Here is a 56,995-nt window from a genome sequence, read left to right as displayed (position 1 = left end):
TAATATCTCCAACTTCTAATTTGGTAATCATATCTAAATCTCTAACTATATAAATTAAGCGCTCTACGCCTTTATTAGCTCGATCTAGATATTTATCTCTTATTTTTTTATCTTTTGCTGCGCCATCTATTAAAGTTTCTAAATAACCTTGTACTGTAAATAAAGGTGTTTTTAGTTCATGAGAAACATTACCAAGAAATTCTTTTCTATACTCTTCTCTTACATTAAGTGTTTCAATCTCTATTTTTTTATCTTTTGCATACCTGTCTATTTCTTCTTTTAGCGTAGACATGTCTGTAGTAATTCCTTTTTTTCTAAAAGTAGCAGACTCTAATAAGGTTAAATCGTCATAAATTTGTTTAACACGTTTATATATAAAGTTTTGTGCTCTATATTGTATTACAATGAAAGATGTTACAAAGCATAAGATTATAAAAACAATTAATGGTATTGGGTTTAGCGAATAAAATATATATAAAAAAACACTCACTACGAGTGTTAAAACTATTGTTAGTAACAATGATGTTTTAAAGGCAAATTTATATGTTTTTCGTAATTGCATTATTCAATAAACTTATAACCTACACCTTTTATTGTTTTTATAGACTTGTCTCCAATTTTATCTCTAATTTTTCTAATATGTACATCTATTGTACGACCACCAACAACAACTTCATTACCCCAAATACGCTCTAAAATATTTTCTCTTTTAAACACTTTTCCTGGCTTTGAAGCTAATAATGATAATAATTCAAACTCTTTTTTAGGCAGTAAAATTTCTTTGCCTTCTAAAATAATTTTATACTCTTCTTTATTAATGGTTAGTTTTCCAACTTTAACAATTGTTGCGTTGCCGTCTTCTGCTTTTAAGCGGCGTAATAATGCTTTTACCTTACTTAATAGTAATTTTGGTTTAATAGGTTTTGTAATGTAATCATCTGCTCCTGCATCAAAACCTGCCACTTGAGAATAGTCTTCTCCTCTTGCTGTTAAAAAAGTAATTATTGTGTTTTTTAAATCTGGTGCTTTTCTAATTTGTTCGCAAGCTTCAATACCGTCCATTTCTGGCATCATTACGTCTAAAATAATTAAATGAGGCTTTTCTTTTTTTGCTTTTTTAACACCTTCAACGCCGTTAGAGGCAGTACTAACTTTATATCCTTCTTGAGATAAATTATAGCCTACAATTTCTAAAATATCTGGCTCATCATCTACCAATAAAATTTTTATGTCTTGGTTATTCATTATAATATAATTCCTTAATAGTTAGCGTAAAGATAAAATTATTACATCAATTTTCTATATTTAAATAATTAATAACATTATGGTAACACCATTTCTAACAAAACTCATGCAAGCCATTAACAATCAAAATATTATAAAAACCCACTACTAATTAAGGCTTTTAATGTTACTATATCGTTAAAAATAACTTCTACAATAATTTACTTATAAAGTAGCTTTAATTTATTTGTATATTTGAGTTCTAATTTTATATAAAATATTATGAAAAAAATTTACTTTTTATTTTTAACGATTTTATTAACTACCGCTTCTTACGGTCAAATTTTAGCTGAGAATTTTGATTACGGTACAGTTACTGGTGATTTAACTACCGCTAGTAATGGTGCTTGGGTACAACACTCTGGAAGCGCTTCTCCTGTTGTTTATGAAACTACAAGTTTATCTATGTCTGGATATCCTTCATCTGGAATTGGTGGTTCTGCATCTTTATTAGGTACTTCTCAAGATGTTAATAGAAGTTTTCCAGATATTACCTCTGGTGTTGCATATGGTAGTGCTTTAGTTAACTTAAGCGCTGTAGGTTCTGGTAATTATTTTTTACACTTTAATTCTTCTGGATTTACAGCAAGAGTTGGTGCTCAAGACGATGGCAATGGAAATGTATTATTTGGCATTGGGACTAGTTCAAGTTCTTTAACATACGGTACAACACCATATAATTTAAACACTACTTATCTATTAGTTTTCTCTTATGACATTGCTAGTGGAGTATCTAATTTACATGTTCTTTCTGCAGTAACACCTAATGAACCAGCTACTCCTGAAGCTACAAATACAGGAAACACTGGAGTAACTGTAAATGCAATTTCTTTTCGTCAGTCATCTAATATTCCTCAAGTAAATATTGATGGTGTTCGTGTTGCTGATAATTGGAACGAAATCATGAATAATTCTACAAACCCATCGGTTGCTATTATCTCTCCTGCTAGTGGTACTACTTTTGATCCTGGAACAACTAATGTTGATGTTGTTTTTACAACTGCAAATACTACTGATGAAATTGTAAATATTACTGTTAATGGTACTACAACTCAAAACGTAACAAGCCCTTTTGCTGTTACTACTGTAGATGGTGGCATGTATGATGTAACTGTAGATTTAGTTAATCAAGGTGGTACTGTAGATTCTCAAATGACTTCATTTAGTGTTAGCGCATTAACAGTTGTTGCAGATATTGCAGCTCTTCGTGCAGATGTTGAAGCTAACGGAACAGATGGTGTATACCAATTACAAAGTGTACCAACTGTAACGTATACAAGAACTTCAAGAAACCAAAAATATATACAAGATGCATCTGCCGGAATATTAATTGATGATGTTCCTGGAAATATTACAACTACATTTGCTATTGGTGATGGTATGAGTGGACTTACTGGTGGTGTTTCATTTTTTAACGGTGTTTTACAATTTAACCCAAATACAGATGCCACAGTAGTAGCAAGTACTCCTGTAACTCCAGAAGTTGTTACAATTGCTACTTTATTAACAAACTTTGCAGATTACCAGTCTGAATTAGTAAGAATAAACGATGTAACGTTTACTGAAACAGGTACTTTTGCTGCTTCTACAAACTATACAATAAATGACGCTTCTAATGTAATGCCATCGTCTATGGTTTTTAGAACTAGTTTTGCTGAAGCCGATTATATAGGACAACCAATTCCTGTTACAGAAGGCGATATAGTTGTTTTAGTTGCAGAATTTGGTGGTGCCCCACAAGTTACTGCTCGTGATTTAGATGATGTTACTTTAAGTACAGATTCTTTTGAACAAGAAGCAAATTTCTCAATATACCCAAACCCAACAAGTACAGGTATTGTAAATATTAAAACCACTTCAAATGGTGAAGCCACTGTTGCTGTTTTCGATATTTTAGGAAAACAAGTTATTACACAAACATTAACAAACAACACGTTAAACGTATCTAGTTTAAAAACAGGTGTTTACTTAGTAAAAATCTCTCAAAACGGAGCGACTACTACTAAAAAGCTAGTTATAGAATAAAACCAATATTAAGTTATTGTTAAATAGGCTGGTGTTTTTTACTAGCCTATTTTTTTTAGCTATTTTTATCACTTAAATTTAAAACAACACAATATGAAAAAATTTTACTTTTTATTTTTATTACTAATTACACTTAGTTTAAGTGCACAAACTACAACCACTATCAATTTCGATACGGCTGCTAATTGGACAACACTTGGTTCTGGTTATAGTTCTCAAGTTTACAATGAAGGTCTATTTTCTTTTACATCAAATAGTACTTTAAGAGAAACTTCTGGAACTCAAAATGGTTCGGACAGGACATATTTAAACTCAACTTATGCTGTTAGATTAAGAAATAACGCAACGTCTAGTTTAACTTTTAACATTGCTTCAGGTGGTGTAACAACTTTTAGTGTTCAAGTAAGAAGATGGGATGCTAGTCCATCTCCAGATTTTTCTTTAGAATATTCTGTTGATGGAACAAATTGGACTAATGTAGCTACTATTAACAATGCTACATTATCAGATTCTTCTGATTATAGTTTATTTTCAGGCACTATAAATGACAATAGTGACAATATACAAATTAGATTTATTTCTAATGGTTCGACTGAAAGAATAATGGTTGATGAATTTATTTGGACTGACGCTTCAACACTTTCAACTGAAAACTTTGAAAATACAGAATTTTCTGTTTATCCAAATCCAGCATCTAACGGTTTTGTAAACATTACAACAGCATCTAACGAAGCTATTAACGTAAGTGTTTTTGATGTTTTAGGTAAAAAAGTGTTATCTCAAACAATAAACAACCGTTTAAATGTATCTTCTCTTAAAAGTGGAGTTTATATTTTAAACTTAAACCAAAATGGAGCGACTACTACTAAAAAATTAGTAATTAAGTAATCTCTATACTTATACATTTTTAAAAGAGCGTTGCCAATGGTAACGCTCTTTTTGTTTATTTTTGCTGTTTATTTTTGCCTTTGTAAAATGATAGACCAAAACCACATTTTTAATATTAAAACCAAAGACCAATTTAATGCATTGGCTTTGTCTGTTTTTAAATTTCAGTTTGAAAATAATTTGGTTTATCGTTCGTTTTGCGATTTACTTTACAAGCACCCAAGTGATGTTAAACAAGTAGAAGACATTCCTTTTTTACCCATTCAGTTTTTTAAATCGCACCAAGTATTAAGCAGTACAAATCCTGTTGAGAAAACGTTTACTAGTAGCGGTACAACTGGTAGCTTAACAAGTAAACATCTGGTTACAGATTTAACGGTCTACGAAAACAGTTTTAAAACAGCTTTTAAGCACTTTTACGGCAATATTGAAGACTATGTGGTGTTAGCTTTGCTTCCTAGTTATTTAGAGCGTGAAGGCTCATCGCTAATTTATATGGCAGATAGCTTAATTAAAGATTCTAAGTTTAACGAAAGTGGTTTTTATTTAGATAATCTTTCAGCTTTAAGTACTGTTTTAAAAAAGCTTGATGCAGCAGGTAAAAAAGTATTGCTATTAGGCGTATCATTCGCACTTTTAGATCTTGTAGAGTTTGAAACTTTCAATTTAAAAAACACCATTATAATGGAAACTGGTGGTATGAAAGGCAGACGTAAAGAGCTTATTCGTCAAGATTTACATAATATTTTAAAAGCTGGTTTTGGAGTTAAGCAAATACATAGCGAATATGGTATGACAGAGCTTTTAAGCCAAGCTTACTCTAAAGGTCACGGCGTATTTAACTCTCCGCCATGGATGCAAATTTACACACGCGATACAGAAGATGCACTTACCATATTAAAAACAGGTAAAACTGGTGGCATTAATATAATAGACTTAGCAAATATTAACTCCTGCGCTTTTATTGCAACTCAAGATTTAGGTAAAGTAAAACAAGATGGTTCATTTGAAGTTATTGGACGTTTTGACACTAGTGATATTAGAGGTTGTAACTTAATGGTATTATAAATTAAATTTTTTTAAAACCCTTACTGTAAATTTTACGTATCTATTGCGACAAAGAAAATATGAAAGTTATAGTATATATTTTTCTATTTGGAATTATTGCAGTGCAAGCACAAACAGATTATAATACCAAAAAAGGTTTTGTAGCCGAAGGTTATGATGTGGTGTCTTATTTTAATAATAAGGCAGAAAAAGGAAACAAAAATTACACTGCAACTTTTGATGGTGCTAAGTATAAATTTAGCACTAAAGCACATTTAGAAAAATTTAACACTAACCCTGAACAATATATCCCACAGTATGGCGGTTATTGTGCGTATGCAATAGCAGAAAAAGGAAAGAAAGTGTCTATAAATCCTGAAACGTTTGAAGTACGTGATGGAAAACTTTATTTATTCTACAATTCTTGGGGAAATAACACATTAGATTCTTGGTTAGAAAATGATGTGAAAGGTTTGATAAAAAAAGCCGACCAAAGTTGGAGATTAATTAGTCAAAAAGATTAATTAAGTGTTATGTGAAAGAAAAATTAGTTTTAGTTGGTTAACTAATTTTTAGAAGTCCGATTGCAACTTTGCTTTCGGGCTTCTTCTTTTTAAGAATTTTAGATTAAAAAAACCTCATTACTACTATTAAGTAATGAGGTTTTTATTTTATAAAACGTAGCTTTAAATATTTAAACTACTTTAATTATATAAGTATTTTTCTTTCCTTTATTTAATACTACATATTTACCATTTATTAAATCTTTATTGGTAATTAAATAGTCTTCTTTTACTTTTTCTTTATTTACAGAAACCGCGTTTTCTTTTAGTGCACGTCTAGCTTCACCATTACTGTTTAAAAAATTGGTTTTAGCAGCAAGTGCAGCAATCATGTCTATTCCGTTTTCTAAATCTGCTTTAGGCAGTTCGGCTTGAGGCACACCTTCAAAAACATCCAGAAATAATTTTTCGTCTAATGTTCTTATATCTTCATTAAACGTTTTGCTAAATAATATACCTGATGCTTTTTCAGCGTTTAAAAAATCTGCTTCGCTATGTACAAAAGTTGTTACTTCTTTTGCTAAGCGTTTTTGTAATAAACGTAAATGTGGTGTTTCTTTATGTTCTGTAACTAAACTTTCAATAGTTTCTTTATCTAGAAAAGTAAAAATTTTAATATACTTTTCGGCATCTTCATCTGTTGTATTTAACCAGAATTGGTAAAATTTGTAAACCGAAGTTTTATCTGCATCTAACCATACATTTCCACCTTCACTTTTACCAAATTTAGAACCATCTGCTTTTGTTATTAATGGACATGTCATGGCATAGGCTTTAGCCGTTTCATCACCAACATTCATTCGTCTTACAAGCTCTGTTCCTGTTGTTATATTTCCCCATTGGTCGCTTCCTCCCATTTGAAGTTTACAACCCATTTCTTTATGTAAATGGTAAAAATCATATCCTTGAATTAACTGGTAAGTAAACTCTGTAAAACTCATACCAACGCTTCCTTCTTCGCCAGACAAACGTTTTTTAACAGAGTCTTTAGCCATCATGTAATTTACTGTTAAACGTTTTCCAACGTCACGAGCAAAATCTATAAAGCTAAAGTTTTTCATCCAGTCGTAATTATTAACTAAAACTGGTGCGTTTTTTTGTGTAGAGTTAAAGTCTAAAAAGCGAGATAACACGCTTTTTATACCAGCAACATTATGTGCTAAAGTTTTCTCATCTAACAAATTACGCTCGTCACTTTTTCCAGAAGGATCTCCAATCATACCAGTTGCTCCACCAACTAGAGCTATAGGTTTGTGTCCTGCTTTTTCTAAATGCACCAATAAAATTATTGGCACTAAACTACCAATATGTAAAGAGTCGCTAGTGGGATCGAAACCAATATAAGCTGTGGTCATTTCTTTACTTAATTGGTCTTCGGTTCCAGGCATGATATCATGTACCATTCCTCTCCAACGTAATTCTTCTACAAATTTATTCGCCATTTTTATTGCTTTGTTAATTTACAGTAGCAAAGATATAAATCAATGCAGAAATACGGTACAATAATGAATATTTATTACCTTCGAATTTATGATTTTAGTTACTGGAGGAACTGGTTTAGTAGGCGCACATTTAATTTTTAAATTAATAAGTGAGAAAAAAAAGGTGCGAGCTATCTATCGTGATGAGAAAAAATTTACAACTGTAAAGCGTATTTTTTCATATTACACTAACAATACAGAATCTTTATTTAATGCTATAGAATGGTGTAAAGCCGATTTGAATAATATTCCTGCATTAAATGATGCTTTTAGCAATGTAACATTAGTTTACCATTGCGCTGCTTTTGTTTCTTTTGAGCCAGACAAATTTCATTTGTTAAAGAAAACAAATATTGAAGGTACCGCAAATATTGTGAATTTATGTTTAGCTCATAATATTAAAAAATTGTGTTATGTAAGTTCTATTGCAGCAATTGGCGCTACAAACAATAATAAAAAAATTACCGAAAACACAGAGTGGCAAACCGAAAAAGACAATAGCGTTTACGCGATTACAAAGTATGGTGCTGAAATGGAAGTATGGCGTGGCACTCAAGAAGGCTTAGATGCTGTAATTGTTAATCCTGGAATTATTATTGGTCCAGGAATTTGGAAATATGGTAGCGGAAATCTTTTTACTAAAATAAATAATGGGCTTCCATTTTACTCAAAAGGAATAACAGGTTATGTAAGCGTTAAAGATGTTGTAAACGCCATGATGCTTTTAATGCATTCGCCTATAAAAAACGAACGTTTTATTTTAGTTGCCAAAAATTTATCTTTTAAGACATTTACTAAAACTGTGGCTAAATACTTAAATGTAAAACCTCCTAAAAAAGAAGTTAAAAAATGGCAGTTGCAATTATTCTGGAGATTTGACTGGCTTAAGCATAAACTTACTGGAAAAAGAAGGGTTTTAAGTAAGCATAACGCAGTATCTGCATTATCAATAGATAATTATAGTAATGATAAAATTAAGAAAGCTTTAGGTTTCAATTTTGAAAACATAGAAGAGTCTATTAAAGAAACGGCATCATATTTTAAAAAGAATTAAATACTATTTTAATAAACTTGCTTTTCCTTTTAGCTTATAAACTGAATCTGTTTTTATAGCTTTAATTTTTTTTAAAGAATCTTGTTTAGCCTTTTCTTTTTTCTCTTTTACTTCAATTGTTTTATATTTTTCTCTTAAAGCTTCTAAGCTATCTTTAACTTGAACATAAATATTATTATATTCTTTAATATCATATGCATAATAATTATTACTCTGGCTAAAACGTACACTATCTATATTATGTTTTTTAAATATATGTACATTTGGAGTGATACCGTTTTCTTCAATTTTCTTTTTATTAATACCTTTTGCCGAAGACATGATTGCCATATCTACCAAAATAGCAACCATTTCCTTCTCGGTTAGTAAATTGTCTGGCTTACTAGGTTTATCTACTTTATAACATGAGGTTAAAAGTAAAAACACTAGAGATATTGTAAAAAGTTTAAGTTTCATATTACCTGTTAAATGTTAATTGCTTTGCGTACTTAGTATCGTAAAACTTAAAGTTTTTATAAGCTAAACCTCCATTTATAAATGTGTGTGAAATGCGTGATTTAAAAGTTGTTCCTTCAAAAGGAGACCAACCACATTTATATAGAATATTATCTTTTTTAACCGTCCAAGGATTATTTAAATCTACAATTACTAAATCTGCGTAATAGCCTTCTTTTATATATCCTCTTTTTTCTACTTGAAATAATATTGCCGGATTATGGCACATTTTTTCTACAATTTTTTCAATAGAAATTTGTCCGCGATGGTGCATTTCTAACAGTGCTGGTAAGGCGTGTTGCACTAATGGTCCTCCACTTGGTGCTTTTGTATAAACGTTCTTTTTTTCTTCTAAAGTATGTGGTGCATGATCTGTTGCGATAACATCTATTCTATTATCAAGTAAAGCTTTTAAAAGTTCGGTTTTATCGTTTTGGGTTTTTACAGCTGGATTCCATTTAATTAGCGTTCCTTTTTCATCGTAATCTTTATCACTAAACCAAAGGTGATGTATACAAACTTCTGCCGTAATTTTTTTATCTTTTAAAGGTGTTTTGTTATCAAAAAGCGCCGTTTCTTTTGCTGTAGATAAGTGAAAAACGTGTAATCGTGCTCCTGTTTTTTTAGCTAACTCTATAGCTTTAGAAGAAGATAAATAACAAGCGTCTTCACTTCTAATAATTGGATGTAAGTTTACAGGTATATCGTCTCCGTAACGCGCTTTATAGATTTCTGTATTTTTTTTAATTGTTGCTTCGTCTTCACAATGTACAGAAATTAATAAATCTGTACTTGAAAATATTTTTTCTATGACTTCTGGATTGTCAACTAGCATATTTCCTGTTGAAGATCCTAAAAACAATTTTAAACCTGCAACTTGTTTTGGGTCTACTTTTAAAATTTCGTCTAAATTATCATTTGTACCACCAAACATAAACGAATAGTTTGCGTATGATGTTTCTTTAGCTATATTAAACTTATCGTTTAATTTTTCTATTGTAGTTGTTTGCGGGTTAGTATTTGGCATTTCTATAAACGATGTAATACCACCAGCAATTGCTGCACGAGATTCGGTTTCTATATTTGCTTTATGTGTTAAACCTGGCTCACGAAAATGTACTTGATCGTCTATTGCTCCTGGAATAACATATTTACCTTCAGCATCAAAAACATTTACATCTGCAGATTTTGCACTAATTGAGCTTGCTATTTTAGTAATAATCTCACCTTCAATTAAAATATCGCCTTCAAAAATATTGTCTTCGTTAACAATTTTAGCATTTTTAATTAATGTAATTCTCTCGTTCATGATTATTTTTTGTTTAATAAACTTTTAAATTTCATTGAAATAACTCCAAAAATAGCTTCAGAAATTATACCTGTACTTAATTTAGATTTTCCTTTTGTTCTATCTGTAAATATCACTGGGACCTCAACAATTTTAAATTGTTTTAAGTGTGCTTTAAATTTCATTTCTATTTGAAAAGCATAACCTATAAATTTTACATCGTCAAGATTTATAGTTTCTAATACTTTTCGTTTATAACATATAAATCCAGCTGTTGCATCTTGAATACGCATGCCTGTAATTAGCTTTACATATAGCGATGCTCCATAAGATAAAATAATTCTTCCTAATGGCCAATTAACAACGTTAACACCTTTTTTGTAACGCGAACCTATTGCTAGGTCTGCACCATCTATTTTACAGGCTTTATACAACCTTTCTAAATCTTTTGGATTATGAGAAAAATCGGCATCCATTTCAAATATAAAATCATAATGTTTGTTTAAGCACCATTTAAAACCGTGTATGTAGGCTGTACCTAAACCAGATTTTTGCTTCCTAACTTCAATAAATAATTGATTTTTAAATTCTTGCTGAAGTTCTTTAACTTTTAGCGCTGTTAAGTCTGGTGAATTATCATCTACCACTAAAATATCGAACGCTTTATTTTGAGCAAAAACTGCTCTAATTATAGTTTCAATATTTTCTATTTCATTATAAGTTGGAATAATGACAATAGCGTCCCTCATTATGTATTTTAATTTTGAGACAAATGTACATATTTTGAATCTTTTAAATTTGTAAATATTTCTTAATAAATATATACTTAGCTATAATTATTTATAATAGTTTTACAGTTATGTTAAGAGCAACAAATTATAATGAAATATTTACCTTGTTATTATTAGCTTGTTTATTAATATTAGCTATAATAAAGGTTCTGTTTCCTAAACGTTTTCAAGACTTTACTGCAATCATATTTAATTTTAGATATTTAAAAATCTATGGTAGAGACCAAAAGTTTTTAGATGTTTTTGAAGGTTTCCTTTTTTTAAATTTAATTATAGGTTTAGCTATATTTAGTATAATAACCTATAAAACGTTTTTTGGTATAGACACTATAAATTTAAACTTACTTTTACTTAAAACAGCCATTGGTATTGGAATTTTTATTTTAATTAAAGTATTAATTGAGCGTTTAATAAGTAGTATTTTAAATTTAGATTCTGTTATTAAAAATTACCTGTTTGAAAAAATAAGCTATAAAAATTTTTTAGGTTTATTATTAATACCAATAAATGCAATATTAATATACAGCTTAGTACCAAGTAAAAGTTTACTTATTGCAATTGGCTTAATATTATTTATAGTGCATACTATAGGAATATTTTTATTCTATAAAAAAAATCTAAGCTTAATAAAAAACCACATAATTTATTTTATTTTGTATCTTTGCACACTTGAAATTTCACCTTATGTGATTTTATACAAGTCTCTTACAACGTTGTAAGGTAATTAACAAAGCTATTAAGTATGAAAGTGAAAACAATTTTAGTCTCGCAACCAGAACCTAAAATAGAAAATTCGCCGTATTTTGATCTCTCTGAGAAACAGAAAGTTAAAATTGACTTCAGACCATTTATACATGTTGAAGGCGTTCCCTCAAAAGAAATAAGACAACAAAAAATTGATTTGAGTAAATTCTCTGCTATTATTTTAACTAGTAGAAATGCTGTTGATCATTTTTTTAGAGTTGCAGAAGAAATGCGATTTAAAGTTCCAGACTCAATGAAATATTTTTGCCAGTCTGAAGCAGTTGCCTATTATTTACAAAAATATGTAGTCTATAGAAAACGTAAAATTTATGTTGGAAAAAGGACTTTTACAGAACTTTCTCCTTTAATTAAAAAATATAAAGATGAAAACTTTTTACTTCCTGCTGCCGATAAATTGAAGCCTGAAGTACCAAAAGTACTTAATGATTTAGGAGTAAACTGGAAAGAAGCAGTATTTTACAAAACGGTAATTAGTGATTTATCTGATTTAGAAAATGTAACTTACGATATTTTAGTATTCTTTAGCCCAAGTGGTATAGAATCTTTATTCCATAACTTTCCAGATTTTAAACAAAACGATACACGTATAGCGGTATTTGGCAACACGACAATAAAAGCTGTAGAAGCTAAAGGTTTAAGAGTAGATATTGCTGCTCCAACTCCAGAAACGCCTTCTATGACTATGGCATTAAAAAAGTATATAACTGCTGCTAATAAAAAGTAGTAATATATTTATTAAAAAAAAAGGCTTCTCAAATGAGAAGCCTTTTTTAGTTTAGCAGATAATTATTAATAACCATAACGTTGTGGTCCTCCACGTCTAACTTCTTCGCTAGCGTGCTCTTCAAATTGTTCAAAGTTTTTTCTAAACGCATTGGCTAATTTAAAAGCAGTGTCATAATATGCTTTATCATTATTCCATGTTGCTCTTGGGCTTAATACTTCGGTTGGGACACCTGGACACGTTCTAGGTTGTGCTACTCCAAAAACAGAGTGAATATGGTAATCATCATAATTATACAACCCTAAATCACCATTTAAAACCGCATTAATCATAGCACGTGTGTATTTTAATTTCATACGTTTACCTACACCATAAGATCCACCAGACCAACCTGTGTTAATTAGCCAAACATTTACATTTGCCTCAAGCATTTTTTTGCTTAACATCTCGGCATATTTAGTTGGGTGTAATGGCATAAAAGGTGCTCCAAAACAAGCAGAAAAAGAAGGTTGTGGTTCTTTTACTCCTGCTTCTGTACCTGCTACTTTAGCTGTATAACCAGAAATAAAATGGTAAGCTGCTTGTGCAGGTGTTAATTTAGATATTGGAGGTAATACTCCAAAAGCATCTGCTGTTAAAAAGAAGATGTTTTTTGGGTTTTTACCAATTGATGGTGTTTTAATATTTTCTATATGGTGAATTGGGTAACTTACTCGTGTATTTTGAGTAATAGAAGTATCTTCAAAATCTACTTCTCCTTTATCATTCATTTTTACATTCTCAAGAATAGCTCCTTTTTTAATAGCATCAAATATTTCTGGCTCTTGCTCTTGAGATAGGTTTATTACTTTAGCATAACAACCACCTTCAAAATTAAACACAGTATTTTCTGCAGTCCAACCATGTTCATCGTCACCAATTAAACTTCTATCTGGATCTGTAGATAAGGTTGTTTTACCTGTTCCAGATAATCCAAAGAAAATAGCAGTATCTCCATCTTTACCAACATTTGCACTACAGTGCATTGGTAATGTATTTTTAAAAACTGGTAGTATAAAATTTAATGCAGAGAAAATACCTTTTTTAATTTCTCCTGTATAACCGGTTCCACCAATTAGTGCAATTTTCTTTTCAAAATTTAAAATTGCAAAATTATGCTGGCGTGTTCCATCTTCTTCTGGGTTTGCCATAAAACCTGGTGCATTTACTATAGTCCACTCTGGAGAAAAGTCTTTTAACTCATCTTCAGTTGGGCGTAAAAACATATTATAAGCAAACATGTTACTCCATGGAAACTCGTTAATTACACGAATATTTAGTTTATAATCTTCATCTGCACAAGCATAGCTATCTCTAACAAACACTTCTTTTTCAGATAAATAATTAACGACTTTATCGTATAATTTATCAAATTTATTGGGATCAAAAGGAATATTAATATTTCCCCACCAAATTCTATCTTTAGTGATATCATCTTTTACAATAAAACGATCCATTGGAGAGCGACCTGTAAACTCACCAGTTTTAATAGCGAGTGCTCCAGAAGATGATTCTACACCTTGGTTTTTCTCAATCGTGATATCATGCAATGCATCAGGAGATAGTTGGTATCGAACATTAGCATTCTTAATACCGTATTGTTCTAACGAAATCGATTTCGTAGATTGTGTATGGTTTACCATAATTTAGTATGTTGTTTAAGCTACAAAACTACACATTATTATAACATTTATAAATAAATATGCGTTAATTCTTACTACCTTTTAAAAAGTTTATTAACAATACTAGCCATGCTGCTATTAATAACAAACCTCCCAAAGGTGTAATAAAACCAATAGTTTTAAAGTTAAAAGCTGTAAGAGTATTAGTTGCTAATGCATAAATTGAGAAGGAAAATAAAATTACTCCAACAAATATTAACCAAAAGATGATGCTTTTAGCTCTAGTACTAATTTGTTCTAAATTTCCTATAAATAATAACAATAATGCATGATACATTTGGTAACGCACACCTGTCTCGAAAGTTTGTAGAGCTTCAGTAGGTATTTTAGGTTTTAAGCCATGTGCAGCAAACGCTCCAATTACTACCGCTAAAACACCATAAATGGCTCCTAAAATCAATATTTTCTTATTCATATAAATATGTACTTAGAGTTTTTATAACGTTTGCATTTTAGTACATTCGTTGAAACAAAATTAGTTAATATCAATTTAAATATGAGAAACATTTTAGTAATAGGCTCTGGAAAATCTACATCATACTTAATTAAATACTTGTTAGACAAGTCTACTCAAGAAAATCTATTTATAACTGTTGGAGATTTACAAATTGCAAATGCTTTGAAATTGACTAACAATCATCCTAATGCAAAAGCAATAACTTTAGATGTTTTTAATAGTGACTCTAGAGTTGAAGCTGTTAAAGCTGCAGATATTATTATTTCTATGCTACCAGCTAGGTTTCATATAGAAGTTGCAAAAGACTGCATCACTTATAATAAAAACATGGTCACAGCATCTTATGTTAGTGATGAAATGCAAGCTTTAGATACTCAAGCTAAAGCAAAAGGTTTAATATTTATGAATGAGATTGGTGTTGATCCTGGTATCGACCATATGAGTGCTATGCAAGTAATAGACCGTATTGAAGATAAAGGTGGTAAAATGATTTTATTTGAATCGTTTACTGGTGGATTAGTTGCACCAGAAAGTGATACTAATTTATGGAATTATAAGTTTACTTGGAACCCAAGAAACGTAGTTGTTGCCGGGCAAGGTAGCGCAGCAAAATTTTTACAAGAAGGCACATATAAATATATACCTTATAATAGATTGTTTCGTAGAACAGAATTTTTAGATGTTGATGGTTTTGGTCGTTTTGAAGCTTATGCTAATAGAGACTCTTTAAAGTATCAAAACATTTATGGTTTAGAAGATGTTAAAACGTTATATCGAGGAACTATTCGTCGTGTTGGTTTTAGTCGTGCATGGAATGTATTTGTTGCTCTTGGCATGACAGATGATAGCTACACTATAGACGATAGTAAAAACATGAGTTACCGTGATTTTGTGAATTCATTTTTACCATATAGTCCAACAGACTCTGTAGAATTAAAGTTTAGACATGCCTTAAAAATTGAGCAAGACGATATTATATGGGATAAATTTGTAGAGTTAGATATTTTTAGTGCAACAAAAATGGTTGAATTAGATAAAGCTACTCCTGCACAAATATTACAAAAAATATTAATGGATAGTTGGACTCTTGATCCTCAAGACAAAGATATGATAGTAATGTACCATAAGTTTGGCTACGAATTAAACGGGAAAAAGCACCAAATAGATTCTACAATGGTTGCTCTTGGAGAAGACCAAACGTATACTGCAATGGCAAAAACAGTTGGATTACCTGTTGCAATTGCTGCATTAGCAATACTGAATAAAAAAATTACAACACCGGGAATATTAAGACCTATTAGCAAAGAGGTTTATGACCCTATTTTAAAAGAATTGGAAGCGTTTGGTGTTGTATTTAAAGAAAAAAATGTTGATTATTTAGGCTACAACCCTTTAAATATTTAGTTATTAAAACTATTAAGATTTCAATTTAATATCCATTTTGTATTTTTATGTTTTAATCTAAAACATTTATTTCTGCTACACGTTTAAATATGAAAATTAAAAATCAAAATATACATATAGATGGTATCGATAAAAAGATACTTCGTGCTTTAATGGCAGATGCTAGAACATCGGTTTTAGAAATCGCTAGACAAGTTGGTATTTCTGGTGCTGCCATACATCAACGTTTAAGAAAATTAGAAAAATCTGGATTAATTGCTGGTTCTAAATTTATAATTAACCCTAAAGTTTTAGGCTACACAACAATGGCTTTTGTTGGTGTATATTTAGATAAAGCTGTTAGTAATCCTGATGCTGTTAAGCAATTAAAAAAAATACCTGAAGTTTTAGAGTGCCACTATACCACAGGAAATTGGAGTATTTTTATTAAAATACTATGTAAAGATAATGAGCATTTAATGCATTTATTAAATAGTGATATTCAATCTATATCTGGTGTTTCTAGAACAGAAACTTTTATTTCTTTAGACCAACAAATTGAAAGGCAAATAAAGATATAAAAAAAGCTCCTTTTAAAAAGGAGCTTTTTTTATATCTTTATTTTAATGGCGTTTAATCTCTACCTCCAAAAACCTGAAGCGCCCAATATAACAAAGATGCAATAGCACCAATTGCGGCAACTAAATAGGTTCTTGCTGCCCATTTTAAAGCATCTTCAGAACCTTTATACTCATCTGGAGTAACCATATTTTTATTTTTTAACCAAGCCAAAGCACGGTTACTAGCATCGTACTCTACAGGTAATGTAATAACACTAAATAATGTTGCAAAGGCCATCATTACTAATCCTGCTATAGCAATATATTGTCCTGCTACACCAATTGCATTTGATGCCATTAATGCAATACCACCAAAAACAACCCATTGAGACAAGCTTGATGTTACTTGTACAACAGGTACTAATTTAGAACGCATAGTTAACCATTGGTATGCAGTTGCATGCTGTACTGCATGACCAACCTCATGCGCGGCAACTGCTGCTGCTGCTGCGTTACGTTGGCTATACACTGCTTCACTTAAGTTTACTGTTTTATTTGCTGGGTTATAATGGTCTGTTAAACGACCTGGAGTTGATATTACCTCAACATCTCTAATACCATTATCTGCCAACATTTTTTGAGCTATTTCTGCTCCACTCATACCATTTCTTAAATGTACTTTTGAGTATTTCTCAAATTTTCTCTTTAATTGATTACTTACTAACCAGCTTACTATTGAGATGGCCCCAATTAGTATGTAGTAACCCATATATCCTGTTCCTATCATATTGATTTTTAAATTTTAAGTTTCTTGATTATAAATATAACAAAAAGTGAGCCAATGTTGTTAAAAGAAAATGTGTCAGTTATTCTTGACCTCTAACTACAAGCGTTACTTTTTCATTTTCAAAATAAATAATAAGCGTCTCTCTTTTTACGGTTCCAAAATTTGGTGATTTGCCAAGTTTATACTGTAAAATTTCTTTTCCGTTTTTGGTTGTAAAAACAGCATAACCTAATAAGTTAATAATTTCTTGTTTGGTTTTTCCTAAGAGTACTTGGCGCTCAATAATATCATCGGCCATTTTATATCGGGTAGATCTATTTCGCTCCCAATTTTCTTTGGTAAAACGTTCTTCAAATTGATATATTAATGTTGTTGTTAGTACCACAGCGGTAAACAACATAAGCCCTATTCTATCTGTTTTACCAAACTTAAACCTCATTCATTATCCAACTATATTTACAATTTTTCCAGGAACTACAATTACTTTTTTAGGTGTACGACCATCTAATTGTGCAATTGTTTTTTCGTGAGCCATTACTGTTTTTTCAATATCATCTTTACTCATATCCATTGGCAACTCTAAAGTAAAGCGCATTTTACCATTAAAAGAAATTGGGTAATTTTTACTACTTTCTACTAAATGGCTAGCTTCAAATTTAGGAAACGCAACAGTAGAAATAGAGCCGCTATTACCAAGCATTTTATACAATTCTTCAGCTATGTGTGGTGCGTAAGGTGATACTAAAACTAATAATGGTTCTAATATTTCTTTACTTGTACATTTTTGAGCTCCAAGCTCGTTTACAGCTATCATAAACGTAGAAACCGATGTATTGAAAGAGAAATTCTCTATATCTTCTTCTACTTTTTTAATGGTTTTATGTAAGGTTTTTAAGTTGTCTTTTGTTGGTTCTGCATTGTTTACTTTTAAACCATTTTCATCGACATACAGTTTCCATAGTTTTTTTAAGAACCCATGAACTCCAGTAATTCCTGCTGTATTCCAAGGTTTATATTGCTCTAAAGGTCCAAGAAACATTTCGTAAAGACGTAAACTGTCTGCTCCATAATCTCTTACAATATCGTCTGGATTTACAACATTGTATTTAGACTTGGACATTTTTTCTACTTCACGACCAACTTTATAAACACCATCTTCTAATATAAATTCTGCATTTATATAGTCTTCTCCAAATTCTTCGTCCTTTTTTAAACCTTCAATATCTAACTCATCAGATGCGTTAATATATTTTACTTTTACATGAATTGGTAATACATTTTTACCTTCAATTAAACCTTTTGACAAGTAGTTATTAGTATTTTCCTCTCTATAAACAAAAGCACTAGTTCCAAGAATCATTCCTTGGTTTATTAGCTTTTTAAAAGGCTCTTCAACATTTACAAATCCGCGATCTTTAAGTAATTTCACCCAAAAACGAGAGTATAATAAATGTCCTGTTGCGTGCTCTGCTCCACCAATGTATAAATCTACATTTTCCCAATATTTTAGTGCTTCTTCGCTTGCAAAAGTTTCTCCTCGGTTAGCTGCTTCTTCCATATAACGGAAAAAATACCATGAACTTCCTGCCCAACCTGGCATCGTGTTTAATTCTAATGGGAAAACGGTTTTATTATCTATTTTATCGTTAGAAACTACTTGGTTTGCACTTGTATCCCAAGCCCAAACATCTGCACGACCTAATGGTGGCTCGCCTTCTTCGGTTGGTAAATATTTTTCTACCTCTGGAAGTGTTACTGGTAAATGTGCTTTATCAATCATTTGCGGCATACCATTTACATAATACACAGGAAATGGTTCTCCCCAATAACGTTGTCTTGAGAATACAGCATCACGTAATCTATAGTTAGTTTTGCCTTCGCCTTGTCCTAATTGTTCTAACTCATAAATAGCACGCTTGCTTGCTTTTTTATAATTCATGCCATTTAAAAAATCGCTATTAGCAATTTTAACGCTATCTTTTCCTGTAAAGGCTTCTTCACTAATATCTACTCCATCAAAAATATTAGGAATTTCTATATTAAAATGTTTAGCGAAATCGTAATCTCTTTGGTCTCCACATGGTACTGCCATTACTGCTCCTGTACCGTAACTTGCTAATACGTAATCGCCAATCCAGATTGGAATTGGTTCTTTTGTAAATGGATGCTGAGCATAAGCTCCTGTAAACACTCCAGAAATTGTTTTTACATCTGCCATACGATCACGTTCACTACGTTTGGCTGTTTTTTCTATGTAGGCTTCTACTTCTGCTTTTTGTTCTGGCGTTGTAATTTGTGATACCAGTTCATGCTCTGGCGCTAATGTCATAAAACTAACTCCAAAAATAGTATCTGGTCTTGTGGTAAAAACCTCAATTGTTTCTTGGTGCTCTTTTACATTAAATGTTACACTTGCTCCAACAGATTTTCCTATCCAGTTACGTTGTGTTTCTTTTAATGAATCTGTCCAATCTATATCTTCTAAGCCTTGTAAAAGTCTTTCGGCATAGGCAGAAATACGCATACTCCATTGCGTCATTTTTTTACGCACAACTGGATGTCCGCCACGTTCTGAGACACCGTTTACAATCTCATCGTTAGCTAAAACGGTTCCTAAAACAGGACACCAGTTTACTTCGGTTTCAGCTAAATATGTTAGTCTGTATTTTAATAATATTTCTTGTTGTTTTTCTGCTGAAAAGCTATTCCATTCTTCGGCTGTAAACTCTTCTATATCATCATCGCAAGCAACATTTACATTGCTATTTCCTTCTGAAGAAAAAATAGACACCAACTCCTTTATGTCTTTAGCTTTATTATCATTATTGCAATAATACGATTCGAATAATTGAATAAATATCCATTGTGTCCATTTATAATATTCTGGATTACTTGTACGCACTTCTCTACTCCAATCGAAACTAAAACCAATTTGGTCTAATTGCCTACGGTAGGTTTTTATATTTGTTTCGGTTGTAATTGCAGGATGCTGCCCAGTTTGAATAGCGTATTGCTCTGCAGGTAAACCAAAGCTATCGTAACCTTGAGGATGTAATACATTAAAACCTTTATGGCGTTTGTAACGTGCATAAATATCACTAGCAATATATCCTAAAGGATGCCCAACGTGTAATCCTGCTCCAGATGGATAAGGAAACATATCGAGTACGTAATATTTTGGTTTATCGCTATTGTTTGAGGCTTTAAAAGTTTGATTTTCTGCCCAGTATTTTTGCCAGTCTTGTTCTATTCTATTAAAATCGTATTGCATTGTCTTGATTTTCTGCTTATAAAACGGCAAATTTAAACTTTCTATAATAGTGTTGAAAGTTTAAGCGTTGTTATTGTAATTATAAATTAATTTTTTTTGAAAATAAAAGACTTTTATCTTTTCAAGATAGTTTTCTTTTTCTTTATTATTTTTACCGTTAAATCTAAACTCTATTTATGAGCTCATCTTTTGATAAATTCCAAAAACGTCGTTTAATTTCATCATACTTCTCTGTTGTGTTAAGTATTGGCTTAGTTTTATTTTTACTGGGTTTATTAGGTCTTTTGGTATTAAATGCAAAAAAGGTAGCAGATCATTTTAAAGAGCAAGTTACCGTTACTATCTTTTTAAAGGACACAGCAAAAGAGGTTGAAATTAAACAGCTTGAAAAAAGTTTAGCAATGGCAGACTATGTAAAGTCTACTGCTTTTGTTTCAAAAGATCAAGCCGCAGAGTTTATGAAAGAAGAAAGTGGTGAAGATTTTATGGATTTTTTAGGTAGCAACCCGTTAAAAAACTCTATAGATGTAAATTTGAAAGCAGATTTTGTAACCTCGGCAAAATTACAAACTATTGCAGATGAAGCTTTAACAAAAAACTTTGTAGACGAAGTTAGTTATGATAATGACTTAGTTAATTTAATGAATGATAACGTTAAAAAAATTAGTTTTTGGGTATTACTGTTAAGTGCTTTATTTACTCTAATTGCCGTTTTATTAATTAATAGTTCTATAAGGTTAGCAGTATACTCTAAACGTTTTACAATTAAAACCATGCAAATGGTTGGAGCCACTAAGCGTTTTATTAGAAAACCTTTTATATGGAGAAGCGTAAAACTTGGTATTGTTGGCGCCTTTTTAGCTTTAATTGGGATGGCCATTGTACTTTATTATGTAGATAAAATGTTTCCTGAGTTAGCTTTATTAAGCAAGCCTGTATTAATAATAGCTTTATTTATAGCTGTTTTTTTATTGGGTATTTTTATTACTTGGATTTCTACTTTTTTTGCTACTCAACGTTTTTTAAACTTAAATACAGATAAGTTATATTAATAAGTTTAACAATCTTTAACTTACCTATTAACAATAATTAAACACATATACGGTTATCTTTACTTAACCAAAATTATTTATATCTGACTATACCAATACTTTTTATTCATCATTAAAATTTCAAGTTATGAAACGAGTAACATTTGTATTTATAGGTATCGTTGCGATTACTTCAATAGTACTTTTATCACATAAAAAATCGAACACATTTTCTACTAAATATGTAAAAGTAGATAAGGTAGACACTAATCATAATCATTTAAAAGGCATTTACGATTAAAAATAAATTCTTTTTAAATATGAAAAACACTTTAATAGTACTCTCTTTTATAGTTGTTTGTTGGGTTGTATTTTTAAGTTTTAAACTCTATACAAGCTACAAAAGCCAAAAAAAATCTATTAGAACTTCGATTGTGAAACCTTCACAAACTTTAAAGGGATTTAAAAACCTTGAAAACACCTTTATATATTTTGGTAAAAAACAAAACCTAAATTATATAAACAGTGAAATTAACTGTAGACTAAATTTAGATTCAATACGCATAAAAGTTTTAAATAAAACCGTTACTTTGCAATAACCAAAAGTTCTGGGTAGATTAATTAAAATCAAATAATACCTAAGCATTAACTGTTGGTAACGAAATTATTTTATAGAACTTAAGTAATATACCGTGGGAGAACAAAAACGTAAAGAAACCAAAGAGCATAAAAGCGAATTTATTTTTGGAAAACGCAACTATAAATTTATGTTTATTGGGTTAGCGCTTATTGTTATAGGATTTATTTTAATGTCTGGTGGTGGCAGCGACGACCCAAATGTTTTTAATGAAGACATTTTTAGCTGGAGACGCATTCGCTTAGCGCCAACATTAATTCTAGCAGGATTTGGAGTTCAAATTTATGCTATTCTTACACGATCTAAAGACACTAACTAACACATGACGCTATTAAAAAAACACCTTGTTACACTATGTTTTCTTTGTATAAGTGTAGTTGGTTATTCTCAAGATTATAAAACCGAAATAAAAACTCAATTCAACGATTATTTAGATGCCATTACAAATATGGACTTTAATAAGTCTATGGATTATGTAAGCGAAGATTTGTTTAAAATTATACCAAAAGACCAAATGGTAAAGGTTATGGAGCAAACTTTTAATACTCCAGGAATTGAATTTAAATTAGAAGACGCTAAAATACACGAGGTTAACGATGCTGAAAAAATTGAAGGTAAGTTTTATGCTATGCTTCAATATTCTAATGTCATGTTTATGAAAATAAATGATGAAAACGAAGAAGAAAAAGCAGAATCTCAAGAATTACAACTAAGTTTAACTAAAATGGCTTTACAACAAACCTTTGGCGAAAACAATGTAAAGTATGATGAAAAAACACAGTTTTTTGAAATTTATGCCAAAAAACAAGCATATGCTATATCCCCAAACGGCAAAGACAACTGGAAGTTTATAGTTGTAGAAAAAAATCAAAAAGCATTTTTAGAAAGACTTTTACCAAAAGTTTTAACCGATAAAATTTAATTTCCATTACCTACGCTATGGACATTATAGACTCAATTATTTTAGGAATTATACAAGGTTTAACAGAGTTTTTACCTGTATCCTCTAGTGGCCATCTAGAACTTGGCAAAGCCATTCTTGGTGACAATTCTATACCAGAAGAAAGCCTCTTATTTACAGTAGTATTACATTTTGCCACAGCATTAAGCACCATTGTAATTTTTAGAAAAGATATTTTTGAAATTATTAAAGGCTTATTTAAACCTGCCGTTAATGATGAGCATCGTTTTGCTATAAAAATTATAATTTCTATGCTACCTGCAGTTATTGTAGGTGTTTTTTTTGAAGAACAACTAGAGCAACTATTTGGTGGTAACATTATGCTAGTAGGTTGTATGTTATTAGTTACCGCAGCACTATTATTTTTAGCAGATAAAGCTAAAAATACACAAAAAAAAGTAGGCTTTAAAGATGCTTTAATTATTGGTGTTTCTCAAGCTATAGCTATGCTTCCTGGAATTTCAAGAAGCGGCGCAACAATTTCTACCTCTGTACTATTAGGTAACGACAAAACCAAAGCCGCAAGATTTTCTTTTTTAATGGTTGTTCCTTTAATATTTGGTAAAATTGCTAAAGATGTTTTAAGTGGTGACCTAAATTTTAACAGTCAAAATTCTGTTGCTATTATTGCTGGTTTTATTGCAGCTTTTATATCTGGATTAATAGCCTGTACCTGGATGATTGCTTTAGTTAAAAAAAGCAAACTTTCTTACTTTGCTTTATACTGTGTAATTGTAGGTATAATTGCCATAATTTTTTCAATTTTAAACTAATTAATTTATGACTCTTGAAGATTACCATGCAGGACAAGTTTTGCTAATAGACAAGCCGTTAAATTGGACGTCATTTCAAGTTGTAAATAAATTACGTTGGGAAATTAAACAAGCCTTTAAAATAAAAAAAATTAAAGTTGGTCATGCTGGCACTCTAGATCCTTTAGCCACAGGATTACTAGTTATTTGCACAGGAAAAATGACCAAGCAAATAAATACATTTCAAGGTCAAATAAAAGAATACACAGGTACAATTGTTTTAGGTAGTACAACTCCATCTTTTGATTTAGAAACCGAAATAAACAAAACATTTTCTACAAGCCATATCACTAACGATTTAATACACCAAACAACCAAACAGTTTATTGGTGAAATAGACCAATTTCCACCTGTTTTTTCAGCATTAAAAAAAGATGGAAAAAGACTGTATGAATTTGCACGTGCTGGTGAAGATGTTGAAATAAAATCTAGAAAAATTACTATAAACGCTTTCGAGATCACAAATATTAAAGAAAATACTGTAGATTTTAGAGTCGTTTGTAGCAAAGGTACCTACATACGTTCTTTAGCAAACGACTTTGGAAAAGCATTAAATTCTGGCGGACACCTTTCTGCTTTACGCCGAACTAAAATTGGAGATTTTAACGTTAAAAATGCACTTACTATTGAAAGTTTTATTGCTGCATTACCTAAAAAAACGGAATAACTTTTGCAATAACATCTTCAAAAAGCGGTTTATACGTATATACAATACAAGAAACCCAATTTATTATAAATTCAATTTTGAAATTTAAAAATTCACATAAGGCATTTGCCATAACTTTTTTAATTGCAGGTACTTTAGTACTTGGTATATTGAGTTTAGATATGTTTAAATACAATGTACAAGTTTCTGAAACTCTAATAGACATAACACCTGTAGAAGTTGTTGAAACAATAGAAGAGCAAAACCAAAACGAGTTACCAAATAGCAAAAGCACAAATAAAGCTTATAATGAGACAAAAAAATATAAGCATTTTGCTCAAGCTTATAAACCTATAGCTCCACCTGAAGACTTTATAGATCCTCGATTAGAAAATAGAGAACATAATGATTTTAAAATAAATAAAGCTACTAAAACCAAAGCTAAAAACACGGTAAACAAACAAGAGTTAACCTCTTTTAACGGTGTAAATTCTATTTTAAAAAAACGTGCTAATGCCTCTGCAAATAGTAGTACTGAAGCCTCTGCAAATAAAAACAGTTCTATACTATATTCTTTAAAGGGTAGAACAGATACTTTTTTGCCTGTACCTGTTTATTTATGTGAATCTAGCGGAAAAATAGTAGTGAATATAACAGTTTCTAATACTGGAAAAGTTATTAAAACAGCTATTAATAACGCTTCAAACTCAACCAATTCTTGCCTGCAAGACTATGCCTTAGATTATGCTAAAAATGCGCATTTTAATCCTTCGTCTAAAACATCTCAAATAGGAACTATTACATTTTATTTTAAAGGCAAATAAGCTTTAATTAACTGGTTTTTAAAATATTAATCAAGTCCTTAATTGCAGTTTGACCTTTATCTTTATTATACCAACGTTGTAAATCTTCTTTAAATTCTGGTGTTAAACTACCATGTTTAGCCTTATAATCTGTAACTAATTTTGTTGCTGTACTTGGTCTTGGGCCGTAAGAATCTAAAACCTCATTACTATCGTTATCTATAATTATTAATTTAGGTATAGATTTTCCTCCATTAGTTAAAAACCTATTCATCAAGTCGTCGTTTTCATCACGAAGTACAACTTTAAAGTCTATCCCACTATTTAATTCTGCAACCTTATTCATCACGGGCATAACATGAGCTGCATCACCACACCAACTCTCTGTAATTACTAACCAAGTTTGACTAATCTTTAAGTTTGAAATTTCTTGTTTTACAACTTCAGATACTTTTACCGTTTTATCCCAGCGTTTCATTCTTCTATCGTTAAGCATAGTGTAATTTACTAAAGCTTCGGTGATATCGTTTCCTGTATTCAATTTTGTTTCCACTAATTCTTCAACCAAATCTCTATAAGCTTGGTAAGAAATTGCTTTATTTAAACTTTGATCTATAATGCGTTTTAAATCTGTATTTTGTAGTGTTTCCATAGTGTAAAAATACTGTAATTTCTAAGTTTTCTAAATTACAGTTCTTACATTAGTAGTAATTTTTAAAATTCCTTACAAATATGAAAAAACACAAATGTGGCTGGTGTACTAGTGATGAACTTTATGAAAAATACCACGACACAGAATGGGCTGTACCTGTTCATGATGACAATGTTTTTTTTGAATTTTTAATTTTAGAAACGTTTCAAGCTGGATTAAGTTGGATTACAATTTTGCGAAAACGTGAGCATTTTAAACAAGCTTTCGATAGTTTTAACTACTTAAAAATCGCAAATTATAAACAAGATAAAATTGAAGAGTTATTAAATAACGAAGGTATAATTAGAAATAAATTAAAAGTAAATGCAGCCGTTACAAATGCTCAGGCATTTATTAAAACTCAAGAGGAATTTGGTAGTTTTAGCAATTATATATGGAGTTTTGTAAACCATACACCAATTAAAAACAATGTTAAAAATTATAAAAATGCACCAGCAAACACCAAGCTAAGCGACACTATTAGTAAAGCTTTAAAAAAAAGAGGTTTTAAATTTGTTGGCTCAACAGTTGTGTATGCTTTTTTACAAGCCACAGGTTTAGTAAATGACCACGAAGTAAATTGTTTTAGATATGAAGAAGTATAAAATTTTAATAATCCTTTTTATCTGTTTTTTTTCTTGTTGTTATGCTCAAACTAAAAATGAAAAAGAAGAAAAAATAGAACAACAACAGTTTCCTAAAACAGCAACACCATCTTTAAACATAATAAAACAGTTTGAAAAAAAAATAAAACTTTACAAAGAAACAGATAGTAATAAAGTAAGCTATGAAGCAAAATTTAAATATAAAAAACAAAAATACAGCATAGAGTTTTCTAAAGAAGGTATATTAGAAGACATAGAAATTACGGTTAAAAACAAAAAAATTGATAGGCGAATACTTAATAAAGTTAATAGGTTTTTAGAGAAAAATTACTCAAAGCATAAACTAAAAAAAACACAAAAACAATTTGTTTTTAAACACAAACAAAGCCAAGAAGAATTTATAAAAGCCACTTTAAATAGTGATTTTAAACAAAATCCAAACTTAGAAATAATTGCAGAAATAAAAACAGGTAACAACTACCTTTTAAAAGAGTTTTTATTTAATAGTGAAGGCATACATATTTCAACAAAAACAGTATCTACAGCTTCTTATGGTCACGTTTTATACTAAGCTAAAAATAGTGTTGTTTATTGCTATGTTTTATAGTTCTAGTCTTATGGCTCAAAATTATTTTTCGGCATTAGGTGAGCATAATTTAAGTATTAATCATAACGTTTCTGGTATTTACAAATACAACTTTAGTATTTCTACACGCCATTATATTTATAATAACGAAACAACTAATGTACATATAAGGCAATTAGATTTTAAACATTTTTCAACTTATAGTTTAAGTTTAGATAATAGTATTAGTCTTGGTTTACAATATAGAAATAGAGATTGGTTTGAACATTCTAATAATGAAGTAAGAATCACGCAGCAATTTAATACAATAACAAAATTACGCGCTTTAAGGTTTGGGCATAGATTTAGAGCCGAACAACGAATAACAAACCAAAAAACAACGCATAGATTTAGATATAGATTTGCTGTAGATTTTCCATTAAATGGCGAACAATTAGATATTGGCGAAGCTTATATTGTTGCTACCAACGAAGCTTTATATAGTGTTGCAAGAGCAACAAAACCAGAACTGGATTATAGAATTACTACACAACTAGGTTGGCTATACTCTAAAAACTTAAAGTTACAGTTTGGATTAGAATATAGATTTGAAGGTTTTAATATTGAAAAAAACCAGAAACTACATATATTAACCTCTGGAGTTATTAAAATTTAAATAGCTTAAAAATTTAGTTCTAGATATTTCTTTTGCACCTAAACGCTCTAAATGTGCTGTATAAACTTGACAATCTATAAGACTATAATTGGTATTTTGAATAAAAGTTATAAACGCTGCTTTACTAGCATTACTTTTATTTGCAAACATGCTTTCTCCACAAAACACACCATTATTTAAATCTACACCATAAAAACCGCCAACAAGCTCATTATTATCCCAAACCTCAACAGATTTTGCATAACCTAATTTGTGTAATTTACAATAAGCATTAATCATATTGTTAGTAATCCAAGTGCCACTTTGCCCAACACGTTTTACCTTAGCACAATTAGTAATCACAGCTTTAAAGTCTTTATTTATAGTAACTTCAAAATTGCAATTTCTTAAAAACTGCTTCATACTTTTAGAGACTTTTAAATCTTCTGGATATAAAACAAATCTTGGGTCTGGCGACCACCATAAAATGACTTCGTCTTCATTAAACCAAGGAAAAATGCCACTGTTATAAGCTAATAGTAATCGCTCTACAGACAAATCTCCACCAATGGCTAGTAAACCTTCATGATCTGCCTCTGTTACTTTTGGAAAGTTTATATGTTGGTTTAAAATGTGCATTAATAATTTTTACTAAAATATAAAAACGGTAATAACAATTACTGTTATTACCGTTTTTTATAAGTTTCGCATTACGTGCGAATAGATAGAAGTTTACCTTAAAATGGTAAATCGTCGTGATCTTCTTCTTTTAAGTTTGTTGCTGGCTCAAAAGCAGCCGCTGGCGGTACTTCTGGAGCTCCTGCTGGTGCATTTGCTTGAACACCTTCTATTCTCCATCCTTGAATAGAGTTAAAATACTTTACTTCTCCTTGAGGATTAGTCCATTCTCTACCACGTAAATTAATGTTTACTTTCACATCTTGACCTACTTGATAGTTGTTTAATAAATCTACTTTATCTTGAACAAACTCTATCATTATGTGTTGTGGATACTGCTCTTCTGTTGTTACAACTAATTCTCTTTTTCTAAATCCGTTGCTTCCAAACGATTGCGTCTCTCCAATTAATTTTACTTTTCCTTGTACTTCCATTGTCTATATAATTATTAAATATTCGTCTAATTTAAATCGTATTACTACGATAATAATACTTTCCATGCCTTTTCAACATCACCATAACTAAGCAAATTTTGTGCCTTTTTATGCTTTTCTTCTTCGGTAATTGATGTTATGTCATGTTCTTTTACAAAAGCCTCAATACTTTCTTGACTTGGCAATGCTTCAACATTTGCTAGCAAACCTAAATCATTACCTGTTAATATTTTACTGCTTTTTATAGCAGTTGGTAACATATCTACACCAATGCCTAATGTTGTTAAAGGTTTAGGTATTTCAAAAAAACCAGATTTTGCTCTACTGTAATAGCTTCCGCCAGCACGAGATACTAAATCTAATTTCTCTTGGTCTATGCTTCCTTTTTCATTTAACACAGCATCATTAATGTGTAGTTTAACAACTTCACAAATAATTAAATTTCCTGCGCCACCTTCGGTTCCTAATTTTACAATCTCGTTAACTTTACACTCAAACTGTACTGGTGACTCTGCAACTCTAAAAGGTTTTACAATATCGCTTTTAAGCATGGTTAATCCAGCTTTATCAAACTCATTTATGCCTTTTCCGTACTCTGTACTACTTAAAGACATTTGCTGCACAATATTATAATTCACAACATTTATAACAACTTCTTTAGTTGCCTCTGCATTTTCTAATGTGTGTTTTGTGGTATTATCTCTTACACGTCGTGCTGGAGAAAATATCATTATTGGCGGATTTGCGCTAAACACATTAAAAAAACTAAATGGCGATAAATTTGCATTACCATTAGCATCTATTGTACTTGCAAAAGCAATTGGCCTTGGTGCTACTGCACTAAGTAAATACCCATGAAGTTTTGCTGTTGTTAAATCTTTAGGTTCAAAAGAAGTCATAGTTACTTTTGTTTGTACAAAGGTACTTAATTAGTAAACGAACTAAAAAAAGATTATCCTGCGATTGTACAATATTATTAACAATACTACATTATATACTTTTTAAGTATATTACCATAAAAAAAGACCTCATGTTTTTTACAAAAAACAGACAAATTTTACGCTGGATTATAATAATAGCTTCGTTTGCAATTATCTCTCTCATATTATGGAATACCTATGTTTTTTTTCAGAAATTTAAAGATGAAGAACGTGCTAAAATGGAAATTTGGTCTGCTGCACAGAGTGATTTTTCTAATAGTTTTAACGACTTAGATAGCGATGTTAACGCTGTTGTAGAAAAAATTATTACAGATACTACATCTGTTACACCTATGATAATGGTTGATGCAGACAATAAAATTAGCATTATAAAAAATATAGATACCTCTAATATTTCAAACACCAATGTTTATTTAAAGAAAATAAAACTTCAATTTGAAAAAGAAAACAAGCCTATAGATGTTAAGTATAAAGAAAACTATTATGGCAAAATTTACTACGGAAACTCAAATACTTTAAACAAATTAAAATACTATCCACTAGCTTTATTATTAATAATTATACTGTTTGCTGCTGTAGTTTACTTTTTTTATCGTAGTTCTAAAATAGCAACACAAAATAAATTATGGTCTGGTATGGCAAAAGAAACAGCTCACCAAATTGGTACTCCTTTGTCCTCGTTAATAGGTTGGACAGAGATTTTAAAAACCGAAGAAGTAAACCCAGATTATATAGTTGAAATTGAAAAAGATATAGATAGATTACAAACTATTACAGAACGTTTTAGTAAAATAGGATCACTACCAACCTTAGAAAAAGCAGATATTGTAATAGAAACCCAGAAAACTTACAAATACTTAAAAACGCGATCTTCAAAGCTTATAAACTTTAAAATTATAACGCCTAATCAACCTGTTTTTGTAAATTTGAACCCTCAATTATATAGTTGGACAATTGAGAATTTGGTTAAAAATGCTATTGATGCCATGAAAGGTAAAGGCAATTTAACTATAAAAATATCTAACCTTGAAAATAAAGTACTTATTATGGTTACAGATACTGGTAAAGGTTTAACAAAAAAACAATTTAACTCTATTTTCGAACCTGGTTATACCACAAAAAAACGTGGTTGGGGATTAGGCTTATCTCTTGCAAGAAGAATTGTTGAAGATTTTCATGGTGGTAAAATTAAAGTTGCACAATCTATTATTGAAAAAGGTACTACAATGCAAATAACCTTTAAAACTATTTAATTATGGCTCAACAATGGATTACTGTTAAAACAGTAGCGTTTAATAATAATTGCCCAGAGTGCTTTAGTAAAGAAGGTTTAGAGCTTACTTTTAAGCAAGAATATGTAGACACAAAGTTTGCTAAATCTATTACAGAAAATATTACTACAGAAATGGAGTGCAATGTATGTAATACACAAATATTTCCTGTACAATGGACAGAAGATATAGAGCGTGTATTTAATTACCAAATGAAAGCTTTTACTCCCAAAAAAGCATCTAAAAAATTAAAACCTTTATTTTGGATTATAGTAAGTGTAGTACTTGCAATAATAATTACTGCAACTGTTTTACTACTTATAAATTAGCTTGTATCGCTTTAGCCAAAGCTTCAAAAGCCTCTTTATCTAAACTCACTTTATTTATAAAACGAGCATCTTCCATAGAGTTTAAAGGTATTAAATGCACATGAACATGTGGCACCTCTAAACCAATTACAGACATACCAACACGTTTACAAGGTATTGTTTTTTCAATAGCCTTAGCTACCAACCTAGAAAACTCCATTAAACCAGCATATTCTACTCTATCTAAATCAAAAATTTTATCAGTCTCCTTTTTAGGTATGCACAATGTATGGCCTTTTGCATTTGGGTTTACGTCTAAAAAAGCTAAAAACTCATCGGTTTCTGCCACTTTATAACTAGGTATTTCTCCATTAACTATTTTTGTAAATATTGATGCCATAAAATATATTGGTATTATAAAATTAAAGATAAAAAAAGATTCCTGCTTTACTAAATGTTTCTTTAGTAAAAACAGGAATAATATTATATAAACACAAAAACTGTGTTTTTTTATTTTTTTTACAAATATTATCTAGAAATTTCGATAATATCAAATTTCATAATACCGCTAGGTACATTAATCTCTGCAACATCACCTACGCTTTTTCCTAATAAACCTTTTCCTATTGGAGAATTAACAGAAATTTTTCCAGAAGCTAAATCTGCTTCACCATCTGCCACCAAAGTATAGTTCATTTCCATACCGTTAGTTTGGTTTTTAATTTTCACTTTAGAAAGCACTAAAATTTTAGAGGTATCCATTTGGCTTTCATCAATAATTCTAGCACCAGCCAATTGGTCTTCTAATTTAGAAATACGCATTTCAAGCATACCTTGTGCCTCTTTAGCGGCATCGTACTCGGCATTTTCACTTAAATCTCCTTTATCGCGTGCCTCTGCAATGGCATTACTAGCCTTAACACGCTCTACATCTTTTAAATGCTTAAGCTCTTCCCTAAGTTTTTTTAAGCCTTCAGCTGTATAATATGATACTTTACTCATAATTTTTACGTTTAAAATCTAAACTCGTTAATTTCTATATTCAAAATGTCCCGAAACAAGTTCGGGACTTAACGAAAAAATCCCGCATACACGAGATTGTACAACAAATATACAAAATATTTAATTCGCAATTACGAAATATTGTAAATTGCATTGCTTGAAAAGAAAATTTGAAATGAAAAAAATAACTGTAATTTTATTATTAATTGTCACATTCACAAATTCTTGTAAAAAAGATGACGATATTAACAACCAAAACCGAAATCCCAACATTCCAAATGCTGTTTTCGATACTCAAAACCTTATAGACACAAACCTGCCACAGTATAATAATTTATTAATTCCGTCGCAACATGTTATTGTAACAGGAGGAAATATAGGAATAAATGGTATTGTTGTTTACTATACAGGTTCATCATACTTAGCCTGGGAATTAAGCGACCCAAACCACCAAATAAGCAACTGCTCTACATTAACAGTAAATGGCATAGTTGCTAGTTGTAGTTGCGACGATGACAACTCATATTTTATTGCTAATGGATTACCACAAAGCGGCACTACTGGGCAATATACACTAATACCCTATCAAGTAGAGATTAATGGTAGCGTAATTAGGGTTTATAATAATTAGAGCAAATTTTTAATGCAAAAAAAGCATTAAAAACCAGGCTATACGTTATATCTTTTTATTCCTAAAGTCATAAAAAGGATGTCACTACTATCCTTTTCGCAATAAAAAAAGCGGCATCGAGCCGCTTTTTTTATATAAGTAATTTTGTAATTAAAACTTTAAAGTCATCCCAAGTAAAAAGTTTCTCATAGCTTGCGGATAATAAAAATTCTCTGTCACAGCTGCATCATTAGAATTCTCTGGCCTATAAAAATAACTATAAGTATAACCATTAGAAACATACTCGCTATTAAACACGTTGTTTACTAATAAATTAAACGAAATTTCTTTAATCCATTTTGGTTGTAATTTAAACGAAGCATTAATATTATTAACAAAGTAAGCATCAATACTTTTAGAGTCGCTAGACGTATTATCTAAAAATTGTTTACCAACATATTTAGAAATAAAACCAAGATTTAAATTTTTAATTGGTGAATACGTTAAAGTTCCACCTGCAATAACATTGGGTGAAAACGAAATATCTGTATTAGTTAAATTGGTAACCACAGGCTCATAAGAAACAGTATCGAAAGTATTAGGGTCATATTGTGTATCAAATACAACATAATTAAACTCTTTAATCTCATTTTTACTAAAAGTAGCATTAGCATCAACTCTTAATTTATTAGAAAACTTATAACCTGCTTGTAACTCAATTCCTGCTCTAAAACTTTCTGCAACGTTTTGTCTAATTGGATCTCCAACATCGTCTAAATCCCCAGTTAATACTAACTGGTCTTTATAATCCATATAATATACATTAGCTGTAGCATAATAATTTGGCTTTTTAAGCCTGTAACCAAACTCAAAATCGTTTAAACGCTCTGCTTTTGGTGTTATAGGGTTTTTAGTTAAATCATCACGATTTGGCTCTCTATTTGCTACTGCAAAAGACCCATAAACACTATTAAAGTTATTAATCTTATAGGTTAAACCCAATTTAGGATTAAAAAAATCATAATTCTTATCAACATCAATATCTAATAAATCTGAACTTGTACCAAAAGACTTATAATTTACCTTTCTATACTGCACATCTACAAAAGCAAAAAGGTTACTATTAATATCATATTCGCCTTTTATGTAAGTACTAAAATCACGTTTTTCACCAATCGAAAAATAGTATTGACTTCTAATTGGCACCTCTGTAGCAAAAGAATCCCAGATTAACTCTCCAAAGTGATCTCCATTATAAGAGTTAAATCCTCCACCTAAATAAAGATTAAGGTTGTTTTTTTTATAATTTAAAGAATATACAATTGCAGTAAACTTATTATCTAACCAACGCCTTCTAACTACATCACCTTCTTCTGCCGCATTAGGATTTTCTGGAAAATAGTCACCTAACTCTTCATCATCTTTAAATTGCTCAAAAAAGCCTTTTCCTCTTGTAAAATTACCAGAAAGATTAGCTGAAAAGTTTTTATTAAAACGGTGAGAAACATGTAACTGGTAATGTGTTTGCTCATAATTATCTACTTGATTGTCGTAAGTATAAAAATTATAAGTTCTACCAGAGTTTAAAAGGTTTTCTGCTTCTGCATCAGACGAGAAATTTCTATCTATAAATGCTTGAATACCTTCTCTGTCGTTGTTTACTACAGCCTCAGGAGTTCCATACCAAGACTGGTAAGTAATTTCTTTTCCACCAAAAACAATGGCTTTAATAGAGGTGTTTTCATTTAAAAATCCAGCTTCGGTATAATAAGAAGATAAGTCTGATGATGCTCTATCTATATAACCATCACTTTTAATTTTAGACAATCGTCCTTCAGCATAAAAGTTGTTATTTAAACCAGACCCAAAGCTTATATTGTGTTTTCTTGTACCATAAGATCCTACAGCATTTGTTGTAGAAGCATATCCTGTTTGCGAAGGATTTAATGTTTTTAAATTTAAACTTGCTCCAAAAGCACCAGAACCATTTGCCGATGTTCCTACACCACGTTGTAATTGAATATCTTCTACAGACGATACAAAATCTGGCATATTTACCCAAAACGTTCCTTGACTTTCTGCATCGTTATACGGGATTCCATTAATAGTAACATTTACTCTTGTAGCATCACTACCACGAACTCTTATACCTGTGTAACCAACTCCTGCACCTGCATCACTTGTGGTAACAACAGATGGTAATTGATCTAAGAGTATAGGTAAATCTTGACCTAAATTTAAAGACTCTAACTCCTCTTTTTTAATATTAGAAAATGCTAATGGTGTTTTGTCTTTAGCTCGTGTAGCCGAAAGTAAAACTTCACTAAGTGCTTCTACTTTAGTTGTGTCTTGCTTAATCTCTTGTGCAAGTAAATGTGTTGTTGTTAGCAAGACTGCTAAACTTAAAATGGCGTTTTTTAATATCGATTTCATTCGAAATTCATTTAAATTACGAATAAAAAGAGGCAATTATCCAGTTAAATAATTAGTTGCATAACAAAAAAACACTTTGTATTTAATTACGTTTTTTTGTTTTCAATTTCCTAAACAGCATTACCTGTTCTAGGTTCAATGGGTATGATCTCAGCCGTTTTTAGGCACCCCTTTTTTGAGAACGCTGCAAAGGTACTTTAGAATTTTTTAATTAATATATATTATGCTTACTTTTTATTAGATATTAATTATAAAAAAAGCAAACAAATAACATTGGCATATTACAATAAAACCTTTAAATTTAATTTAAATTAGGCTTTTTTCTATTGGATTTTTTTTCAGAATTAAAACGTTTATTTTTTAATCTTTTTAGCTTCACTGCCTTTGGAACTTTTGTAGATATTCGTTTTTTATTGGTACGTAAAGCAGATTTTAGTAACTCAACTGTTTTAAAAATTGCAATGTTTTTATTACGATATTGGCTTCTACTTTCTCCACATTGTAAAACAAAAACACCATCTTTTGAAATTCGGTTTGCTAATTTTTTTAAAATTTTTTCTTTTTGTCCTGCTGTAAGTACTGCAGAATTTGAAACAGAAAACGATAATTCTACTTTTGTAGATACTTTATTTACATGTTGCCCACCAGCTCCAGAGCTTCTTATTGCCTTAAAATTAAATTCTTTTATAAGTAGCTCACTATTAAACATTACGATATTTGGTGCATAGGTTTTAGTAAATCGTTTACTGTTTTTACGGGATTAAAAGTAACTAAAGGAACTTCTACAAAAATAGTATTCCAGTTTGCCATACTACCGTTCCATAATCCTGGAAGCTCTAATGCTTTAATTTCTTTTCCTGTTTTTGTTTTCATGGTTATAAATGCTGTTTTTTCATCTACAAACTGAGACAAATCAAACGTTTCGCCTTTATAATCTCTAATGCCACATACTAAATCTACTGGATTAAAATGTGTTGCACGTTTTAATATACTTTTTTGGTGTTTATTTTTTTTATCGATTTGTGCAGATTCTACTATTTGTAAGGATATATTATTTGCTTGGTCTTTTACCCAAAATGGTCCTCCACCAGGTTCTCCTTCATTTTTTACCATACCACAAACACGAATAGGCCTATTTAACTTATCTATTAAATACTCCTTTTGGTATTTTGTAGAATACTTTTCGAATTCTAAAGATATTATTACATTCATCTTACTTCTTAAAAACCTTGCTATTTCTATAATTTTAGCTTCTGTAATATTATCTTCTTCTAACTCTTTTAAATATTGAAATGCCGTACTTTGTGTTTTAATTAAAATTCCTGCTAGTATTTTTTTATACTTAGCAACGTCTTTTTCATATTTATAAACCACAACATTATCTATGTTTTTTATAAATATTATATCTGCTTCAAAATCGTTTAAGTTAGACAGTAATGCACCATGACCAGATGGCCTGAAATATAAACTACCATCAGCTTCTACAAATGGCTCGTTTTTTAAATTTACAGCAATAGTATCTGTTGCACTTTTTTGATACGAGAATGAAATTTCGAATTTTGTGTCTGTCTTTCTTTCTACAATTTTTTGAATTCTTAAAAACTCTTCATCGAAAATATCTTTATAAATTTCAGATATTGTAAAATGAAGTTTAGCTACGCCTTTAGATTTTACGTACAGTGCTGCTTCAAATAAATGTTCTTCAAAAGCCGTTGCAATATGGTCTTTATATTTATGAAACGGTAATAATCCTTTAGGTGAAAAACCATAGTTTAACCTGTTTTCATCTAACATTGTTTTTATAAACTCTAAGCCTTTTTCGTCTGCAGATAACGATTTAAAATCTGTTACATATTTTTCTGCTTCACTTAAAACAATTTTATAAAATGGAAATTTTTCTAAACCTACTCCAAAAAGAGATAATTCTGTCGCTTTATTTTTATTTATAAAAGAATTTATTGTTTGCTTATCTTTTTTATACGTTGATAAAAATTCAAATAAAAACTTAAACATTCGTGTTGCTGCACCAGATGCTGGCACAAACTTTACAATATCTAAAGATTCTTTTTTCTCTTTATAAAAATTTAAATAGTAGTTTTCTTCTGCTTCGGTAAGTTTATTTATACCATGCTCTAAAGAAGCTGCAGACTCTAAATTAATATACGGTAAACCTGTTTTAAAAATTTCTATTTGCTTTAAAACCTTATCTACGGTTAAACCTTTATCTTCAATTTGTTTTATTTGTTGTATTGTGAAATTCACGTTCTGCTATCTATTAGTTTATCTATACACGTTATTGCTTTTGTTAATCGCTCTTCTTTAGTTCCTTTTAATAACACATAAGGTATATTATTACTAACTAAAGTGCTTTTAAAAGCATTAAACATAAGTAATCTATCGTCTGGTCTATCTCTCAAATCATCAGCTTCCCAAGGTGTATCAATATACGTTAAAAAGTATAAATCATATTTATTTTCTAATGCATATTTTGCAATTTCTGGCGGACATTTGCCAGAATAATAGGTTTCTGAATATACTTTTGTTTCTAATAAATTTGTATCGCAAATTAATAATTTATTAGCTTTTTTTGCTAGGGTATTTTCTAATTCCATTTGGCCAATACCAATTGGTAATATGTCTTTTAACTCACAAATTTTAGCTGTATCATCCCATTTTTTTTGCAAATACTCTCTAGCAAACTCTGGTACCCATTTAGTTTTATAATGTGTTGCTAATTGTATTGCTAAAGTTGTTTTTCCAGTAGATTCTGGACCAAAAAGAGCAATTTTTAAACAGTTACTGTCTGCTTGTTTAAGCTTTTTTTCCATGCTAAATATCCTTGTATTGCTAAAATGGTAAATATTAAATATTGTAAAGAAAACATTCCCCAACCTCTATAGGCATATAAGGGTACTGTAATTAAGTCTGCGAAAATCCAAAGTGTCCAGTTTTCTAATTTTTTATTTGCCATAAACCACATTGCTGTAAAAAACACTCCCGATGTAAAAATATCTATATAATTAGACGAGTCTATTGTTGTACCATAAGCTTTATAAACAAAATAAGTAACCACCATTGTAATTAAAAACATTAAAAAACCAATCGCTTTTTCCTTATTATTTGTTCTTGAAATTGGAACAACGTATTTATCTTCTTTTTTTCTGGACCAATTCCACCAACCATAAATACTCATTACAGAATAGTAAAAATTCAACATCATATCACCTAGTAATTCATCATGTAGAAATATGTAAACAGTAATAATTGTTGCTACCAAACCTGTTGGATAAACAAGAATATTCTCTTTTTTTGCAAAAACAACACTCGCAATACCAAAAACAAAAGCTATGGCTTCTAAAATTATTAAATAGGTTTCTCTATTTTGGTATGTTTCGAAAAAGAAGTTAGAAATTTGGTTCATAGTCCTGACGATCTGATTTTACAATTTTTATATAAATCAATCCATTTTCTATTAACTGAAACGATTCTTTTATTTCTGTTGTTAACAAGCTTATCACTTCATCATAATCACCATAAACCTGTGTACTTAAAGGATTTTCTAAAACTTTCAAGTTAGAAGCTCTTAGTTTTTTTATAAATTGAATTATTACTGGCTCAAAATCATCTTGTAATGGTGTTAAAGTTAACTCTACCGAAATTTTCATACTTATATTTTTAAACTAAATTTTTACTTAAATCATTAAAAAACGATTCGTCTTCTTCAAAAGCAGTACCAATTACCACAAGATCTGCTCCTGCATTATAAGCAGTTTCAAGTTGTTTTTTATTTCTTATTCCGCCACCAACTATTAATGGTAAGTTTACATCTTTTTTTACTGCTTTAATAATATTAGCTGAAACTTCTTGTTTTGCACCACTTCCTGCCTCTAAGTATATTAACTTATAACCTAAATACTCTGAAGCTTTTGCTGTATCTACAATTTCTGAAACACTATTTAAAGGTTTTGTATTTGTTACTTTTTGTGTTGCTGTATGCTTTTTTCCATCAATTAAAATATAACCGGTTGGAATAACTTCTAAAGCTGTGCTCCTTAAAAATGGAACAGATTTTATTTGTTGCTCTATTAAATATTCTGGGTTTCTGCCAGAAACTAAAACCAAATACAAAAGAGCATCAGCAGTTTTTGCAAGCTGGCTAACATCTCCTGGAAATAAAACTACTGGTAACTGTGTGTGTTTTTTTAAAACTAAAACTAACTCTTGAGTTTCATTTTTTTTTACTGTACTACCGCCTACAAATATATGTGTTGCCCTAGATTTATGAGCTTTATCTATAAATTGCGATGTGTTTTTTATATTAAATTTATCTGGATCTATTAAAATAGCCAACAATGGTTTCTTTAATTTAGATGACAGTATTATATTATTTAAAATCTCTTTCATTTAAAGTAAAGCATAAGCACATGTGAATCCCTCAAACTCTAAAAACTCAACATTATAACGCGTTTTTTTATTATTATAATCTATCCAAGATATTGTTTTTTTATCTTGTAACTCAAAAGGAATCACCAAAGTGTTTTGTAAAAAACTTAATCCTGGAGTTGCATACAATTTGTATAAAGATTCTTTTATACACCAAATTACAGTAAGCTTTTTAACGTATTCTGCACATTTTTTATCTAGATAATCAAACTCATAATCTACAAACTTACCTGCTATTTTTCCTATTTTCTCTCTTTGCTTTTCTATATCAATTCCTATTTTAGTATCACTAATTATAACACCCGAAAATGTAAACGAGTGCGTAATAGAAATTTCTTTACCATCTTTTAAGTGTGGCTTTCCATTATTATCATAATATAAATCGTGGTCTGTATAGCCAAATGCAGCAAGTAGATGCCTAACACTTAAAAAGCCACGCTGGTGTAGTTCGCTTTTCATCTTACTAACACGAGTAAGGCTGTCATCTTTTAAAGAAATTGGAGCCATTAATTCACTAAAAGACTCTTCTATCTTCCAGATTTTAACAGTAGTTTGTGAGTTTACACTAATGGTTTTATAAAGAGGCATTTAATATTCTAAATTCTATTGATTATCTTTGCAGCGTCTAAGGCTTTTTATCACTTTCTATGGCGAATTTAACCATTTTAAGTCCTAAATCCCAAAGGCTAATCATTTTATAAAAATTAAGAAAAAAATATGAGCACTAAAACAATTCCTTACGTACCTAATAAGGTAAAAGATATGTCTCTTGCCGCTTGGGGAAGAAAAGAAATAGAATTAGCCGAAGCAGAAATGCCTGGTTTAATGAGTTTACGCGAAGAGTATAAAAACGAGCAACCATTAAAAGGCGCTAGAATTGCAGGATGTTTACACATGACTATTCAAACTGCTGTTTTAATTGAAACTTTACAAGCTTTAGGCGCAGAAGTTACTTGGAGTTCTTGTAACATTTTCTCTACACAAGATCAAGCTGCTGCTGCAATTGCAGATGCAGGAACCGCTGTTTATGCATGGAAAGACATGACAGAAGAAGAGTTTGATTGGTGTATAGAACAAACTTTATTTTTTGGTGAAGACAGACAACCATTAAACATGATTCTTGATGATGGTGGAGATTTAACAAATATGGTATTAGATAAATACCCAGAATTAGCTGCAGGAATTAAAGGTTTAAGTGAAGAAACGACAACAGGTGTTCACAGACTTTACGAGCGTGTAAAAAATGGAACTTTACCAATGCCAGCAATTAACGTAAACGACTCTGTAACCAAGTCTAAATTCGATAATAAATATGGTTGTAAAGAAAGTGCTGTAGATGCTATACGTCGTGCAACAGATGTTATGCTTGCTGGTAAGCGTGTAACTGTATGTGGCTATGGTGATGTTGGTAAAGGTACTGCTGCGTCTTTTAAAGGAGCAGGAAGTATTGTTACCGTTACAGAAATTGATCCAATTTGTGCTTTACAAGCTGCAATGGATGGTTTTGAAGTTAAAAAATTAGAAACTGTCGTTGGAAATAGTGACATTGTAATTACTACAACTGGGAATAAAGACATTGTTCGTGCAGAGCACTTTAAAGCAATGAAAGACAAAACCATAGTATGTAACATTGGACATTTTGACAATGAAATACAAATGGCTTGGTTAAACGAAAACTACGGAAACACTAAAAATACTATCAAGCCTCAAGTAGATAAGTATACTATTGATGGTAAAGATATTATTATTTTAGCCGAAGGTCGTTTAGTAAACTTAGGTTGTGCAACTGGTCACCCTAGTTTTGTAATGAGTAACTCTTTTACAAACCAAACTTTAGCACAAATTGAGCTTTGGAAAAACAGTGATAATTATGAAAATGACGTTTATATGTTACCAAAACATTTAGATGAGAAAGTAGCAAAATTACACTTAGAAAAAATTGGTGTTGAGTTAACAGAACTTAAAGATTACCAAGCAGATTATATTGGTGTAACCGTAGAAGGACCATATAAGCCTGAGCACTACAGATATTAAGATTAAAAATCTCATTATAAAAAAAATCCTAAACCTTAAACGTTTAGGATTTTTTGTTTTTAAGCAAATTATTTTTTGCTTACAGACAAATTTAAAATTCATATTTTGTAATTTTACAAAATATGACAGAAAATAAAACATATTACATAAAAAGGTCGTCTAAAAACCATAGAGTAACAAGACCATCACAAACAGGATTTTCAAGTCCGGCGACACATTATACAGAGCCAAGAATAGATTTAAATGAAGCATTAGTAAGTAATCCTTCGGCAACTTTTTATGTTAGAGTTGCAGATAATTCATTTACAAACTATGGTATTAAAGAAAATGACGTACTCATTATAGATAAATCCTTAACACCTAATAAAAACCAACTTATATTAGCAATTAAAGAAGGTGCTTTTTCCATACTAAAAATAGAAAACAAGCAAAAAGAAACATTACAAGTTTGGGGTGTTATTACATATATTATAAAAGCTGTAAAATAATGATAGCATTGGTAGATTGTAATAGTTTTTATGCCTCTTGTGAGCAAGTATTTAGACCAGATTTACAAAATAAACCAGTAGTGGTTTTAAGTAATAATGATGGCTGTATAATAGCGGCCAACAAAGAAGCTAAAGCACTAGCGCATATACCTATGTTCCAACCTGTTTTTAAAATAAAAGATTTATTGTCTCGTAACAATGTTGTGTGCTTTTCTTCTAATTACACATTGTATAGTGATTTATCTAAACGAGTTATGGATACCTTAAGAGACTTCTCTCCTTTTGTTGAAGAATATAGCATTGATGAAAGTTTTGTAGACTTATCGCATTATAAAATTGAAGAACTAGAAAGCATAGCCCACAAAATAAAAGACACTGTTTACAAAAATACCGGTATTCCAGTTGGCGTAGGCATAGCTAAAACAAAATCACTATCTAAAATAGCAAATAAATACGCGAAAAAAATAGCTAAAAACAATAACGTATATGTTGTAGATACAGAAAGTAAAAGGCAATTTTTACTTAAAGAATGTAAAATAAAAGACATATGGGGCATCGGTAAAAAGCATGCCATTAGAATAGAAAATGCTGGTAAAAAAAATGCATTAGAGTTTGCTAATATGCCTGTAGATTGGGTTAGAAAAGAAATGACTGTTATAGGTGAACGCTTATGGAGAGAATTAAACAATATGCCATGCCTGCAAATTAACACCAATATTCAAGTAAAAAAAGGAATTGGTACAGCAAAATCTTTTGGGTTTAAACTATCTAATTATGGGCTTATTGAAGAAGCCTGTAGTTATTATGTATCTGAAGTAGCAGATTTACTAAGGCAACAACAATCTGCAGCAACACACATTGAAATTTTTTTACAAACCAATTACCACAGCAATACAGATAAACAATATTCTAATAAAATTGTTTTAACCTTAAACGAACCTACAAACAGTACTATAGCTTTAACACAAAAAGCATTAATAGGATTAAAAAAAATTTACAAAGAAGGCTATAGATATAAAAAAGTAGGCGTAAACTTATTAGGGCTTGTTCCTGAAAACGAAATACAAATGAGCCTATTTAATTCTTGCAAAAAAATTGAAAGTAAGAGTATAACTAATGTTATAGATCTTTTAAATAGCAAGTACGGAAAAAACAAAGTAAAATTAGCCACCGTAGGCAATAGAGAAAAAGAATGGGCATTAATAAAAGAACATCGCAGCCCAAGATACACAACGCAATGGAACGAGTTAATGACCATTAGTAATAAAAAAACGCCTAATCTTAAATAAAAAGAAAAGGCGTTTATTTTTTTAGGATAAAAAATTCCTAAGCCTCAAAAGGCTCAATAGAAACATAAGACTTGTTGTCTTTTTTCTTTGTGAATTTTACAAGACCATCAACTTTAGCATGTAAAGTATGATCTTTTCCTTGGTATACATTTTCACCTGGGTGATGTGTATTACCTCTTTGTCTTATGATAATGTTACCAGCAATAGCAGCTTGACCACCAAAAATTTTAACGCCTAAACGTTTCGATTCTGATTCTCTACCATTCTTCGAACTACCAACTCCTTTTTTGTGAGCCATGATCTTAAGGTTTTATATTGTTAATATTAAAGCGGTTGCTATTAAGCTTTACCACCATCTAATTCGTCTTGCCATTTCTTTAACTCATCCCACTTACCTTCAGCAGCTAATTTAGCTTGTGCTGGCCAAGTATCTGTTACGTGGTTTCCACGAACATCTGCGATAATTTCAGAAATTTTTGCAGCATCTGTTTTTGCTAATTCAGCAAAAGTTGAAATTCCTGCTTCTACTAATGTTGAAGCAATTTTAGGTCCAATACCTTCAACTTTCTTCAAATCATCAGCTTTTCCTGTTGCTTTTTTAGCAGCAGGTTTAGCTTCTGCTTTTGGTGCAGCAGCTTTAGTTTCTTTTTTTGGAGCAGCTTTTTTAGCTGGCTTAGCTCCTGAAGCTACAATGTTTTCAATTATGATTTCAGATAAAGCTTGTCTGTGTCCATTCTTAACACGGTAACCTTTTCTTCTTTTCTTTTTGAAAACAATAACTTTCTCACCTTGAAGGTGTCTTAAGACTTTTGCACCTACTAGTGCTCCGCCTATAGCTGGGGCGCCTAAAGTAACATTGTCACCATCACCAATTAAAAGAACATTATCGAAATCTACTTTCTTACCTTCTTCTATTGCTAAACGGTTAACAAAAACTTTTTGGTCTTTTTCAACTTTAAATTGATGCCCTGCTATCTCTACAATTGCGTACATAGCGTAACGTTTTTATTAATTTGTTATATAAATAAATGCACTTTCTTCTCAGAAAGCGGATGCAAATATACTTCTATTTTATTAATCTACAAACGTTTTTTACAAGGGATTTCTATTATTTTAAAGATAAAAAAATCTGAAGGTCAATTAATTATAACAATTACAACTTTTAAAATTATATTACGAAACCTTTTTTAAAGGCATTTCTTTATTAGCCTCTACTATGTTTCTACTTTGCTTAAATAATTGCATACAAGTTAAAGTTAATACTACAGAGGTTGCAAAACCCATAATAGCAACAACAAAGGTTACTAAGCCAACACTTACATTATAATCGTTTTTAAACACCTCTAATAGGCTTGCTAAAAAATCTGGATTTACTTCTGTTGCATAGAGCAAAAAGAAAATTGTAAAAATTATAGTTGCTAAAAAACCTGCAACAATTCCTACGGTAAAACCTCCAGTATAGCTAAATTGTTTTCCTTGTTCTAATTTATAATATCTAATGGTTTCATAAATACCAAAACCTACAATAATACCGTTACCCAAACTAAATGCTGGATGCGTATGTAGTTCAAAAAGTGATAGTACTAAAAAAAAGGCAATCAATAATGCACTAATAACGATGCCAAAACGTATTGGTAGAGTTAAGTTTTTCATATTCAGTATGTTTTTGGTTTGTAATACCTATAAATTTCGGAAAAAAACATTCTATTTTTTATAATTCATTGTTAAAATTTAACATATTTAAAGAACTAACTATTATCTAACATGGTATTTTTGTTACAAACCTGTAACATTTTATAAAGGTTATAGACTCATACTACATTAACAAAAACAATCATCACAATGAAAAAAAATTTATTCTCATTAGCTGCTTTGCTTTTAGTTGGTTTAACAGCTAATGCTCAAGAGGTTAAGTTTGAAGAGTACGATTTAAGTAACGGCATGCACGTTATTTTACATCAAGACAACACCGCACCAGTAGTAACAACTTCGGTTATGTATCACGTAGGTGCAAAAGATGAACACCCAGAACGCACAGGAATGGCACACTTTTTTGAGCACCTTTTATTTGAAGGAACAAAAAACATTGAACGTGGCGAATGGTTTAAAATTGTAACTTCTAACGGCGGAAGTAACAATGCAAATACTACAGATGACCGTACATATTATTATGAAATTTTCCCTTCTAATAGCTTAGAATTAGGCTTGTGGATGGAGTCTGAACGTTTAATGCACCCAATTATTAATCAAATAGGTGTTGATACTCAAAACGAAGTTGTAAAGGAAGAAAAACGTTTAAGAGTAGACAATTCTCCTTACGGTCGTTTTATTGAGAATGTTAAATTACACATGTTCAAAAAACACCCTTATAAAGGAACAACTATTGGAAAAATGGCACATTTAGATGCTGCATCATTAGAAGAGTTTCAAGCATTTAACAAAAAATTCTATGTGCCAAACAACGCTGTTTTAGTAGTTGCTGGAGATATAGATATTCCTGCTACTAAAAAAATGGTAGAAGATTACTTTGGCCCAATTCCAAGAGGTGAAGATATTGTACGTAACTTTCCAAAAGAAGACCCTATTACAGAAACTATAAGAGCTAAGGCTTACGATCCAAACATTCAAATTCCTGCAATCATGGCTGCTTACAGAACGCCAGCAATGACAGAAAGAGATGCTTATGTTTTAGATATGCTTTCTAGTTATTTAAGTGATGGTAAAACTTCTAAATTATATAAAAAATTAGTTGACGATGAGAAAAAAGCATTACAAGTTGGTGCCTTTAACCAAAGTCAAGAAGATTATGGAACTTACATATTATTTGGATTACCATTAGGAGACGTTTCTTTAGACGAGTTATTAGCTGGTATTGATGAAGAATTATTAAAAGTTCAAAACGAATTAATTTCTGAAAGAGATTACCAAAAACTTCAAAATCAATTTGAAAATAACTTTGTAAACTCTAACTCTAGCGTTTCTGGTATCGCAAACTCTTTAGCAAGATATTATATGTTATATGATGATGTAAACTTAATTAACAACGAAATTGACATTTACCGTTCTATTACAAGAGAAGAAATTCAAGCCGTTGCTAAAAAATACCTAAACCCTAACCAACGTTTAGTATTAGAGTATTTACCAGAAGTTAAAGAAGAAAAATAATAAAAAACAGATCACTATATTTTTAAAATAATTTTTTTTAAAAAGAATTATGTAAAAGTTTATTGAAAAGTTTTAAAAAACAAATAATACAAATGAAAACAAAAATAACAGCGATAATAGCCTTGTTTTTATTATCAATTTCTGTAACTGCACAAATTGATAGATCTAAACAGCCAAAACCAGGACCTGCTCCAAAAATTACATTGGAAGTACCTGGAGAATTTGAATTAAAAAACGGATTAAAAGTTCTTGTGGTTGAAAACCATAAATTACCTCGTGTCTCTTATTCATTAAGAATAGATAACAAACCTGTAGTAGAAGGAAAAATAGCAGGTGTTTCTGGTATTTTAGGCGCAATGCTTGGAAACGGAACCACTACAATATCTAAAGACGAATTTAACGAAGAAATCGATTTTCTTGGTGCTAGATTAAGCTTTGGCTCTTCTAGTGCGTTTGCAAGCTCTTTAACAAAATACTCAGAGCGTATTTTAGAACTTATGGCAGATGCTGCAATGAATCCCTTATTAACAGAAGAGGAGTTTCAAAAAGAAAAAGAAAAAGCAATTGAAGGCATTAAATCTAGTGCTAAAAGTGTAGATGCCATTGCTAGTCGTGTAGGTAGTGCATTAGCTTACGGTAAAAAACACCCTTATGGAGAGTTTGTAACAGAAGAAACTTTAAACAATATTACATTAGACAATGTTCGTGCTTTTTATCAAGCAAACTTTAACCCTAATAATGCTTACTTAGTTGTAGTAGGTGATGTAGATTTTAGAACTGTAGAAAAACAAGTAAAAAAATACTTTAAAAACTGGGAAAAAGGTATCGATGTAACTAAAACAATACCTGAACCATACAAAAATGTAAATGCTACAGAAATTGATTTTATAGACATGCCTAACGCAGTACAGTCTAACATTTCTATTACAAGTAATGTAGATTTAAAAATGGGTGATGAAGATTACCATGCTGTATTAATTGCTAATAAAATTTTAGGTGGTGGTTTTAACTCGTACCTAAACATGAATTTACGTGAAGAGCATGGTTATACTTATGGCGCACGCTCAAGTGTTGGTACAGATCGTTATGGAGCATCTCGTTTTACTGCTGGTGCTTCTGTAAGAAACGCTGTTACAGATAGTGCTGTTGTACAAGCATTAAAAGAGATTAAAAGAATTAAAACAGAACCAGTTTCTGCCGAAGATTTAAAAAATGCCAAAGCTAAATATGTAGGTGATTTTGTATTAGCTTTAGAGCGCCCACAAACTATTGCTAACTACGCATTAAATATTAAGTTAAACAACTTGCCAAAAGACTTTTATAAAACATACTTATCTAAAATTAACGATGTAAGCACAGAAGATGTTAAGCGTGTTGCAAACAAATACTTTACTAGTGAAAAAGCAAGAGTTGTTGTTGTAGGTAAAGGCAGTGAAGTTATACCAAACTTAAAGAAAACTTACATTCCAATTAAATATTACGATACTTATGCAAGCGAAACTAAAGAGCCTGTTTTAAATATTGAAATGCCAAAAGATGCAAGTGTAGAAAAAGTACTAAACGCATATATTGATGCTATTGGAGGTAAAGCCGAATTAGCAAAAGTAAACTCGGTATTTATGACTGCTGAAGCTGAGTTACAACCAGGTGTTGTAATTAACTTAGAGATGAAGCGTACTACTAAAAATCAATTCTCTCAAGTAATTAACGTTATGGGTCAATCTCAAAAACAGGTTTTAGATGGTGATACAGGTTACTCATCTGCAGCTGGACAACGTAAAGACATGACACCAGAAGAAGTTAAAAAAGCTCAAATTGAATCTTCTCCTTTTCCAGAAGTTAACTGGTTAAATGGTGGTGCGACTTTAGAGAAAATTGAAATGGTTGATGGTGTAAAAGCCTACAAAGTAAAAGTTTCAGACGAGCAATCTAATTTTTATGCTGTAGATTCAGGATTAAAAATTAAAGAAGAAAGGACGTCTCCAGCAGGAACTCAGTCTACTTTTTATTCAGATTATAAAGAAGTTGCAGGTGTTAAGTTTGCTTTCAAAATTGGACAAACAATGGGACCTCGTAAATTTGACTTTAATGTTAAAGACATAAAAGTTAACCAAGGTGTTAGCGATGCAGATTTTGACTAATTAGTAAACACACTAATTAAATACTATTAAACCAACTTGAAATTAAATTTTAAGTTGGTTTTTTTTGTGTTAAAACTTTCTTTTTTCTGTTTGCTAAATACACACCAATTAAAATTATTAAAGTAGCAACACCTTGTAAAAGCGTGAATTTTTCGCCATCAAGCGTTCCCCAAATAAGTGCTACAATTGGCATTATATATGTAACTGAAGAAGCGAAAACAGGTGTAGAAATTTGAACCAAAGTGTTAAATAGTACTTTAGCTATTGCCGTACCAAAAAGAGATAATAAACTCACATAAAAAACCGAAACACCTAGTGTTGGGTTGCTAAAATTTTCAGTAGTAAAAAAATTAGTGAAAATTAAAACTATTAGCGCAGGTATAATTATAGCAACATAATTTCCTACTGCAATTGTTAACGGTTTTACATCTTGCAAATACCGTTTAATAATATTTACATTAGCAGCATACATTAAAGTTGAAGCAATTATAAAGCCAGCAAATAAATAATTTTGATCTGGGTTTAACTCGGCACCTTTTAAAATTAAAATTGCAGTACCAATAAAACCAACAACCACTCCTAAAATTTGACGTTTAGTAGACGTTATTTTGAAAACCGCCATTCCCATTAAAACTGTATTTAATGGCACTAGTGAATTTAATACAGAAACCACTGTACTATCTATTTCGGTTTCTGCAATTGCAAAAAAGAAAGCCGGTATAAATGAGCCTAAAAACCCAGAAACAGCAATCCATTTCCAATCTGTTTTTTGTATTGTTTTAATACGTTTGTATCCTACAATAAATAAAAAACATCCTGTAATAAGAGTACGCAATGCACCTAATTGAAACGGTGTTAAACCAATTAATGCTTTTTTAATTAAAATAAAGCTTGTACCCCAAATTATAGACAAAAGTATAAGGTATGTCCATTTTGATGCTTTCATAGGCGAATAAGTTGTTTTGATAGTGCAAAAATGGAATTTTTAACGCAATAAATAGATATAATTATTAGTTTTGTAATCTATATTCTAATAATTATAATTTATCCAAATGAAAAATATAAAACACTTAGTATTAATTGCGGTTATAGCATTAACAGCATTTAATTGTAAAAATGAAGCGCAACCAGAAGTAATGACGGTTGAAACTGCTACAGAAACTACTAAAACCGAAACTAAAGCTGCTTTAGATCCTAATGCAACTTATGCTAAAGCAGAATTTAAAATTGAAGGTATGACATGCGCAATGGGTTGTGCTAAAACTATTGAAAAGAAAATGGCTAAAATGGAAGGTGTAAAATTTGCATCGGTTGATTTTGAACGCGAATTAGCAATGGTTGAGTATGATGAAGCTAAAGTAAACCCAGAAAGTTTAGAAGAAACCGTAACTAACGTTGCAGATACTTACAAGGTGAAAGACATGAAAACTGTTGATGCTTTTTCTAAAGAATAATAGCTTTTACTAAACATAAAAAGCAAAAAAGCTTCTTCAATTACGAAGAAGCTTTTTTTAATTAATTATTTTCTGCTCTACTGTTTTAGGTTTGCTTAAATAGTTGCTTTCCTTCCACTGCAAACTCTCCATTATACGCCTTATATCTTTTTGTAGGTAATGCGCTGCTGGTAAAATAGAATCGTAATTAGGTTTAGCATAGAAATATAATGAACCTGTTAAAAAGTGATTAGTACTATCTGTCACATAAAATTGCGATTGTGACGCTGCATTACCACCAACATCGTAAAACATACCGTAAACTTTACGCTCTGGATTCTCGTAAACAAACTCTTCTATTACATCTGCTTTTTGCGTATGTTCCTGTGTGAAATTTTGCGCATCGCGAAGAAACGTTTTCAAATGTTCTGGGCTTTGCTCTACAGCTTTATAGGTTAAATATATTGTGCCTTTTAAATTAGGGTATTCTATATTTACACCATAACTGGTAGTTTCTCCTTTTAACGTTTTTGTTCTAATATTTTTACCTAATGCATTACGATCAAAAGTAAAAGGCATTTTAGTAATATCTTCGGTTTTATAAACAGCATCAGGATACTCTAGTGCTAAGAAGCCTTTTGGTTTTGGTGTTGGGTCTTCTTTACAGGCAGTTATTGTTACTAATATTAATAGTATATAAAAGAGGTTTAATTTCATAATTATTTTTAAAAACAGAACGCTGTTTTTTCAGTGTGATTATATTTTATGGTAACGTTATTTTTACGCGTTTTATTCTTTTTTTGTCAAGTGCTTCAATTGTAAAAATATAATTCTCAAATTTTATTTTTCCGCCTTGTCTTGGAAAACTTCCTGATATTTCTAAAATAAATCCTGCTATAGTTTCTGCTTCACCTTTATTGTCTTCAAAAACAGTGTCTTCTTCTAATTTTATAATTTTATAAAAATCTTTTAAGGTTGTTTTTCCTTCAAACACATAGTTTTTTTCATCTAATTTAGAATAATGCACATCTTCATCGTCAAACTCATCGCTTATATCTCCTACTATTTCTTCAATAATATCTTCTAAAGATACTAGGCCAGAAGTACCACCATACTCATCTACTACAACTGCTAAATGCACTTTTTTCTCTTGAAACTCTGCCATTAAATCGTCTAGCTTTTTATTTTCTGGAACGAAAAAAGGATCTCGTAAAAGGCTTGTCCATTTAAAATCATCTTTTTCTATATGTGGCAACAAATCTTTTACATATAAAATACCTTTAATATTATCTACATTATCTTCGTAAACTGGTATTCTAGAAAAGCCATTGGTAATTAACTCTGGTAAAATCTCTGCATAAGTTTGCGTTATATTAAGCGCAAAAATATCTAAACGTGGTCGCATAACCTGTTTAGTATCTGTATTGCCAAACGAAACAATTCCTTTTAATATTTTTTGCTCTTCTTGTGTTGTGTCGTCTTCACTTGTAAGCTCTAATGCTTGTGATAGTTGGTCTACACTTATATTTGATTTTTGTTTTCCTAACTTATTGTGAATTCCTAAAGTTATAGAACGCATTGGCACACTTAAAGGCGAGAATACAAAGTCTAATACACTTAATGGATATGCCATAAATGAAGCAAATTTTAAGCTATTTCTACTGGCATAAACCTTTGGTAATATTTCACCAAATAATAATATTAAAAAAGTTACTACAACGACTTCTAAAATAAACTTAACAATATCGTTTGTAACACTACCAAACATAAAGTCACCCAAATATGCAAAGAGAATTACTATTGCTATATTTATAAAATTGTTGGCTACTAATATTGTAGCTAGTAATTTTTTAGGTTTTTCTAAAAGCTTAGTTATTATTTGTAAGGCTTTAGGCGTGTTATTTTCTTCGGTTTCTAAATGTGCTCTAGTTAAAGAAAACAGTGCAACTTCTGCTCCAGAGATTAATGCTGAGCAAAAAAGCAAAACAAATAATGCTATAAAGCTAGGTATAACCGAATAATCGAATGAGGTAAATAATATAATTATGGACGTGGGTTCCGGATCCAAATGTGTGTGTTTTAGTTAATATTTAAATTAAAAAGGTAAATCGTCATCACTTGCCGCTTTACCTGGAGTTGTTGGTTTGGCTACTTCTGGTTTGGCTTGTGCGTTTGCACTTGCTGCTTCACTTTCTTTTTTTGTTGTTAAAAAAGTAAATTCGTTAGCTTGAATTTCTGTACTGTAACGATCGTTTCCAGACTCATCTTGCCACTTTCTAGTTTTTAAACGGCCTTCTATATATACTTTATCGCCTTTGCTTAAGTATTTTTCACAAATTTCAGCCGCTTTATTTCTTAATACAATATTATGCCATTCGGTATTTGTTACACGCTCGTTAGTAGACTTATTTGTATAGGTTTCGTTTGTTGCCAACGGAAAACGGCCAACACATCCACCACCTTCAAAATAATGCATCTTTACTTCATCTCCCAAATGCCCAATTAGCATAACTTTATTTAATGTTCCTGACATATTTTTTTATTTAATTGTAATAACAAAATTACATTTTTAGCAATTGATAATCTTAAATTTAATAAAAAAAGAAAACTATTTTACTTTAAAAGTCTAAAAATTAAAACTTTCAATAAAATTTTCTATTAATATAGGTACAGGAAAATCGTGAATCTCTTTTGTTGCTATTCCTTTAGGTAAATTTTCGTTTAAAGTTACAATCCAAAATTTTGTAAATAAATGTTGATGAGACAATTTATGTACTATGGGCGTTTCATTATACAAACTTACATTATAAACTTTTTCCTTAAGTTTAGTAAAGCTTTGAAGTTCTATCTCTATACTTTCTGTATTTATTTCTTTTGGCGTTTCAATTAATGGAAATTGGTATAGGTTTTGCCAAATACCTTTCCCTTTACGCTGCTCTAATAATGTTCTATTGTCTTTAGAGATAATAACAACAAAATTAAAATGCTTTTTCTTGACTTTAGCAGCTTTTACCTTTACAGGTAACTGTTCAATTTTATTCTTCTTTAAAGCTAGACAACTATTATTAAAAGGACATACTGTACAATCTGGACTTTTGGGTTTACACTGTCTTGCACCAAATTCCATTATTGCTTGGTTAAAGGTAGCAGGATTTTTTTTATCTATTAATTCTTGAGCTAAGGCTTTAAACACTTTAAAACCTTTACCTGTATTAATAGGTGTGTCTATATCATAAAGTCTAGCTAATGTTCTATATACGTTACCATCTACAACAGCGGTAACTTCATTAAAACAAATAGACGCAATGGCACTTGCGGTATAATCACCTACTCCTTTAAGTTTAATAATTTCTGAAAACGTATTAGGAAACTCTCCGTTTAGCTCATTCACTATATGCTTTGCAGAAGCATGTAAATTTCTAGCTCGTGAGTAATAACCAAGTCCTTGCCATAACTTTAACACTTGAGTTTCATTTGCGTTTGCTAAATCAAAAACAGTAGGAAAAGTAGAGGTAAATGCGTTGTAATAAGGAAGACCTTGCGTAACTTGTGTTTGCTGAAGAATAATTTCTGAAAGCCAAATATAATAAGGATTTGTAGTATTTCTCCAAGGTAAATCTCGTTTACTAACTAAGTACCAGTCTATTAATTTTTTTGTAAAATTCATTTAAATAATAACATTCGTCTACAAATGTAAATGTTTATAGCATTAAATTTTAATGAATTAGGTTTGAAATATTGAATAATTAATCCCTATATTTGCGCACCCTTAAAAGAATTATAAACGCAAATAAGAAAAGAAAATGACTAAAGCTGATTTAGTAGCAAAAATTTCTGAGAAATTAGGAATCGAAAAAGGAGATGTTCAGGCGACTGTTGAGACATTCATGGAAGAAGTAAAAACATCTTTAGAAGCTGGCGATAATGTATACCTAAGAGGATTTGGTAGCTTCATAATAAAAACAAGAGCTGAGAAAACTGGTAGAAATATTTCAAAAAATACAACTATTAAAATTCCAGCACACAACATACCAGCATTTAAACCTGCAAAAGTATTTGTAGAAGGTGTAAAAACAAATGTTGACGTAAAGTAATTATAACATAAACGAATTATTAATTTAAAACCCAAAGATCTTATGCCAAGTGGTAAAAAAAGAAAAAGACACAAGGTTGCAACGCACAAGCGCAAGAAAAGAAGACGCGCTAATCGTCACAAAAAGAAAAAATAATTCCAAAAAGTAGTTTTATAACTACTTTTTTGGTTTATTAAAAACAATGTTCTTTGAAAACGAACTTAATAAATAACACTTATAACCTTGAGTGTTAGTTAAGTTCTTCGGATTTTTTTATAAAATCCTGTGAATGCCTTAATATATTTAAGGCATTATTGCCTGGTAATATCTATCAGGCAAAAAAAGTATAATCCATCTGTTATTCTTTTATAGAATAATGGATTAAAATTAACAGTATGAACAAAGAATTGATTATTAGATCTAATTCAGACGGTGTTGATTTTGCCTTATTAAAAGATGGAAAACTAATTGAATTACATAAGGATGAAGATAGTAACAACTTTGCTGTTGGCGATGTGTTTATAGCCAAAATACGTAAAGCTGTTCCTGGACTTAATGCTGCATTTGTAAATGTAGGTTATGAAAAAGATGCTTTTTTGCATTATCATGATTTAGGCCCAAAAATATCTTCTCTTTTAAAATTCACAAAAAGTGTAAGCACAGGTAAATTAAATGACTTTTCTTTAAAAGAATTCCCATTTGAAAAAGATATTGATAAAGACGGTAAAATAAACAACGTCTTAAAATCAAATCAATCGATGCTGGTACAAATTGTAAAAGAACCAATATCTACCAAAGGTCCTAGAATAAGCTCTGAGCTTTCTATTGCCGGTAGATATATTGTTTTAGTTCCTTTTAGCGATCGTATTTCTATCTCTCAAAAAATAGAAGACAGAGCCGAAAAAGACAGACTTAAACGTTTGGTTAAAAGCATAACTCCAAAAGGTTTTGGAGTTATTGTACGCACGGTAGCCGAAGGCAAAAAAGTAGCCGAATTAGACAAAGATTTACAAAATTTGCTTGGTCGTTGGACTGCAATGTGTAAAAAATTGAATAAAGCACATCACCCTACTAAAGTATTAGGAGAATTAAATAAAGCCTCTTCAATATTAAGAGATATTTTTAATGATACTTTTACAGGAATAGTAGTGGATGACGAAGCACTTTACATTCAAATTAAAGATTACGTGCAAGAAATTGCACCAAAAAAAGAATCAATAGTCAAACTACATCAGTCTAACGTCCCAATTTTTGAAAAATTTGGAGTAGAAAGACAAATAAAAACCGCTTTTGGCAAAACGGTTTCAATGGCAAAAGGTGCCTATTTAGTAATAGAACATACTGAAGCACTACATGTTATTGATGTAAACAGTGGAAATAGATCTAATAAATCTAATTCACAAGAAGACACAGCCTTAGAAGTAAATTTAATCTCTGCAACAGAAGTCGCTAGACAACTAAGACTCCGCGATATGGGAGGTATAATAGTAGTAGATTTTATAGACTTAAACAAAGCTGAAAACAGAAAAAAACTCTACAATCATCTTCGTGATGAAATGAAAGATGATAGAGCCAAACACAAAATATTACCGCCAAGTAAGTTTGGATTGATTCAAATTACAAGACAAAGAGTAAGACCAGAAATGAACATCAAAACCAGAGAGGAAAACCCTAATGGCAATGGTGGCGAAGAGGTCGAAGCACCAATTGTATTGGTACAAAAAATTACTCAGCAACTTGAACAACTATTTAAAAAAGACTTTAAAAAGGTGACTTTAAACACACACCCTTTTATAGCAGCCTTTTTAACAAAAGGTTTTCCATCTATTCGTTCAAAATGGTTTTTTGAACATAAAAAATGGGTCAAAATTCAACCTAGAGATGCTTACACATATTTAGAATATCATTTTTTTGATAAAAATGGTAACAAAATTAAATAATTAAAAAGCCGCAACTTACGTTGCGGCTTTTTGTTTTTAGTTGATTTAGTGTTTTAAACACTTCATTTCTTATTTACACTGTTATTTTTTAGGTCCACCACTTAAAATTTTAAACTCACTTCTACGGTTTAATTGGTGTTGCTCTTCAGTACAATTAGTACCACAGTCTACTGCTAATTCTCTTTCTCCTTTTCCTGCTCCAGAGATTCTTGTAGCGTCTATGCCTTTTGATATAATGTATTGTACTGTTGTTTTAGCTCTTCGGTCTGATAATGCATCATTATATTTGTTTGATGCTCTTATATCTGTGTGAGATGTCGCG

At 30.6% G+C, this 56,995-nt stretch carries 64 protein-coding genes and 1 riboswitch (1 of these 65 cut by a window edge); of the genes, 30 read left to right on the top strand and 34 right to left on the bottom strand.

Going from position 1 to position 56,995, the window contains the following annotated elements; translation table 11 throughout:
• Positions 1–562 carry the 5' portion of an ATP-binding protein gene (locus BM549_RS10315; RefSeq protein ID WP_290470192.1) on the bottom strand. Its footprint begins 485 nt before the window's first position, so the window shows 562 of its 1,047 coding nt (coding positions 1–562); it begins with the start codon at positions 560–562; its stop codon lies beyond the left edge, outside the window.
• Entirely contained in the window at positions 562–1,245 is a 684-nt protein-coding gene (locus BM549_RS10310; RefSeq protein WP_290470191.1) for a response regulator transcription factor, read from the bottom strand. The genes BM549_RS10315 and BM549_RS10310 overlap by 1 nt, the downstream gene beginning before the upstream one ends.
• Positions 1,246–1,506: 261 nt before the next feature.
• Between BM549_RS10310 and BM549_RS10305 the strand changes: the two genes are divergently transcribed.
• The 4 genes from BM549_RS10305 to BM549_RS10290 all read left to right on the top strand — a co-directional run bounded on the left by BM549_RS10305 (position 1,507) and on the right by BM549_RS10290 (position 5,768).
• On the top strand, positions 1,507–3,309 hold the full coding sequence (locus BM549_RS10305; RefSeq protein ID WP_290470190.1) for a T9SS type A sorting domain-containing protein: 1,803 nt from the start codon (positions 1,507–1,509) through the stop codon (positions 3,307–3,309).
• A gap of 93 nt (positions 3,310–3,402) precedes the next feature.
• Positions 3,403–4,197, top strand: coding sequence for a T9SS type A sorting domain-containing protein (locus BM549_RS10300; RefSeq protein ID WP_290470189.1), 795 nt, complete (start codon positions 3,403–3,405; stop codon positions 4,195–4,197).
• An 87-nt stretch (positions 4,198–4,284) separates the two neighbouring features.
• Positions 4,285–5,265 carry an acyl transferase gene (locus BM549_RS10295; protein ID WP_290470188.1) on the top strand — a complete coding sequence of 327 codons (981 nt, stop codon included), beginning with the start codon at positions 4,285–4,287 and terminating at the stop codon, positions 5,263–5,265.
• A gap of 59 nt (positions 5,266–5,324) precedes the next feature.
• Positions 5,325–5,768, top strand: coding sequence for a YHS domain-containing (seleno)protein (locus BM549_RS10290; RefSeq protein WP_290470187.1), 444 nt, complete (start codon positions 5,325–5,327; stop codon positions 5,766–5,768).
• Between the two features lie 170 nt (positions 5,769–5,938).
• Here BM549_RS10290 and tyrS read toward each other — a convergent pair whose 3' ends face one another.
• Complete coding sequence (gene tyrS / locus BM549_RS10285; RefSeq protein WP_290470186.1) at positions 5,939–7,249, bottom strand: tyrosine--tRNA ligase; 1,311 nt, start codon at positions 7,247–7,249, stop codon at positions 5,939–5,941.
• 88 nt (positions 7,250–7,337) lie between these two features.
• Between tyrS and BM549_RS10280 the strand changes: the two genes are divergently transcribed.
• Complete coding sequence (locus tag BM549_RS10280) at positions 7,338–8,342, top strand: NAD-dependent epimerase/dehydratase family protein (RefSeq protein WP_290470185.1); 1,005 nt, start codon at positions 7,338–7,340, stop codon at positions 8,340–8,342.
• Between the two features lie 3 nt (positions 8,343–8,345).
• On the opposite strand, the gene BM549_RS10275 is transcribed toward BM549_RS10280, so the two are convergent.
• The 3 genes from BM549_RS10275 to BM549_RS10265 are packed head-to-tail and all read right to left on the bottom strand — an operon-like array spanning position 8,346 to position 10,874.
• A complete protein-coding gene (locus BM549_RS10275) occupies positions 8,346–8,798 on the bottom strand; it encodes a DUF4296 domain-containing protein (RefSeq protein ID WP_290470184.1) in 453 nt (150 codons plus the stop codon).
• 1 nt (position 8,799) lies between these two features.
• The gene (locus tag BM549_RS10270) at positions 8,800–10,146 is read right to left on the bottom strand and encodes a dihydroorotase (RefSeq protein ID WP_290470183.1); all 1,347 of its coding nucleotides are present in this window, start codon (positions 10,144–10,146) and stop codon (positions 8,800–8,802) included.
• Positions 10,147–10,148: 2 nt separating this feature from the next.
• Positions 10,149–10,874 (bottom strand): polyprenol monophosphomannose synthase, encoded by a 726-nt coding sequence (locus BM549_RS10265; RefSeq protein WP_290470182.1) that lies wholly within the window; start codon positions 10,872–10,874, stop codon positions 10,149–10,151.
• Positions 10,875–10,984: 110 nt separating this feature from the next.
• Here BM549_RS10265 and BM549_RS10260 point away from each other — a divergent pair, with 110 nt between their 5' ends.
• Positions 10,985–11,635 carry a DUF4271 domain-containing protein gene (locus BM549_RS10260; protein ID WP_290470181.1) on the top strand — a complete coding sequence of 217 codons (651 nt, stop codon included), beginning with the start codon at positions 10,985–10,987 and terminating at the stop codon, positions 11,633–11,635.
• Between the two features lie 23 nt (positions 11,636–11,658).
• Positions 11,659–12,405 carry a uroporphyrinogen-III synthase gene (locus tag BM549_RS10255; RefSeq protein WP_290470180.1) on the top strand — a complete coding sequence of 249 codons (747 nt, stop codon included), beginning with the start codon at positions 11,659–11,661 and terminating at the stop codon, positions 12,403–12,405.
• Positions 12,406–12,470: 65 nt separating this feature from the next.
• Here the strand turns inward: BM549_RS10255 and pckA are convergent, their stop codons facing one another.
• Positions 12,471–14,087, bottom strand: a complete 1,617-nt coding sequence (gene pckA, locus BM549_RS10250) for a phosphoenolpyruvate carboxykinase (ATP) (protein ID WP_290470179.1) — start codon at positions 14,085–14,087, stop codon at positions 12,471–12,473.
• A gap of 64 nt (positions 14,088–14,151) precedes the next feature.
• Positions 14,152–14,541: a DUF423 domain-containing protein gene (locus BM549_RS10245; RefSeq protein ID WP_290470178.1), complete on the bottom strand. Its 390-nt coding sequence runs from the start codon at positions 14,539–14,541 to the stop codon at positions 14,152–14,154.
• Positions 14,542–14,622: 81 nt separating this feature from the next.
• On the opposite strand from BM549_RS10245, the gene BM549_RS10240 reads away from it, so the two are divergent.
• Positions 14,623–15,987: a saccharopine dehydrogenase C-terminal domain-containing protein gene (locus tag BM549_RS10240; protein WP_290470177.1), complete on the top strand. Its 1,365-nt coding sequence runs from the start codon at positions 14,623–14,625 to the stop codon at positions 15,985–15,987.
• Between the two features lie 89 nt (positions 15,988–16,076).
• Complete coding sequence (locus tag BM549_RS10235) at positions 16,077–16,547, top strand: Lrp/AsnC ligand binding domain-containing protein (RefSeq protein WP_290470176.1); 471 nt, start codon at positions 16,077–16,079, stop codon at positions 16,545–16,547.
• Positions 16,548–16,599: 52 nt separating this feature from the next.
• On the opposite strand, the gene BM549_RS10230 is transcribed toward BM549_RS10235, so the two are convergent.
• From BM549_RS10230 to leuS, 3 genes are all read right to left on the bottom strand, one after another.
• Entirely contained in the window at positions 16,600–17,313 is a 714-nt protein-coding gene (locus BM549_RS10230; protein WP_290470175.1) for a zinc metallopeptidase, read from the bottom strand.
• Between the two features lie 79 nt (positions 17,314–17,392).
• Positions 17,393–17,752, bottom strand: a complete 360-nt coding sequence (locus tag BM549_RS10225; RefSeq protein ID WP_290470174.1) for a hypothetical protein — start codon at positions 17,750–17,752, stop codon at positions 17,393–17,395.
• 3 nt (positions 17,753–17,755) lie between these two features.
• Complete coding sequence (gene leuS, locus BM549_RS10220; protein ID WP_290470173.1) at positions 17,756–20,584, bottom strand: leucine--tRNA ligase; 2,829 nt, start codon at positions 20,582–20,584, stop codon at positions 17,756–17,758.
• Positions 20,585–20,760: 176 nt separating this feature from the next.
• On the opposite strand from leuS, the gene BM549_RS10215 reads away from it, so the two are divergent.
• The 7 genes from BM549_RS10215 to BM549_RS10185 all read left to right on the top strand — a co-directional run bounded on the left by BM549_RS10215 (position 20,761) and on the right by BM549_RS10185 (position 25,495).
• The gene (locus BM549_RS10215; RefSeq protein ID WP_290470172.1) at positions 20,761–21,636 is read left to right on the top strand and encodes a permease-like cell division protein FtsX; all 876 of its coding nucleotides are present in this window, start codon (positions 20,761–20,763) and stop codon (positions 21,634–21,636) included.
• A gap of 127 nt (positions 21,637–21,763) precedes the next feature.
• Positions 21,764–21,916: a hypothetical protein gene (locus tag BM549_RS10210; protein WP_290470171.1), complete on the top strand. Its 153-nt coding sequence runs from the start codon at positions 21,764–21,766 to the stop codon at positions 21,914–21,916.
• A 391-nt stretch (positions 21,917–22,307) separates the two neighbouring features.
• Positions 22,308–22,571 carry a DUF3098 domain-containing protein gene (locus tag BM549_RS10205; protein WP_290470170.1) on the top strand — a complete coding sequence of 88 codons (264 nt, stop codon included), beginning with the start codon at positions 22,308–22,310 and terminating at the stop codon, positions 22,569–22,571.
• 3 nt (positions 22,572–22,574) lie between these two features.
• Positions 22,575–23,174 carry a hypothetical protein gene (locus tag BM549_RS10200; RefSeq protein ID WP_290470169.1) on the top strand — a complete coding sequence of 200 codons (600 nt, stop codon included), beginning with the start codon at positions 22,575–22,577 and terminating at the stop codon, positions 23,172–23,174.
• Positions 23,175–23,191: 17 nt separating this feature from the next.
• Entirely contained in the window at positions 23,192–23,986 is a 795-nt protein-coding gene (locus BM549_RS10195) for an undecaprenyl-diphosphate phosphatase (RefSeq protein ID WP_290470168.1), read from the top strand.
• Between the two features lie 7 nt (positions 23,987–23,993).
• A complete protein-coding gene (truB, locus tag BM549_RS10190) occupies positions 23,994–24,692 on the top strand; it encodes a tRNA pseudouridine(55) synthase TruB (RefSeq protein ID WP_290470167.1) in 699 nt (232 codons plus the stop codon).
• A gap of 77 nt (positions 24,693–24,769) precedes the next feature.
• Positions 24,770–25,495 (top strand): TonB family protein, encoded by a 726-nt coding sequence (locus tag BM549_RS10185; RefSeq protein ID WP_290470166.1) that lies wholly within the window; start codon positions 24,770–24,772, stop codon positions 25,493–25,495.
• Between the two features lie 7 nt (positions 25,496–25,502).
• Here the strand turns inward: BM549_RS10185 and BM549_RS10180 are convergent, their stop codons facing one another.
• Positions 25,503–26,126, bottom strand: a complete 624-nt coding sequence (locus BM549_RS10180; protein ID WP_290470165.1) for a thioredoxin family protein — start codon at positions 26,124–26,126, stop codon at positions 25,503–25,505.
• An 80-nt stretch (positions 26,127–26,206) separates the two neighbouring features.
• On the opposite strand from BM549_RS10180, the gene BM549_RS10175 reads away from it, so the two are divergent.
• The 3 genes from BM549_RS10175 to BM549_RS10165 are packed head-to-tail and all read left to right on the top strand — an operon-like array spanning position 26,207 to position 28,011.
• Positions 26,207–26,770: a DNA-3-methyladenine glycosylase I gene (locus BM549_RS10175; RefSeq protein ID WP_290470164.1), complete on the top strand. Its 564-nt coding sequence runs from the start codon at positions 26,207–26,209 to the stop codon at positions 26,768–26,770.
• Positions 26,757–27,341, top strand: coding sequence for a hypothetical protein (locus BM549_RS10170; RefSeq protein ID WP_290470163.1), 585 nt, complete (start codon positions 26,757–26,759; stop codon positions 27,339–27,341). Before BM549_RS10175 ends, BM549_RS10170 begins: the two co-directional genes overlap by 14 nt.
• A 46-nt stretch (positions 27,342–27,387) precedes the next feature.
• Positions 27,388–28,011, top strand: a complete 624-nt coding sequence (locus BM549_RS10165) for a DUF2490 domain-containing protein (protein ID WP_290470162.1) — start codon at positions 27,388–27,390, stop codon at positions 28,009–28,011.
• On the opposite strand, the gene aat is transcribed toward BM549_RS10165, so the two are convergent.
• From aat to BM549_RS10150, 3 genes are all read right to left on the bottom strand, one after another.
• Entirely contained in the window at positions 27,985–28,629 is a 645-nt protein-coding gene (gene aat / locus BM549_RS10160) for a leucyl/phenylalanyl-tRNA--protein transferase (protein ID WP_290470161.1), read from the bottom strand. The two genes, BM549_RS10165 and aat, sit on opposite strands and share 27 nt — an antisense overlap.
• A gap of 98 nt (positions 28,630–28,727) precedes the next feature.
• Entirely contained in the window at positions 28,728–29,102 is a 375-nt protein-coding gene (locus BM549_RS10155; RefSeq protein WP_013869877.1) for a DUF3127 domain-containing protein, read from the bottom strand.
• Between the two features lie 44 nt (positions 29,103–29,146).
• Positions 29,147–30,001, bottom strand: a complete 855-nt coding sequence (locus tag BM549_RS10150; protein WP_290470160.1) for a flavin reductase family protein — start codon at positions 29,999–30,001, stop codon at positions 29,147–29,149.
• Between the two features lie 131 nt (positions 30,002–30,132).
• On the opposite strand from BM549_RS10150, the gene BM549_RS10145 reads away from it, so the two are divergent.
• Together BM549_RS10145 and BM549_RS10140 are read left to right on the top strand one after the other, a co-directional pair.
• Positions 30,133–31,296: a HAMP domain-containing sensor histidine kinase gene (locus BM549_RS10145; RefSeq protein ID WP_290470159.1), complete on the top strand. Its 1,164-nt coding sequence runs from the start codon at positions 30,133–30,135 to the stop codon at positions 31,294–31,296.
• A gap of 2 nt (positions 31,297–31,298) precedes the next feature.
• Complete coding sequence (locus BM549_RS10140) at positions 31,299–31,643, top strand: hypothetical protein (protein ID WP_290470158.1); 345 nt, start codon at positions 31,299–31,301, stop codon at positions 31,641–31,643.
• On the opposite strand, the gene BM549_RS10135 is transcribed toward BM549_RS10140, so the two are convergent.
• Positions 31,633–32,022: an HIT family protein gene (locus tag BM549_RS10135; RefSeq protein WP_290470157.1), complete on the bottom strand. Its 390-nt coding sequence runs from the start codon at positions 32,020–32,022 to the stop codon at positions 31,633–31,635. The two genes, BM549_RS10140 and BM549_RS10135, sit on opposite strands and share 11 nt — an antisense overlap.
• A gap of 128 nt (positions 32,023–32,150) precedes the next feature.
• Positions 32,151–32,624 (bottom strand): transcription elongation factor GreA, encoded by a 474-nt coding sequence (gene greA / locus BM549_RS10130; RefSeq protein WP_290470156.1) that lies wholly within the window; start codon positions 32,622–32,624, stop codon positions 32,151–32,153.
• Between the two features lie 175 nt (positions 32,625–32,799).
• Here greA and BM549_RS10125 point away from each other — a divergent pair, with 175 nt between their 5' ends.
• Positions 32,800–33,255 carry a hypothetical protein gene (locus tag BM549_RS10125; RefSeq protein WP_290470155.1) on the top strand — a complete coding sequence of 152 codons (456 nt, stop codon included), beginning with the start codon at positions 32,800–32,802 and terminating at the stop codon, positions 33,253–33,255.
• Between the two features lie 150 nt (positions 33,256–33,405).
• On the opposite strand, the gene BM549_RS10120 is transcribed toward BM549_RS10125, so the two are convergent.
• From BM549_RS10120 to BM549_RS10085, 8 genes are all read right to left on the bottom strand, one after another.
• Complete coding sequence (locus BM549_RS10120) at positions 33,406–35,667, bottom strand: TonB-dependent receptor (protein ID WP_290470154.1); 2,262 nt, start codon at positions 35,665–35,667, stop codon at positions 33,406–33,408.
• 90 nt (positions 35,668–35,757) lie between these two features.
• Positions 35,758–35,849: riboswitch (TPP riboswitch) on the bottom strand.
• 119 nt (positions 35,850–35,968) lie between these two features.
• Positions 35,969–36,376 (bottom strand): alternative ribosome rescue aminoacyl-tRNA hydrolase ArfB, encoded by a 408-nt coding sequence (arfB, locus tag BM549_RS10115; protein WP_290470153.1) that lies wholly within the window; start codon positions 36,374–36,376, stop codon positions 35,969–35,971.
• A complete protein-coding gene (locus BM549_RS10110; RefSeq protein ID WP_290470152.1) occupies positions 36,376–37,929 on the bottom strand; it encodes a DUF4301 family protein in 1,554 nt (517 codons plus the stop codon). Before BM549_RS10110 ends, arfB begins: the two co-directional genes overlap by 1 nt.
• Complete coding sequence (locus BM549_RS10105) at positions 37,926–38,495, bottom strand: ATP-binding protein (RefSeq protein ID WP_290470151.1); 570 nt, start codon at positions 38,493–38,495, stop codon at positions 37,926–37,928. The genes BM549_RS10110 and BM549_RS10105 overlap by 4 nt, the downstream gene beginning before the upstream one ends.
• On the bottom strand, positions 38,456–39,088 hold the full coding sequence (gene pnuC / locus BM549_RS10100; protein WP_290470150.1) for a nicotinamide riboside transporter PnuC: 633 nt from the start codon (positions 39,086–39,088) through the stop codon (positions 38,456–38,458). Before pnuC ends, BM549_RS10105 begins: the two co-directional genes overlap by 40 nt.
• A complete protein-coding gene (locus tag BM549_RS10095) occupies positions 39,072–39,332 on the bottom strand; it encodes a thiamine-binding protein (RefSeq protein WP_290470149.1) in 261 nt (86 codons plus the stop codon). The genes pnuC and BM549_RS10095 overlap by 17 nt, the downstream gene beginning before the upstream one ends.
• Before the next feature lie 10 nt (positions 39,333–39,342).
• The gene (locus BM549_RS10090) at positions 39,343–40,071 is read right to left on the bottom strand and encodes a geranylgeranylglyceryl/heptaprenylglyceryl phosphate synthase (RefSeq protein ID WP_290470148.1); all 729 of its coding nucleotides are present in this window, start codon (positions 40,069–40,071) and stop codon (positions 39,343–39,345) included.
• Positions 40,072–40,698 (bottom strand): 4'-phosphopantetheinyl transferase superfamily protein, encoded by a 627-nt coding sequence (locus tag BM549_RS10085; protein WP_290470147.1) that lies wholly within the window; start codon positions 40,696–40,698, stop codon positions 40,072–40,074.
• Positions 40,699–40,827: 129 nt separating this feature from the next.
• On the opposite strand from BM549_RS10085, the gene ahcY reads away from it, so the two are divergent.
• The 3 genes from ahcY to BM549_RS10070 all read left to right on the top strand — a co-directional run bounded on the left by ahcY (position 40,828) and on the right by BM549_RS10070 (position 43,921).
• Positions 40,828–42,144, top strand: a complete 1,317-nt coding sequence (gene ahcY / locus BM549_RS10080; RefSeq protein WP_290470146.1) for an adenosylhomocysteinase — start codon at positions 40,828–40,830, stop codon at positions 42,142–42,144.
• A 122-nt stretch (positions 42,145–42,266) separates the two neighbouring features.
• Positions 42,267–42,632 carry a S24 family peptidase gene (locus tag BM549_RS10075; RefSeq protein WP_290470145.1) on the top strand — a complete coding sequence of 122 codons (366 nt, stop codon included), beginning with the start codon at positions 42,267–42,269 and terminating at the stop codon, positions 42,630–42,632.
• Entirely contained in the window at positions 42,632–43,921 is a 1,290-nt protein-coding gene (locus BM549_RS10070) for a Y-family DNA polymerase (protein ID WP_290470144.1), read from the top strand. The genes BM549_RS10075 and BM549_RS10070 overlap by 1 nt, the downstream gene beginning before the upstream one ends.
• 37 nt (positions 43,922–43,958) lie before the next feature.
• On the opposite strand, the gene rpmA is transcribed toward BM549_RS10070, so the two are convergent.
• The 3 genes from rpmA to BM549_RS10055 form a co-directional block, all read right to left on the bottom strand.
• On the bottom strand, positions 43,959–44,219 hold the full coding sequence (gene rpmA / locus BM549_RS10065) for a 50S ribosomal protein L27 (protein WP_013869859.1): 261 nt from the start codon (positions 44,217–44,219) through the stop codon (positions 43,959–43,961).
• A 41-nt stretch (positions 44,220–44,260) separates the two neighbouring features.
• Positions 44,261–44,914, bottom strand: coding sequence for a 50S ribosomal protein L21 (rplU, locus tag BM549_RS10060; protein ID WP_290470143.1), 654 nt, complete (start codon positions 44,912–44,914; stop codon positions 44,261–44,263).
• A gap of 180 nt (positions 44,915–45,094) precedes the next feature.
• Positions 45,095–45,574, bottom strand: a complete 480-nt coding sequence (locus BM549_RS10055) for a DUF4199 domain-containing protein (RefSeq protein WP_290470142.1) — start codon at positions 45,572–45,574, stop codon at positions 45,095–45,097.
• 189 nt (positions 45,575–45,763) lie between these two features.
• On the opposite strand from BM549_RS10055, the gene BM549_RS10050 reads away from it, so the two are divergent.
• Both BM549_RS10050 and BM549_RS10045 read left to right on the top strand, forming a co-directional pair.
• The gene (locus BM549_RS10050; protein ID WP_290470141.1) at positions 45,764–47,086 is read left to right on the top strand and encodes a pitrilysin family protein; all 1,323 of its coding nucleotides are present in this window, start codon (positions 45,764–45,766) and stop codon (positions 47,084–47,086) included.
• Positions 47,087–47,178: 92 nt separating this feature from the next.
• Positions 47,179–49,227 carry a pitrilysin family protein gene (locus BM549_RS10045; protein WP_290470140.1) on the top strand — a complete coding sequence of 683 codons (2,049 nt, stop codon included), beginning with the start codon at positions 47,179–47,181 and terminating at the stop codon, positions 49,225–49,227.
• A gap of 49 nt (positions 49,228–49,276) precedes the next feature.
• On the opposite strand, the gene BM549_RS10040 is transcribed toward BM549_RS10045, so the two are convergent.
• Positions 49,277–50,173 carry a DMT family transporter gene (locus tag BM549_RS10040; protein WP_290470139.1) on the bottom strand — a complete coding sequence of 299 codons (897 nt, stop codon included), beginning with the start codon at positions 50,171–50,173 and terminating at the stop codon, positions 49,277–49,279.
• 106 nt (positions 50,174–50,279) lie between these two features.
• Here BM549_RS10040 and BM549_RS10035 point away from each other — a divergent pair, with 106 nt between their 5' ends.
• Entirely contained in the window at positions 50,280–50,681 is a 402-nt protein-coding gene (locus BM549_RS10035) for a heavy metal-associated domain-containing protein (RefSeq protein ID WP_013869853.1), read from the top strand.
• A 57-nt stretch (positions 50,682–50,738) separates the two neighbouring features.
• On the opposite strand, the gene gldD is transcribed toward BM549_RS10035, so the two are convergent.
• From gldD to mutY, 4 genes are all read right to left on the bottom strand, one after another.
• Positions 50,739–51,377, bottom strand: coding sequence for a gliding motility lipoprotein GldD (gene gldD / locus BM549_RS10030; RefSeq protein ID WP_290470138.1), 639 nt, complete (start codon positions 51,375–51,377; stop codon positions 50,739–50,741).
• Positions 51,378–51,423: 46 nt separating this feature from the next.
• Entirely contained in the window at positions 51,424–52,728 is a 1,305-nt protein-coding gene (locus BM549_RS10025) for a gliding motility-associated protein GldE (protein WP_290470137.1), read from the bottom strand.
• A gap of 27 nt (positions 52,729–52,755) precedes the next feature.
• Positions 52,756–53,193 carry a single-stranded DNA-binding protein gene (locus BM549_RS10020; RefSeq protein ID WP_013869850.1) on the bottom strand — a complete coding sequence of 146 codons (438 nt, stop codon included), beginning with the start codon at positions 53,191–53,193 and terminating at the stop codon, positions 52,756–52,758.
• A gap of 93 nt (positions 53,194–53,286) precedes the next feature.
• Complete coding sequence (gene mutY / locus BM549_RS10015; protein WP_290470136.1) at positions 53,287–54,327, bottom strand: A/G-specific adenine glycosylase; 1,041 nt, start codon at positions 54,325–54,327, stop codon at positions 53,287–53,289.
• A 136-nt stretch (positions 54,328–54,463) separates the two neighbouring features.
• Between mutY and BM549_RS10010 the strand changes: the two genes are divergently transcribed.
• Both BM549_RS10010 and BM549_RS10005 read left to right on the top strand, forming a co-directional pair.
• Positions 54,464–54,754, top strand: coding sequence for an HU family DNA-binding protein (locus BM549_RS10010; protein WP_013869848.1), 291 nt, complete (start codon positions 54,464–54,466; stop codon positions 54,752–54,754).
• Positions 54,755–55,128: 374 nt separating this feature from the next.
• Positions 55,129–56,673, top strand: coding sequence for a ribonuclease E/G (locus tag BM549_RS10005; RefSeq protein WP_290470135.1), 1,545 nt, complete (start codon positions 55,129–55,131; stop codon positions 56,671–56,673).
• An 81-nt stretch (positions 56,674–56,754) separates the two neighbouring features.
• On the opposite strand, the gene BM549_RS10000 is transcribed toward BM549_RS10005, so the two are convergent.
• Positions 56,755–56,995: OmpA family protein (locus BM549_RS10000; RefSeq protein WP_290468774.1), on the bottom strand; the 241-nt coding region annotated here is incomplete at its 5' end.

The sequence above is a fragment of the Lacinutrix sp. MedPE-SW genome (assembly GCF_001874145.1).
Classification (GTDB): Bacteria; Bacteroidota; Bacteroidia; order Flavobacteriales; family Flavobacteriaceae; genus Lacinutrix.
The sequence above is the reverse complement of the archived record's forward strand: the minus strand, read 5'-3'. Positions and strand labels throughout refer to the sequence as shown.

Coding starts and splice junctions, on each gene's coding strand:
- BM549_RS10310 (WP_290470191.1), bottom strand. CDS start 1,245: ATGAATAACCAAGACATAAAAATTTTATTGGTAGATGATGAGCCAGAT.
- BM549_RS10305 (WP_290470190.1), top strand. CDS start 1,507: ATGAAAAAAATTTACTTTTTATTTTTAACGATTTTATTAACTACCGCT.
- BM549_RS10300 (WP_290470189.1), top strand. CDS start 3,403: ATGAAAAAATTTTACTTTTTATTTTTATTACTAATTACACTTAGTTTA.
- BM549_RS10295 (WP_290470188.1), top strand. CDS start 4,285: ATGATAGACCAAAACCACATTTTTAATATTAAAACCAAAGACCAATTT.
- BM549_RS10290 (WP_290470187.1), top strand. CDS start 5,325: ATGAAAGTTATAGTATATATTTTTCTATTTGGAATTATTGCAGTGCAA.
- tyrS (WP_290470186.1), bottom strand. CDS start 7,249: ATGGCGAATAAATTTGTAGAAGAATTACGTTGGAGAGGAATGGTACAT.
- BM549_RS10280 (WP_290470185.1), top strand. CDS start 7,338: ATGATTTTAGTTACTGGAGGAACTGGTTTAGTAGGCGCACATTTAATT.
- BM549_RS10275 (WP_290470184.1), bottom strand. CDS start 8,798: ATGAAACTTAAACTTTTTACAATATCTCTAGTGTTTTTACTTTTAACC.
- BM549_RS10270 (WP_290470183.1), bottom strand. CDS start 10,146: ATGAACGAGAGAATTACATTAATTAAAAATGCTAAAATTGTTAACGAA.
- BM549_RS10265 (WP_290470182.1), bottom strand. CDS start 10,874: ATGAGGGACGCTATTGTCATTATTCCAACTTATAATGAAATAGAAAAT.
- BM549_RS10260 (WP_290470181.1), top strand. CDS start 10,985: ATGTTAAGAGCAACAAATTATAATGAAATATTTACCTTGTTATTATTA.
- BM549_RS10255 (WP_290470180.1), top strand. CDS start 11,659: ATGAAAGTGAAAACAATTTTAGTCTCGCAACCAGAACCTAAAATAGAA.
- pckA (WP_290470179.1), bottom strand. CDS start 14,087: ATGGTAAACCATACACAATCTACGAAATCGATTTCGTTAGAACAATAC.
- BM549_RS10245 (WP_290470178.1), bottom strand. CDS start 14,541: ATGAATAAGAAAATATTGATTTTAGGAGCCATTTATGGTGTTTTAGCG.
- BM549_RS10240 (WP_290470177.1), top strand. CDS start 14,623: ATGAGAAACATTTTAGTAATAGGCTCTGGAAAATCTACATCATACTTA.
- BM549_RS10235 (WP_290470176.1), top strand. CDS start 16,077: ATGAAAATTAAAAATCAAAATATACATATAGATGGTATCGATAAAAAG.
- BM549_RS10230 (WP_290470175.1), bottom strand. CDS start 17,313: ATGATAGGAACAGGATATATGGGTTACTACATACTAATTGGGGCCATC.
- BM549_RS10225 (WP_290470174.1), bottom strand. CDS start 17,752: ATGAGGTTTAAGTTTGGTAAAACAGATAGAATAGGGCTTATGTTGTTT.
- leuS (WP_290470173.1), bottom strand. CDS start 20,584: ATGCAATACGATTTTAATAGAATAGAACAAGACTGGCAAAAATACTGG.
- BM549_RS10215 (WP_290470172.1), top strand. CDS start 20,761: ATGAGCTCATCTTTTGATAAATTCCAAAAACGTCGTTTAATTTCATCA.
- BM549_RS10210 (WP_290470171.1), top strand. CDS start 21,764: ATGAAACGAGTAACATTTGTATTTATAGGTATCGTTGCGATTACTTCA.
- BM549_RS10200 (WP_290470169.1), top strand. CDS start 22,575: ATGACGCTATTAAAAAAACACCTTGTTACACTATGTTTTCTTTGTATA.
- BM549_RS10195 (WP_290470168.1), top strand. CDS start 23,192: ATGGACATTATAGACTCAATTATTTTAGGAATTATACAAGGTTTAACA.
- truB (WP_290470167.1), top strand. CDS start 23,994: ATGACTCTTGAAGATTACCATGCAGGACAAGTTTTGCTAATAGACAAG.
- BM549_RS10180 (WP_290470165.1), bottom strand. CDS start 26,126: ATGGAAACACTACAAAATACAGATTTAAAACGCATTATAGATCAAAGT.
- BM549_RS10175 (WP_290470164.1), top strand. CDS start 26,207: ATGAAAAAACACAAATGTGGCTGGTGTACTAGTGATGAACTTTATGAA.
- BM549_RS10170 (WP_290470163.1), top strand. CDS start 26,757: ATGAAGAAGTATAAAATTTTAATAATCCTTTTTATCTGTTTTTTTTCT.
- BM549_RS10165 (WP_290470162.1), top strand. CDS start 27,388: ATGGCTCAAAATTATTTTTCGGCATTAGGTGAGCATAATTTAAGTATT.
- aat (WP_290470161.1), bottom strand. CDS start 28,629: ATGCACATTTTAAACCAACATATAAACTTTCCAAAAGTAACAGAGGCA.
- BM549_RS10155 (WP_013869877.1), bottom strand. CDS start 29,102: ATGGAAGTACAAGGAAAAGTAAAATTAATTGGAGAGACGCAATCGTTT.
- BM549_RS10150 (WP_290470160.1), bottom strand. CDS start 30,001: ATGACTTCTTTTGAACCTAAAGATTTAACAACAGCAAAACTTCATGGG.
- BM549_RS10145 (WP_290470159.1), top strand. CDS start 30,133: ATGTTTTTTACAAAAAACAGACAAATTTTACGCTGGATTATAATAATA.
- BM549_RS10140 (WP_290470158.1), top strand. CDS start 31,299: ATGGCTCAACAATGGATTACTGTTAAAACAGTAGCGTTTAATAATAAT.
- BM549_RS10135 (WP_290470157.1), bottom strand. CDS start 32,022: ATGGCATCAATATTTACAAAAATAGTTAATGGAGAAATACCTAGTTAT.
- greA (WP_290470156.1), bottom strand. CDS start 32,624: ATGAGTAAAGTATCATATTATACAGCTGAAGGCTTAAAAAAACTTAGG.
- BM549_RS10125 (WP_290470155.1), top strand. CDS start 32,800: ATGAAAAAAATAACTGTAATTTTATTATTAATTGTCACATTCACAAAT.
- BM549_RS10120 (WP_290470154.1), bottom strand. CDS start 35,667: ATGAAATCGATATTAAAAAACGCCATTTTAAGTTTAGCAGTCTTGCTA.
- arfB (WP_290470153.1), bottom strand. CDS start 36,376: ATGTTTAATAGTGAGCTACTTATAAAAGAATTTAATTTTAAGGCAATA.
- BM549_RS10105 (WP_290470151.1), bottom strand. CDS start 38,495: ATGGAAAAAAAGCTTAAACAAGCAGACAGTAACTGTTTAAAAATTGCT.
- pnuC (WP_290470150.1), bottom strand. CDS start 39,088: ATGAACCAAATTTCTAACTTCTTTTTCGAAACATACCAAAATAGAGAA.
- BM549_RS10095 (WP_290470149.1), bottom strand. CDS start 39,332: ATGAAAATTTCGGTAGAGTTAACTTTAACACCATTACAAGATGATTTT.
- BM549_RS10090 (WP_290470148.1), bottom strand. CDS start 40,071: ATGAAAGAGATTTTAAATAATATAATACTGTCATCTAAATTAAAGAAA.
- BM549_RS10085 (WP_290470147.1), bottom strand. CDS start 40,698: ATGCCTCTTTATAAAACCATTAGTGTAAACTCACAAACTACTGTTAAA.
- ahcY (WP_290470146.1), top strand. CDS start 40,828: ATGAGCACTAAAACAATTCCTTACGTACCTAATAAGGTAAAAGATATG.
- BM549_RS10075 (WP_290470145.1), top strand. CDS start 42,267: ATGACAGAAAATAAAACATATTACATAAAAAGGTCGTCTAAAAACCAT.
- BM549_RS10070 (WP_290470144.1), top strand. CDS start 42,632: ATGATAGCATTGGTAGATTGTAATAGTTTTTATGCCTCTTGTGAGCAA.
- rpmA (WP_013869859.1), bottom strand. CDS start 44,219: ATGGCTCACAAAAAAGGAGTTGGTAGTTCGAAGAATGGTAGAGAATCA.
- rplU (WP_290470143.1), bottom strand. CDS start 44,914: ATGTACGCAATTGTAGAGATAGCAGGGCATCAATTTAAAGTTGAAAAA.
- BM549_RS10055 (WP_290470142.1), bottom strand. CDS start 45,574: ATGAAAAACTTAACTCTACCAATACGTTTTGGCATCGTTATTAGTGCA.
- BM549_RS10050 (WP_290470141.1), top strand. CDS start 45,764: ATGAAAAAAAATTTATTCTCATTAGCTGCTTTGCTTTTAGTTGGTTTA.
- BM549_RS10045 (WP_290470140.1), top strand. CDS start 47,179: ATGAAAACAAAAATAACAGCGATAATAGCCTTGTTTTTATTATCAATT.
- BM549_RS10040 (WP_290470139.1), bottom strand. CDS start 50,173: ATGAAAGCATCAAAATGGACATACCTTATACTTTTGTCTATAATTTGG.
- BM549_RS10035 (WP_013869853.1), top strand. CDS start 50,280: ATGAAAAATATAAAACACTTAGTATTAATTGCGGTTATAGCATTAACA.
- gldD (WP_290470138.1), bottom strand. CDS start 51,377: ATGAAATTAAACCTCTTTTATATACTATTAATATTAGTAACAATAACT.
- BM549_RS10020 (WP_013869850.1), bottom strand. CDS start 53,193: ATGTCAGGAACATTAAATAAAGTTATGCTAATTGGGCATTTGGGAGAT.
- mutY (WP_290470136.1), bottom strand. CDS start 54,327: ATGAATTTTACAAAAAAATTAATAGACTGGTACTTAGTTAGTAAACGA.
- BM549_RS10010 (WP_013869848.1), top strand. CDS start 54,464: ATGACTAAAGCTGATTTAGTAGCAAAAATTTCTGAGAAATTAGGAATC.
- BM549_RS10005 (WP_290470135.1), top strand. CDS start 55,129: ATGAACAAAGAATTGATTATTAGATCTAATTCAGACGGTGTTGATTTT.